At 70.0% G+C, this 43188-nt stretch carries 41 protein-coding genes and 1 pseudogene; 4 read left to right on the top strand and 38 right to left on the bottom strand.

All coding sequences use genetic code 11. The features are described 5' to 3' along the window. Window positions 1-81 precede the first annotated feature (81 nt). The 17 genes from H8R17_RS32410 to H8R17_RS32330 form a co-directional block, all read right to left on the bottom strand. The gene (locus tag H8R17_RS32410) at window positions 82-999 is read right to left on the bottom strand and encodes a type II secretion system F family protein (protein WP_187826786.1); all 918 of its coding nucleotides are present in this window, start codon (window positions 997-999) and stop codon (window positions 82-84) included. Beyond that, on the bottom strand, window positions 996-2336 hold the full coding sequence (locus H8R17_RS32405; protein WP_262505662.1) for a CpaF family protein: 1341 nt from the start codon (window positions 2334-2336) through the stop codon (window positions 996-998). The genes H8R17_RS32410 and H8R17_RS32405 overlap by 4 nt, the downstream gene beginning before the upstream one ends. A 127-nt stretch (window positions 2337-2463) precedes the next feature. After that, window positions 2464-3306 carry a hypothetical protein gene (locus H8R17_RS32400; protein WP_187826785.1) on the bottom strand — a complete coding sequence of 281 codons (843 nt, stop codon included), beginning with the start codon at window positions 3304-3306 and terminating at the stop codon, window positions 2464-2466. After that, complete coding sequence (locus tag H8R17_RS32395; RefSeq protein ID WP_316959589.1) at window positions 3306-4019, bottom strand: SAF domain-containing protein; 714 nt, start codon at window positions 4017-4019, stop codon at window positions 3306-3308. Before H8R17_RS32395 ends, H8R17_RS32400 begins: the two co-directional genes overlap by 1 nt. Window positions 4020-4055: 36 nt before the next feature. Beyond that, on the bottom strand, window positions 4056-4949 hold the full coding sequence (locus tag H8R17_RS47605; RefSeq protein WP_262505661.1) for an ATP/GTP-binding protein: 894 nt from the start codon (window positions 4947-4949) through the stop codon (window positions 4056-4058). Further along, window positions 4943-5542, bottom strand: coding sequence for a hypothetical protein (locus H8R17_RS32385; RefSeq protein WP_187826784.1), 600 nt, complete (start codon window positions 5540-5542; stop codon window positions 4943-4945). The genes H8R17_RS47605 and H8R17_RS32385 overlap by 7 nt, the downstream gene beginning before the upstream one ends. Window positions 5543-5842: 300 nt before the next feature. Next, the gene (locus H8R17_RS32380) at window positions 5843-6508 is read right to left on the bottom strand and encodes a hypothetical protein (RefSeq protein WP_187826783.1); all 666 of its coding nucleotides are present in this window, start codon (window positions 6506-6508) and stop codon (window positions 5843-5845) included. Further along, window positions 6505-7623 (bottom strand): bifunctional lytic transglycosylase/C40 family peptidase, encoded by a 1119-nt coding sequence (locus tag H8R17_RS32375; protein ID WP_316959588.1) that lies wholly within the window; start codon window positions 7621-7623, stop codon window positions 6505-6507. The genes H8R17_RS32380 and H8R17_RS32375 overlap by 4 nt, the downstream gene beginning before the upstream one ends. Then, window positions 7620-10022, bottom strand: coding sequence for a YIP1 family protein (locus H8R17_RS32370; protein ID WP_187826782.1), 2403 nt, complete (start codon window positions 10020-10022; stop codon window positions 7620-7622). Before H8R17_RS32370 ends, H8R17_RS32375 begins: the two co-directional genes overlap by 4 nt. Further along, the gene (locus tag H8R17_RS32365) at window positions 10019-10534 is read right to left on the bottom strand and encodes a hypothetical protein (RefSeq protein WP_187826781.1); all 516 of its coding nucleotides are present in this window, start codon (window positions 10532-10534) and stop codon (window positions 10019-10021) included. The genes H8R17_RS32370 and H8R17_RS32365 overlap by 4 nt, the downstream gene beginning before the upstream one ends. 332 nt (window positions 10535-10866) lie before the next feature. Continuing rightward, entirely contained in the window at window positions 10867-11184 is a 318-nt protein-coding gene (locus H8R17_RS32360; protein ID WP_187826780.1) for a hypothetical protein, read from the bottom strand. Beyond that, window positions 11181-13856, bottom strand: a complete 2676-nt coding sequence (locus H8R17_RS32355) for an ATP-binding protein (protein ID WP_187826779.1) — start codon at window positions 13854-13856, stop codon at window positions 11181-11183. The genes H8R17_RS32360 and H8R17_RS32355 overlap by 4 nt, the downstream gene beginning before the upstream one ends. Further along, window positions 13853-14464 (bottom strand): hypothetical protein, encoded by a 612-nt coding sequence (locus H8R17_RS32350; RefSeq protein ID WP_187826778.1) that lies wholly within the window; start codon window positions 14462-14464, stop codon window positions 13853-13855. Before H8R17_RS32350 ends, H8R17_RS32355 begins: the two co-directional genes overlap by 4 nt. Further along, entirely contained in the window at window positions 14461-14838 is a 378-nt protein-coding gene (locus H8R17_RS32345) for a hypothetical protein (RefSeq protein WP_187826777.1), read from the bottom strand. Before H8R17_RS32345 ends, H8R17_RS32350 begins: the two co-directional genes overlap by 4 nt. Beyond that, a complete protein-coding gene (locus H8R17_RS32340; protein ID WP_187826776.1) occupies window positions 14835-15962 on the bottom strand; it encodes a conjugal transfer protein in 1128 nt (375 codons plus the stop codon). The genes H8R17_RS32345 and H8R17_RS32340 overlap by 4 nt, the downstream gene beginning before the upstream one ends. Window positions 15963-16868: 906 nt before the next feature. Next, window positions 16869-18524 carry a DUF2637 domain-containing protein gene (locus tag H8R17_RS47600; RefSeq protein WP_262505660.1) on the bottom strand — a complete coding sequence of 552 codons (1656 nt, stop codon included), beginning with the start codon at window positions 18522-18524 and terminating at the stop codon, window positions 16869-16871. Between the two features lie 147 nt (window positions 18525-18671). After that, on the bottom strand, window positions 18672-20480 hold the full coding sequence (locus H8R17_RS32330) for a helicase HerA domain-containing protein (RefSeq protein WP_187826775.1): 1809 nt from the start codon (window positions 20478-20480) through the stop codon (window positions 18672-18674). A gap of 556 nt (window positions 20481-21036) precedes the next feature. On the opposite strand from H8R17_RS32330, the gene H8R17_RS32325 reads away from it, so the two are divergent. Both H8R17_RS32325 and H8R17_RS32320 read left to right on the top strand, forming a co-directional pair. Further along, the gene (locus H8R17_RS32325) at window positions 21037-21246 is read left to right on the top strand and encodes a DUF6207 family protein (protein WP_187826774.1); all 210 of its coding nucleotides are present in this window, start codon (window positions 21037-21039) and stop codon (window positions 21244-21246) included. A gap of 85 nt (window positions 21247-21331) precedes the next feature. Beyond that, window positions 21332-22240: a Ku protein gene (locus H8R17_RS32320; protein WP_187826773.1), complete on the top strand. Its 909-nt coding sequence runs from the start codon at window positions 21332-21334 to the stop codon at window positions 22238-22240. 41 nt (window positions 22241-22281) lie between these two features. On the opposite strand, the gene H8R17_RS32315 is transcribed toward H8R17_RS32320, so the two are convergent. The 12 genes from H8R17_RS32315 to H8R17_RS32260 form a co-directional block, all read right to left on the bottom strand. Next, window positions 22282-22578 (bottom strand): hypothetical protein, encoded by a 297-nt coding sequence (locus H8R17_RS32315; protein WP_187826772.1) that lies wholly within the window; start codon window positions 22576-22578, stop codon window positions 22282-22284. Between the two features lie 97 nt (window positions 22579-22675). Then, window positions 22676-23203, bottom strand: coding sequence for a hypothetical protein (locus H8R17_RS32310; protein ID WP_187826771.1), 528 nt, complete (start codon window positions 23201-23203; stop codon window positions 22676-22678). A gap of 558 nt (window positions 23204-23761) precedes the next feature. Then, entirely contained in the window at window positions 23762-23974 is a 213-nt protein-coding gene (locus H8R17_RS32305) for a hypothetical protein (RefSeq protein ID WP_187826770.1), read from the bottom strand. 758 nt (window positions 23975-24732) lie between these two features. Beyond that, the gene (locus H8R17_RS32300) at window positions 24733-24933 is read right to left on the bottom strand and encodes a hypothetical protein (RefSeq protein WP_187826769.1); all 201 of its coding nucleotides are present in this window, start codon (window positions 24931-24933) and stop codon (window positions 24733-24735) included. Between the two features lie 204 nt (window positions 24934-25137). Beyond that, window positions 25138-25869, bottom strand: coding sequence for a hypothetical protein (locus H8R17_RS32295; RefSeq protein ID WP_223125741.1), 732 nt, complete (start codon window positions 25867-25869; stop codon window positions 25138-25140). A 37-nt stretch (window positions 25870-25906) separates the two neighbouring features. Further along, window positions 25907-26491: a hypothetical protein gene (locus H8R17_RS32290; RefSeq protein ID WP_187826793.1), complete on the bottom strand. Its 585-nt coding sequence runs from the start codon at window positions 26489-26491 to the stop codon at window positions 25907-25909. A 105-nt stretch (window positions 26492-26596) separates the two neighbouring features. Next, a complete protein-coding gene (mobF, locus tag H8R17_RS32285) occupies window positions 26597-28462 on the bottom strand; it encodes a MobF family relaxase (protein ID WP_187826768.1) in 1866 nt (621 codons plus the stop codon). 652 nt (window positions 28463-29114) lie between these two features. Beyond that, the gene (locus tag H8R17_RS32280; protein ID WP_187826767.1) at window positions 29115-29825 is read right to left on the bottom strand and encodes an N-acyl homoserine lactonase family protein; all 711 of its coding nucleotides are present in this window, start codon (window positions 29823-29825) and stop codon (window positions 29115-29117) included. Window positions 29826-29965: 140 nt separating this feature from the next. Continuing rightward, window positions 29966-30847, bottom strand: a complete 882-nt coding sequence (locus H8R17_RS32275) for a hypothetical protein (RefSeq protein ID WP_187826766.1) — start codon at window positions 30845-30847, stop codon at window positions 29966-29968. Continuing rightward, window positions 30844-31890 carry a TniB family NTP-binding protein gene (locus tag H8R17_RS32270; RefSeq protein ID WP_187826765.1) on the bottom strand — a complete coding sequence of 349 codons (1047 nt, stop codon included), beginning with the start codon at window positions 31888-31890 and terminating at the stop codon, window positions 30844-30846. The genes H8R17_RS32275 and H8R17_RS32270 overlap by 4 nt, the downstream gene beginning before the upstream one ends. Then, the gene (locus tag H8R17_RS32265; RefSeq protein ID WP_187826764.1) at window positions 31881-33965 is read right to left on the bottom strand and encodes a Mu transposase C-terminal domain-containing protein; all 2085 of its coding nucleotides are present in this window, start codon (window positions 33963-33965) and stop codon (window positions 31881-31883) included. Before H8R17_RS32265 ends, H8R17_RS32270 begins: the two co-directional genes overlap by 10 nt. Further along, window positions 33931-34707, bottom strand: a complete 777-nt coding sequence (locus H8R17_RS32260) for a TnsA-like heteromeric transposase endonuclease subunit (protein WP_187826763.1) — start codon at window positions 34705-34707, stop codon at window positions 33931-33933. The genes H8R17_RS32265 and H8R17_RS32260 overlap by 35 nt, the downstream gene beginning before the upstream one ends. A gap of 226 nt (window positions 34708-34933) precedes the next feature. Here H8R17_RS32260 and H8R17_RS32255 point away from each other — a divergent pair, with 226 nt between their 5' ends. Further along, entirely contained in the window at window positions 34934-36082 is a 1149-nt protein-coding gene (locus H8R17_RS32255) for a ParA family protein (RefSeq protein ID WP_187826762.1), read from the top strand. After that, window positions 36079-37167 (top strand): ParB/RepB/Spo0J family partition protein, encoded by a 1089-nt coding sequence (locus H8R17_RS32250; protein ID WP_187826761.1) that lies wholly within the window; start codon window positions 36079-36081, stop codon window positions 37165-37167. The genes H8R17_RS32255 and H8R17_RS32250 overlap by 4 nt, the downstream gene beginning before the upstream one ends. Before the next feature lie 70 nt (window positions 37168-37237). Here the strand turns inward: H8R17_RS32250 and H8R17_RS32245 are convergent, their stop codons facing one another. The 9 genes and pseudogenes from H8R17_RS32245 to H8R17_RS32205 all read right to left on the bottom strand — a co-directional run bounded on the left by H8R17_RS32245 (window position 37238) and on the right by H8R17_RS32205 (window position 43106). After that, window positions 37238-37468, bottom strand: a complete 231-nt coding sequence (locus H8R17_RS32245) for a hypothetical protein (RefSeq protein ID WP_187826760.1) — start codon at window positions 37466-37468, stop codon at window positions 37238-37240. A 5-nt stretch (window positions 37469-37473) separates the two neighbouring features. Continuing rightward, a complete protein-coding gene (locus H8R17_RS32240; RefSeq protein WP_187826759.1) occupies window positions 37474-38481 on the bottom strand; it encodes a DUF5131 family protein in 1008 nt (335 codons plus the stop codon). Beyond that, a pseudogene (locus tag H8R17_RS32235) lies at window positions 38474-38870 on the bottom strand (hypothetical protein). Before H8R17_RS32235 ends, H8R17_RS32240 begins: the two are co-directional and overlap by 8 nt. A gap of 75 nt (window positions 38871-38945) precedes the next feature. Further along, window positions 38946-39662, bottom strand: coding sequence for a hypothetical protein (locus H8R17_RS32230; protein ID WP_187826758.1), 717 nt, complete (start codon window positions 39660-39662; stop codon window positions 38946-38948). Window positions 39663-39789: 127 nt separating this feature from the next. After that, complete coding sequence (dnaN, locus tag H8R17_RS32225) at window positions 39790-40914, bottom strand: DNA polymerase III subunit beta (RefSeq protein WP_187826757.1); 1125 nt, start codon at window positions 40912-40914, stop codon at window positions 39790-39792. 64 nt (window positions 40915-40978) lie between these two features. After that, window positions 40979-41611, bottom strand: coding sequence for a hypothetical protein (locus tag H8R17_RS47595; RefSeq protein WP_187826756.1), 633 nt, complete (start codon window positions 41609-41611; stop codon window positions 40979-40981). Beyond that, complete coding sequence (locus H8R17_RS32215) at window positions 41608-41907, bottom strand: hypothetical protein (protein ID WP_223125739.1); 300 nt, start codon at window positions 41905-41907, stop codon at window positions 41608-41610. The genes H8R17_RS47595 and H8R17_RS32215 overlap by 4 nt, the downstream gene beginning before the upstream one ends. 93 nt (window positions 41908-42000) lie before the next feature. Next, complete coding sequence (locus H8R17_RS32210; protein ID WP_187826754.1) at window positions 42001-42576, bottom strand: hypothetical protein; 576 nt, start codon at window positions 42574-42576, stop codon at window positions 42001-42003. Window positions 42577-42683: 107 nt separating this feature from the next. Further along, window positions 42684-43106 (bottom strand): hypothetical protein, encoded by a 423-nt coding sequence (locus H8R17_RS32205; protein WP_187826792.1) that lies wholly within the window; start codon window positions 43104-43106, stop codon window positions 42684-42686. Window positions 43107-43188: the final 82 nt, after the last annotated feature.

Genomic DNA, 43188 nt, shown 5'->3' with positions numbered 1-43188 from the left:
CCCCGCCATCCACCAGGCCAACAGCAAGATCAACGCGCCCGCCGACACGCCCCAGGCGGCATAGAGGTTGACTCAGGAAACTCATGCGATCAGCTCCTCGACCGGCTCGGTCAGTTTGACCCGGCTGCGCGGGTCGTTGATCAGGAAGCGGGGCACCGGCTGGTGGCTGCCCAGTCGGCGGGTCCACAGCAGGACGGCGGCGAACGCACCGGCCAGCAGGGCCAGGACCAGCTGGCCGATCAGGGTGCCGTAGGGCTTGGTGTAGTCAGGCACCAGGAAGCCGGACAGGACCAGGCCGAGGCTGATCATGGTCATCCAGCGCACCGCCGTACGGGACTTGGCCCGCTCGGCTTCGGTCTTGCGGCGCTGGGAGACTTCCGCACGCACGGAGGTCGCGGTGTCCTCCAAGACCTGCGCCAGGCCCGGGCCGGGGTCGGCGGCACACAGCATCAGCGCGGCGCACGCCTTGTCGGCGGTCACATCGTCGAGGCGGTCGGCGAAGTCCTGAAGGGCCTCCAAAGGCTGCCATCCGGCCTGCAGCTTGTCGGCGAGCTCGCTGACCTCGTCCTCGATCGCGGCCGGCGGGTTCTTGCGGCTGGTGATCAGTGCCTGTTCCAGGCCGAAGCCGAGGCGCAGGATCTCGGACAGGCGCTGCGTCCACGCCTCCAGCGCTTCCAGCTTGGCGATCCGCAGCTTCACCGAGGCGGTGGGGGCCAGCAGCCACGGCACGCCGATGACCGACAATCCCAGCAGCACCGCGGCCGTGAACACACCGGTCACCACCCACATCACGGCTACGGTGACCGCTGCGGCCGTGGCCACCAGGCGGCGCCGGGCGATGCGGCGTTCCGCATCGGGGCCGCCCGACCACTGCGCACGCCAGCGGGCCGTACGGCCCTGGCCGGGTGGGGCAGTGGTGCCGATGGTGGCGACGACTGCCGCGATCAGTCCGCCGGTGAGCAGGGCGCCGCACAGGCTCCACCACAGGGAGGTCGTCATGCGCTCGCCCCCTGCCAGGCGACCGGCTGGGGCTGGGCGCCGGCCTGGAAGCCGGCCTGCTCCAGGCGGCGCTGAGTGTGGGGGGACATCGGCGCGTACGGAACGGCACGCATATCCCACTCCGAGGCCGGGCGGTAGATCTCGTTGTAGGCGGGGCGGCCGCCCTCGCCGATGCCGGTGATCTCCCAGATGTGGCTGACCATACGGCGCTTGACCGGCCCGGACTCGTCGACCGACATGAACACCACGAAGTGCAGGCCGTTGGCGATCTGCCGGTAGGCGAGCTGCTCGCTGAAGTTGCCGCGGGCCAGCAGGTAGAGCTCGGCGATGCGGTCGAAGACCACATGCGGCTCGGAGGCGTGCATCGTGCACATGCTGCCGGGCCGGTCACTGGTCAGCGCCTGCATCATCGCGGTGACCTCCGGGCCGCGGACCTCGCCGACCACGGTCCGCGTCAGCGACATGCGCTTGGCCCGGTACATCAGGTCCAGCAGGGTGATCTCGCCGGCGGCACGGCCGTCGACACGCTCGCCGTTGGACTCGCGGGCCTCCATCGGCACCACCTGCGTGTGGTAGCCGTTGCGGTGGGCCCACAGCTCGAACTCGGTCTCCACCGTGGCGAATCGCTCATGCCGGGGGATCTCCTTGAGCAGCGCACGCAGCATCGACGTCTTCCCCGACGACTGCTCGCCCACGACCATGACGTTGCGGCGGGCCCGGACACAGGCCGCCAGGAGCTCGGCGATCGTCTGGTCCAGCGTGCCGAGACGGACCATGTCGGCGAGGTTGGCGTCCTTGATGCGGTGCCGGCGGATCGTCACATGGGTGCGCTCGCCGGTGATCTCCGGCCCGAGCGCCTGCAGACGGGACCCGTCGGGCAGCCGCACCGCCACATCGGGACTGGCGGTGGAGAACGTACGACCGGTCTGGCCGCTCGCGCGGACCAGATCACGCACCAGCTCCTGGAGCTCCTCCTCGGAGTCGGCCACCGGGGCGACCTCGACCGGATCGCCCTCGTCCGAGTACTTGAGGAACACCCGGTCGTGACCGTTGATCCAGATGTCCTCGACGCGGTCGTCGTCGAGGTAGCGCTGCAGACGTCCGGCCCGGAACAGCATGTCGAAGACCAGGGCGGCCATCTGCTGTTCCTGGACCTCGGAGACCGTGCCGCGGACGCGGGCGGCGTCGCCCCAGACCGCGACCCTCTCGTTGATCAGGGCGCGGCCGCGCTGCTCACGGGCCGGCCCGGACAGGGCCGCGTTCGTCTTCGCCTCGGCCAGCAGTTGGTCATTGACCTGCCGCTTGATCTCGTTGGCGGCCCGGGTGTCGATCTCCATGCGGGGCACGGCACGGGCGCCGACCATCGCCGGAGAGCCGGCCTGCCCCACGACGCGCCGCGAATCCGGTGCCCCTGCTCCGGTGGGACCGGGGGCGACCGTGTGGGCCGGGCCCGGGTATACGGGGTCAGCGCGCACTGCCGCTCACCCCCCGAAGCCGCTGGTGCAGCGGGGACGCCAGCCGGGCGCGGCGCGAGGCCACGCGCTGACGGATCGGAGTCGTGGCATCCCCGACGGCCTTCATCAGCTTGCTGTTCATGAACTGGCGTCCCTCCGGCTCTCCGTCGGACAGGACCGCGGCCTCGGCAGGCCGGTAGGGAAGTTGGGCGATCACGGGCACGCCGGTTTCCTCTTCGACCTCACGGGGCCCGTAGGGGCCCTGCCGGATCAGGAGGACGCCCAGTCCGCCGGATCCGCGTCCGTTCTCGCCATCCAGCAGTGCGCGCAGCTGGGCAATGCGGGACTTGCCGTTGTGCAGGCCGCGCACCGTGCCGCGCATCACCACGAGCACCACATCGGCGCGCAGCGCCAGCACGCTCGCCGGGCCGAACGCACCGCTGCGGCCGAGGTCCACCAGGACGTCGTGGCCGCCGGGCTCAATGCCGGCGAACAGATCGGCGAGCTGCGTCCATACCGGCGCGAGACTCGAGGCCTGGGACATCTCCGTCAGCCCGGCCAGCAGCAGCCGGTTGCGCTCGTTGCGCCGGTCGTCGTTCTCCAGGGCGATCAGCTGCGTCCAGAACGCGTTGACCAGTTCCTGCGTACGGGTGGAGACGGCGAGGTTACGCAGGCCGCGGTCCGCTTCCATCCGGCCCTGCAGCGCGCCGGACAGTACGGCGCCGCCGTCGGGATCGCACTCGGCCAGGATCATGCGCCGCCCGTCCTCCAGCGGCCAGGTCCGCAGCAGGGCCAGCGCCGTACTGGTCACGCCCGGCGCGCCGGGCAGACCGACCAGCGTGATGACCGCCATCAGGAATCGTCTCCCGGCGCGTCCACCACGAGCGCCACGTCACCGGTCGCGGCCTGGGCGGCGAGCCTGGGGCCGTCCTCGGCCGGCACGGCGACGTCGACCACCTGCTCGTTGGTGGTCTGCTGCTTCTCCCCCACTCGAACGACGCGGGCGGACACCGTCTTCGGCGTCGACTCGGTGCCGCTCGTGCCGGTGTCGGTCTGGGTTCCGTCGGACGGTGCGGACACGACCAAGACGCGGTCGCCGGGCGACAGCCGGGTGGCCGGCATTTGCGACGCCTTCAGCCCGATGCCCACCAGCTGCTCCCCCGGCTTGACCAGCGTGCGGGTGGTGACCTGCCCGCGGGACAGCAGCGCGCCGGGTACCAGGGCGACCGCGGCCCGCTTCCCGACCACCTGATCGCGCTGGGCGGCGCGGAACGGCTTGAGCGCCGGGTCCAGCGACACCGAGGCCTCTACCAGATCCGAGTCCTTGATCACGTCACCGGCGTTCACTTCGTGGGCGACCGCCAGGACGGGCGTCCGCTCCCCGGTCGCCTGGTAGGCGAGGAATCCGCCCCCGCCACCCGCGGCGATCAACGCGACCGCCAGGGCGTACATGCCGGGTCGTCGGCGGCGCGCTTGGAATCCCACCGCCGCGCCCGGCAGATGACTCTGCGTCGGCTGCGCGGGAACCTGGCCCATTGCGCTGGCCTGAGCCGCCGTCTTGGTCACGTTGCTTGCCTTCCTTCTGGAACTGATGCCCTGCGATCAGCTGCCCACGGCCTGCAGTTCACCGACTGCGACCTGGACCTGGTTCTGGCGGATCTCGGTCAGCTGCCCGCCCGCACCGCCGCCGGCTACCTGCCAGTCGATCGACCACGTCGACGTAGCGGTCAGCTGGAACTTGCCGCCCTCATCGGCCGATGTCTTGGAGTAGACGTGGCCGCACGTCGGCGACTCGGCCATGCCCTTGGACGATGTGTAGGTGGTGCCGGGGCCGTTGCACGTGACCGTGGAGCCGTCGCCCATCTTCCACACGATCTTGCTGACCTTCGCGGTAGCGGTAACCGTCACCCCGTCGGCCGAGGCCGAGGCGGTGTTCGGTCCGTACGTGGTCTGGCTCTCGTTGACCCACATCCACACCGGGACACCGATCGTGTACTTCCCGGCCGCACGCGGACTGGCAATGTCCGGGCCCAACAGCGTCATGGAATCGACGGCGCGCTGGGCCAGCACCGCGGGATCAACCGCGGGCGGAGGTGCTGCGGCCCAGAACGTCTCGACGGTGGTTTCGGCGGTAAGGCCGATGAACTCGCTGGAGTCGATACAAATACGGGTATAGACGGCTCCGTCGTCAGGACTGTGTCCCTCCCAAAGCGCACTGCCAGCAGGCGGCGGAGGGGTCAGCTTCGACACGGAGCAGACCGGGGAGTCCGGATCCTTCTTGGCGGCCTTACCGCCCTTGCTGGCGGTCGTCGAAGTCGACGATCCTTGAGAGCCGCTGGAACCGTCCGTACCAACGCCAACACAGAACATCACGGCTGTGCAGTTGCCTGCATCAACGTTGGTATCCCCCGGCCCGTCGGCAGCCTGTGCGCCGGTGGTCATACAGGCGAAGGCGGCGGCTGTGGCGGCGCCGAGTGCGACAGCCCGCGTCAGCATGAGGTGTTCTCCGGCGTGGTGCTCAACATGACCCACCGATTCCCCCACTTCTCGGCCTTCGCGATGCTGATGTACCGGGTGAGCCGCTCCTTCGGAAGCTTGATCTCCTTGTGGGTGTCGGCGTCGACCAACTTCCAGCCGGTGATGTCTACGCAGTCGCGCAGGGTGGCCGAGGGGATCTTGCCGGTCAGGTCCATTGTTTGGACCTTTGGAGAGAGCGTGACCTTGCCCTCGGCGACCTGGCCAGCGTTCTTCATCGCCTTCAGGTCCTGCTTGGTGGCAGCGAGAGCCGTGCCGACGGCGTACTTGTCCAGCTCAGTGCCGTCCAGGCTAGACTTCGCGTACGCCAGTTCCGTTTCGTCCCAATAGCGCTGATAGTCGGCCAGGAGCGCCCGAGATGCCGCTTCCTTGGGATCCGCACTGGGACTTGTCGACGCCGAGGAACTGTTCTGCAGGGTGGGACTCTTCGCCTCGTCGTCCTTATCGCCGCCGCAAGCAGTCAAGGAGAGCGCCGCGCAGCCGGCAATCACCAAGGCGATAAGTCGATTTCGGGTGCGCAGCGCGTTGCGCTTCGGTCGTGCCGCTTCTGCCATTACGCCTCCCCGTTCCATTTCTTCACCCTTGTGCGACCTGTGACGTGGTGCAGGGTGCTGCCGCCGCGACGCTCACGCAGGTCTCAGATGATTGCCGTCGTCACATACGTTACGCAAAGAACCGTCAACGCCACAGTCTGTTCTTGCTGTTCAGGACCACACTGCGGGCACAAACCGGTCACATTCCCGCACAGCGGGAGACTTGGTCGGGAATTCGAACGCCATCTCCCGCCACAGTGAACTCAAAGGCCAGCAACCAAGCAGGAGTTGGCGATGCAAATCCAGAACTCGGTGTCGGTCTCAATGCACTGGCTCCCAGGTTGTGTCCTCGCGCACGAGAATCACCTCAGCGGGTCGTCCGTCCTGTTTTTCGCCTGCGGGATCGGTGCCGGCCCAGACCAGGCGGACGCGGACACGATCGGAGCGGTCGCCGACGGTGCGGGCGATGCCGGCTTGGATCCGTACGTCGCGGTACGGGGAGCGCAGCGGCTCTTCGCCGAAGTATCCCCGCCAGTTCTCCCGGCCCGCCCCGGTGACGTCGGCGAGCCAGATGCGGGAAGCAAGGGCAACAAGCTTCACTTCCTGGGTGTGCGGCAGGTCGGCGGGCGAGGAGCGTTCCAGGACTTGCTGGAAGGCGTAGTCGCCGGCGGGGCCGTCCCCGGCCACCGGCATGACGCCGGCCGACGCCGCTGCGCTCGCGGTGGGGTGCGGCGAGGGAAGTGGCGTCGCCGCGGCCTCGTTCACCGTGCCGCTCAGCGTCCGGCTTGGTGTGGGATCCGCCGTGCGTACGGCGGTGGGCGCTGCCGTGGGCGCGGCGGCGGCCGGGGCTGCGCTGGCCTTCGGCGAATAGCTTGCCCCGGGGCTGGTGGGCTGGAGTAGGACGAGCCCGAGCAGAGCGCAAAGGGCGCCGCCGAGCAGCGGCCAGAGGGCTGTTCTTCTGTACGGAGTGCGGGTGTTGGTGTTCACAGCAGCCGGGCACCCCCCGCGAAACCTTGATCCCAGACGGCCTCGGTCCGTACCTCCGTTCCGGGCCTCGGGGCGTTGACCATCATCGAGTCGCCCAGATAAATCCCGACATGGTAGATGGTGCTGCTGGAGCTGGGGTCGACGGCGAAGAAGACCAGGTCGCCGGGCTCCAGAGCGCCGATACCGCGGCTGGCGGGGATTCGCTTGCCGATGCCGGCCTGCTGTGCGGCGGTGCGCGGGAGGCTGATGCCGGCCTGGGCGTAGGCGTAGGTGGTGAGGCCGGAGCAGTCGTATCCGGTGATGTTCGCTCCGGAGATGCCGCGCGGGGTACAGCAGATGCCTTTGGTGGGGCCGGTGGCGTTGCCGCCGCCCCAGGAGTAGGGCGTGCCGATCTCGGCGAGGGCGGCGTTGATGACGGTGCGGGCATCGCCGGTGGCGTTCTGGCCGAGGCGGATGGTGCCGTCGCCGAGCTGGGTGTAGCGGTCGATCCAGGACAGGACGTCGCTGACGTAGGCGGTCGAGTGGTTGTACTGCAGGATGGCCGCTTTCAGCTGGCTGCGGTCGGTGAGGTTGCGGCCGTTGCCGCACAGGTAGACGGCGGCGCCGAGCGCGGCGTCGTCCGCGTTGTGCGGGTCCTTGACGCCGTCGCCGTTGCCGTCGCGTCCGGTCGACTGCCAGGTGGAGGGGAGGAACTGGAAGGGGCCAACAGCGCGTTCGGAGCTGCTGGTGTCGTCCCAGCGGCCGTTGTCGGTGTCCTCGAAGGCGGTGGTGTTGCCGCCGGCGCCGGATCCGTCGAGAAGCGGGCCGAGGATGTGCGGGGTAATGTCGCCGTTGTCGGCGATCGTCCGGCCGGCCGCGTGGTTGGACTCGATTTTGGCGATGCCGGCCAGGATCGCCCAGGTCATGCCCGTGCATTTCGGGGCCTCGGCGGGCAGTCGGGCGGCCGCCGCCTGGTAGGCGGCCAGCATCCGCTGGGGGATGCCGGACACCTTGCCGACGGTCTCGAGGTTCGGGGTGTCCGTCTCGCGGGCGGCGGCGAACGCGACGAGCATGACCGGCGTGGCGAGCACGGCCAGCAAGAGTGTGGTGAGGCAGCCGAGTCTGCGCCGCTTCACTCGGCATCTCCCGCCCGGTTGTCACCCTCACCCCTGCGGCCGGGCCAGGCATGTCCCTCCGACGGGTCGGGCTCCCAGGGGAAGCGCTGGCGCCAGATGTCGTCGGGGACGTGGCCGTCGGCGGTGGGCGGGCCGCCGTAGTAGCGGGGCCGGCCGGTGTCGTCGAGGTGCGTCGACTCCCAGGTGCGCAGCCGGGTGGCGCGGTCGATGGGCTCGGAGACGGCTTCGTAGGTGCGGCGGACGGGGGTGGTGAGGTCGCGTACGCCGTCGCGGGTGTCGGCCGTCCAGGCGTCGGCGACGCGGCTGTAGTGGGTGCGCTGGCGGCCGAGTTCCTGGTGGAGCTCGCCGGTGAGCTGGCTGGTGCCGCGGCGCATGCGGGTCCAGGTGGCGGGCAGGCCGACGGTGGAGTGGTAGGCGACTTTCCCGGTGCGGACCAGGGTCCGGCCACCGCGGGTGCGGCGCAGGCCGGCTTCGAGGCGTGCGCCGATGGGCGTGTAGTCGTCCTGCTGGCCGCCGCTGATGATGCGTCCGGTGCGGCCGTCGATGACGGTGCGGCCGGTGGTGCCGGGAGGCAGCGGCCGGCCGTCCGGGCCCAGTCGGACGGGCTGGGAGGCGGGGCGCTTCGGGCCGATCAGGGCGGCGTGGGTGGCGCGCAGGCCCAGCCCGATCGGGGCGAGGGCGCGGCGTCCTTCGGCGCTGGCCTCGGCGAGGAAGGCGCCGGGGTGGCCGACCAGTCCGTTGCCGTCGCTGAGCGCGCGCAGTCCGGCGGCCAGGCCGGCGTTGCGGTTCATGAAGGACAGGTGGGCGGCGCCGTATCCGCCTCCGCTGTTGCCGTAGTTGAGGGAGGAGAGGGCGGACGCGGTGGCGGCGGCGTTGGGGTCCATGGTGTGGCTGCCGCCGATGCGGGCGTAGCGCATGCGGTCGGCGATGCGACGGCCCAGGCCGCTGCCCTTGCGGAGCATGATGCGGTGTCCGGCCAGGGCGGTGATGGCCAGGCCGTCGAGGGTGAGCAGCCGTTCCATCATCGGGCTTTGGTTGTTGGCGAGCAGGGCGCGGGCGGCGACCCCGAAGGCCGGGATGAACACGGCGGTGCCGAACAGGACCACGACCGCGGAGGCGAAGATGCCCACCCACTTCCACAGCACGGCGCGGTTGGGTCCGGGCAGCAGCGCCCAGGCGAAGACGACGATGCCGCAGACCGCGGCGATCACGCAGCCGAACTGGGCGGCGAACAGGGCCAGGACCATGGAGAGGATGACGAGGGTGATGATGAGCACGGCGATGAGCACGAGCACGGCGCCGAGGAAGCGCCCCCAGGTCACCTTCTTCATGTAGGAGGCGGCGAGTTTGCCGTCGTCGCCGAGCTTCTTGAAGGCCTTCTCGGCGTCGCTGACGCCGGTGTCCCGCTGGCAGTACTGCTTGGCCGGCCCGTAGATGAGGTCGCAGGGGTCCTCCTCGAGCTCGGGCGGGTCGACGAGCTGCTTGTGGACCTTGTAAAGCGGGCTGTCCTTGGGGATGTTCTGCCCGTACTCCAGGAGCATGTACGGCTGCACGACGAGGGTCTCGGTGAGCGTGCGCGTGATGGGCTGGGAGATGTCGGCTGCGGCCAGCGGGCGTTCGCCGCTCAGACAGGTGTCGCGGGCAGGTCCTGCGACCATGTCGCAGGCCGCTTCGCGCTTCTTCTTGGCCGCGGCGCTGTCCTCACCCGTAGCAGTGTCACCGACGGACTCGCGGCAGGCGCTCTGCGCGGGTCCGGTGATCAGGTCGCACGGGTCGTTGGCCTTGTCCTTGCCGTCGCCGCCGTTGACGGTGATGGACGCCGCTTCCAGGGCGGCGCGCTGGGTCTGCCGGATCGGCCCGTCGTAGCCGAGCAGGGCGTCGGGGCGGACCATGGTCGTCGCGGCGAGCGCGGCGATCAGCAGGGTGAGCATGATTTCGCCGACGCCGCGGGCGACGCGGCCGCGCATTGCCAGGACCAGGCCGAAGACGAACGCCCACGCCAGGAACACGCCGGTGATGCCGAGCGGGCCGATGATGTTGGTCTGGTAGGCGTCGCTGATCTGCTGCGCGGGCGCGGAGAGCTTGTCCAGGACGGGGAAACGGTAGGCCCAGTCGACCACCCAACAGGAAAAGCCGACCAGGGTGCGGGACAGGGCGAACGTTCCGGACAGGCAGAACTCCAGGACGGTGTCGATCGGTCCCGACTCGTCCGCGGTCAGCTCGTAGTGGTCGATCGGCACGCCCTCGGGGGTGTCCACGTTCAGCGGGTCGAGGAGATCCCCGTACGGGCTCCCGTTGTCCGCGGCGAACGAGGGCGCGGTGCTGATGGCGATCAGGAGCACGGTCAGGGCGGTGACCGTCCCGGCCGCCTGCCAGCGGCGGCGGGCGGCGGGCGTCACGGCCGGCTCCAGCGGAGGCGCAGCAGGACACCGATGCCGAGCAGAGCCGGGATCAGGAGCAGCACGCCGGTGCTCGTGCTGCCACCACCCGCTGACGGGGCCGTGGAGTCGGCGCCGCGCTGGCAGTAGTCGTGAGCGGGGCCGACGATCAGGTCGCAGGGGTCACTGGCCGATCCGGTGCCGGCAGTACGGGCGGCGGAGGTGGCCGTGGTGGTGAAGGCGTCCCCGGTCTGGGGCCACCAGGCGTCGGGGACGCCGTGAGCCATCAGGGTGATGGCCATGATGGCGGCCGCGGCCAGGAGCACAACGAGTGCCGGGCCGAGGCGGCGCGCGCGGTGGGGGGCGAAGGTGTCACGCATCGCGTCCTCCCGTGAGCGGGCGGGCCTGGTGGGCAGAGGAGGCGTGGCGGCCGGGGTGCGCCTCATGCCGTGGCCGTGGCGGTGGGGGTGGTGGAGTGCCGGCTCGTCGGCGGCGCCAGGGCCGGTGCGGCGGTGCAGGAGGGAGGCGGGCATGAACGGCTCCTCAGCGATCAAAAGAAAGGGGGGATTGGGGCTGTGCCGTCACTCTTCGCCCAGGCGCTCACCGCCCCGCTTGCCACCAGCGGCCCTGGGCTGTCACAAGGCCATAACTCCGGCCCCGACAGGGCGTGGTAAGTGGGCGCACGGCTGTTGGTGAGTGGCGTGGTGAGCGGCCCCGGGGATGGTTCGCCCCGGGCGTTCGCGGGGTCGGTCAGGACGCGGCGACCTGGCGGCGGGCGGCCGGTTTCACGGCTGCGTCTCGAAGGTGTGGAATTTCGTGCGCCCCTCTCATGGGGCGTGTGGGAGGCCTCGGGTGGGCGGCTGGCTCAGGTCCAGGTCCACGGTTCGCGTGAGCCCGCCGCGCGGTCGGCCGTCACGGCGAGGTCGTAGGCCATGACCGCCCAGACCTCGGGCATGAGCTCGTGGCCACAGGCCCGGTAGAGGACATCGGCGATGCGGCTCGCGGCGGTGTCCGCCACCGCGAACGGGGCACCCCGGGGGCGGTCGAACACCCATTTGATCGACCGCCAGTCGGCAGCGGACAGCACGTGCGCCAGGTGCCGGGCGAGGACGGCCGTTGAACCGTAGGCGCAGTGGAGCCGGCCGCCCTCACTGGTGCCGTGGGAGATGCTCCAGCTGCTCATGGCCGCCTCCCCGTCACGCGCCGGCTGCCGACGGCGGCGGCTGGCGTGTAGGGAAGGAGTTCCTCGTCGGCGGGTGGGGTGTCGGCGGGTGGGGTGTCTTCGGGGGTGGTGAAGATGTCCTCCAGGATCCGGTCGACGTTCGGTACGAGGACCTTGAAGCGGCCGATGTTCATGCGCGGATCGCGGCCGAGGATCTCGCCGGCGCGTTCGGTCTTGCCGAACGGGGACAGGTCGGTGGTGACCACGTGCAGGAGGTCCTCGTCGTCGGCGGGCAGGCCGAGCCATTCCAGGCCGCGAGCGGCGAGGACCGGGTCGGCGGTGCGGGACAGGAAGCGGTAGGCGAGCAGGCCGCGGCCGGTGCTGGTGCCGAGTTCGCGGACGTCGTGGCAGCCCAGGCCGACGCCGGCACCGTGCTTGCGGCCGTCGTAAACAATCTCGTCGACCAAGGCCTGGCCCTCGGAGGAGGAGGTGAGCCAGTACGCCTCGTCCAGCGGGATCAGCGTGAACCGGGCATCCGCGAAGGCGACTTCACGGGCGATCGCCGCGACCAGGTAGAGGACGGCGCGGCCGATGAGGGCCTCCAGCGGCTGGTTGCGCATCAGCTCGGGGTCGGTCACCGCTTCCCGCGGCGGCAGCGTGAGGCCGGTGGTGGTGATGACGACGAAGTCGCTGGACATGCCGGAGGCGAGATCAAGGACCGGCAGCTCGGGGTCGAACACCGCAGCGGCGAGCGGCTCGTCGGCGGCGACCTGGAGCCACTCGGTCAAGGAGACGGCGCGCTGGGCCCTGGGCCCCTCCCCCGCGGCCATCTCCTCCAGGGCGACAATCACCTGGGCCATGCACGGATACGAGGACTCGGCGGCCTCCTTGACCGCACGCTTGAGCAGCGCCCCGTACTCGGTCATCGGCCCCACCCCGAGTTGCACCGTCAGATAGCTGAGCGCATACCGCGCGCCGACGGCCGGCTGATCGGCGAAGACCCTCAAGGGGTCGATGGACAGCTCCGCCTTCGCGGCGTCGACGACCTGGCTGCGGCCGGCAGCCGCGCTGCGCGCGAAGGAGGCCCACTCGCGGCGCTTGGTGCGGTCGATGGCGATCACCCGGCCGCCGCGGTCGACGACACTGCTGGCGATCAGCTTGAGCAGGACACTCTTGCCGCCGCCCAGGTCGCCGGCGATCCCGAACGACGCGGACGCGTTCGCGCGGGGGGCGTTGGCGATGTCCAGCAGGGTGGGGGTGACGGTGCCGACGTCCTGGCTGAAGCCGATCATCGCGCCGGCGGGGTCGCCGAATCCCTGACCGGCGAACGCGCCGTGCATGGCCCAGTCCTCGCCGAGCTCATGCTGGGTGTACTGGCGGGTGCCCGGCGGGGCGGCGGTGGCGGGCAGGGTGAGCGTGAACAGCTCCTCATGGCCGCCGACCGGCCGCACCAGCCGGTAGTTCGCGCCGCGCAGCCGCGACTGCAGTGCGCCGGCCCGCTTTTCGCACTCGGCGGCGCTGTCCGCCCAGACGCTCATGACGGTCACCGACTGGACCTCGACCTCGACGCTGGTGCGCGCGGCGCGCGCGCTCAGGTCGCCGAGGTCCTCGGCGGCATCGTGCATGGCCTCGGGCAGCCCGGTCGCGCGCTGCGCGGAGTACTGCTCGGCCTGGTCGACCAGGTCCCTTTTCTTCTTGGTGACCTCCGCGAGGACCTTCTCCGTCGACACCAGCCGCAGGTCGACCACCCAGTCGACGCCGAACGGCATCCGGTCCAGGTGGGCGAGGAAGTCGCCGCCCGCGGCGGAGAACGTGCGCGGCATCTCCGCCAGCGCAAGGTGGGCCTGGTAGGAGCTGCCCGCCTCGGATTCCACCCGCAGCCAGCGGCGCCCCACCCCACCGGCCGCAGTCCTCTTCTTCCGGCTGCCGCGGGCGCGGGCCGGTGTCCCAGCCGACGTGCGGGCGGCATCGGGCTCCTCGTCGATGCCGCCTTCCAGCAGCCGCACCTGGCCCAGGTCCGCGTGCGCGGGCGCCCGCAGGACCCCAGAGACGAGGTGGCTGCCGCGCAGGCCGGAGCGCTCGGACTCGGCGAGCAGCGGCTCGTCCAGGCCGCGGGCGACGGCGTGCTGGTGCATCCACACGATCTCCGCCGGGCGGGCCGGGCGCAGCTCGAGGCCGCCGCCGAATTCCGTCAGCAGCTGGCGGGCACGCTGCTGGTACTCCCCCACCTCGTGGGCGGGCACCGGTGCCGGCGGCAGGCCCAGCATCGAGGAGATCTCGGACCACGCGGACGCGAAGGCCGCGGACAGCTCGGCCCGCGCCCCGCCCAGCTCCAGCGGGACGGCCAGCCACAGGGTGCGCCGGTGCATCTCCACCGGCGCATCGAGGTCCTCGCCCGCCAGCAGCCGCAGCTGCGCGTCGGCGACCTCGGCCCAGTGCGGATGCCGCTGGTAGTCGACACCGGCCACGGTGCGGGCGACGACCTCCCCCGGATCCAGCCGGGCGCACAGCCCGTACAGGCGGGCCGCGCCGGGCAGGGAACGCACCAGCGAGGTGACCCGGCCCAGCAGCTCCTCGCGGGTGCGCTCGCCCATGTAGCGCGAGCCCTGCGGGGCAGCGGCCCAGATCGCCCAGACCTGGCCGGACGTGGACCACACGACGTTGTCGACGATGTGACGGATCGCCAGCTTCACCGCCGCACCCCCTGCCGCTCACGCAGCAGCTGCTGCAGGGGCGTGGGCACCGGCCGGGCGGCCGGCGCGGTGCGGGCCGTGCCCGAACGGCGACGGCCGCGACGGCGTGCGGCCGCCTTCCCGGCCGAGGACGCGGCCGGTGCACGGCGCGTGGGGCGGGTGCGGGGCATGACGCTGCCCCGGCCGGACGGGGCAGCGCCCGCGGCGGGAGGCGCGGTGGTCTCCTCGATGAGGAAGCTGCCGTGCAACACGGTGGTACGGCCCTCGCGCACGGTGCGCCCGCCGATGCGGCCGGACGCGGGCTGCAGCACGTACTGCGTCCAGCCGTAGGCCACCCACAGCGGGGAGCGGCCGCCGATCCGTGAGGCGCGCGCCGCCCACACCGCGACCCCGAGGACAACCACGGGTACCGGGCCGAGTGACGGCGCCCACCACGAGAACGTCTTAATCAGCAGGAAGATGCCGCCCGCGGCGATGATCAGCTGGGCGGGGGTGTAGGGCCCCAGCGGCAACGTCCAGTCGCCGATCTTTCCCATCACCCAGGGATGACGGCGGGCGCGGGTGTAGGTGCGCCCGATGCGCACCGACGCAGCAGAGGCGGTGCTCACGCGCGTTCACCTCCTGTCGGCGACAGGTTCGTTGGCACAGTGCCGGTGCCGGTGCCGGTGCCGGTGCCGGTGCCGGTGCCGGTGCCGGGTTGCAGCGGCGCATGGGCCGGCACGGCCGCGCCGAGGTCCAGCAGCTCGCTCGTGAAGGCGTCGGAGAGCTCGGTACGTGAGCTGTAGATGCTGTTGCAGATCACCAGTCCGATCAGCGCACCGATGCCAGCCTTCAGCGAGAACTTCCTGATGACGGTGACGACGACGATCGCGAGCAGCCCGAGTTTCAGCCCCTTGTCCGCCCAGCCGGTTCCCAGGCTGAACAGGTGATTGCCGATGTCCTCGAACTCGCCGGCCAGCATCACCGAGTGCAGGGTGGTCATCGCGCCGTCCCCCAACTCTCCGCCGAGGCGGCCGTGTTCACCCGCGCGACGTGAACCGTGGCGGCCTTGCCGGCACCGGCGACGTCCGTCGTGGTCGGCTTCACCGTGCCGGTCTGGGTACCGCTCCCCTTCTTCGTGGCGGCGGCGCTCTCCAGGCCGGACTGCAGTGCGGTGACCTCCCAGCGGCCGTCGCGCGCCGTGAAGGTCAGCGCGTACGACAGCGGCCACGTCCCGCCGCCGGCATCGCTCGCGGTGATCTGCACCCGCACGCGGACGCTCGTCCCGTCCGCGCCGACCGTCCCGTCCACGCGCTGGACAGCGCGGATCTCGTCGACCTGCACAGCGGTGAAGGACGCCGAGGCGAGCGCGGGCAGCGTTATGCCCGGGGCCAGGTAGCGCTCGGCGCCCTCCTCCGCCCCCAAATAGGCGGTGAGGAACTCCTTCGCCGTGGTCGCCAGGGGCGAGGCGTCCGGCACCTGAGTGCCGTACGGGTCGTCGATGTCATCCGCCACCGTGGGGCCGGTCACCTCCATCGGGGCCGCGGCGACCGCGAAGGCCTGCGCGGCGCCGGGCGCGGTGCCCGTGTCCTTCAGGACCAAGGGCAGCGCGAAGTACCGCAGGCCGCTGCCGGCCGCGGCCGCGGCGCTCCTGTCCGTCGCGGTGGTGGACTCCTTGAACTGGACCGCGACGGTCACCGACCATCCGGTGCCCGACTGACGGACGCTGCGCACCGCGGCCAGCCGCTCGACGACCGGCGCACTCTCGCCCCAGGACGGCGCCGTGAGCGACGGCGCCAGCGCGTGCAGTTCCTGCGCGGCCGCGCTGTCCTCCTCACCGGCGCGCAGCCACAGGCCGAGGACCAGCTCTGCGTAGCCGGCCGGATCCGGCGAGGCCTTCGTCTGGTCGGCGCTCTGGACCTTGGCCGTGCTCTGGGCGGGCACGGCCGGGTCGTGGCGGGCGCAGCTGGCGATCAGCCCGAGCGGACCGGTGGCCAGCGCGACCAGGACCGCCGCGCGCACCAGGGCGGTGCGGCGCACGGGCAGCGGCCGTGCGCCCGGGCTCGGGGCGGCGGGTTCGCCGCTGGTGGGACGGCGCCGGTCACGGCGCAGACGGGAGGCGGTCATGGACGGCTCCTCGAAGTACAGAGAGAGGGAGTTGGTCTGTGCCGTCACTCTTCGTCCGAGCCCTTACCGCCTCGCTTGCCACCAGCGGCCCCGAGCCGTCACGAGCCCATAACTCCTGCCCCGGCCAGGCGTGGTAAGCGGGCGACGGCCTCGTGGTAAGCGGCGTGGTAAGTGGGCCCAGCCGTGGTAAGTGACCCCGTCCGCGTGCTCACCACCGCAGGTCAGCGCCGGCCTGTACGGTCTGGCGCGCGCGACGAGGTCGCTCATGTACGAGTTCGTGTAGGCGGTGCCGGCACGGGCGCCGGAGGGATCACGGCGTCGCCAGCAGGGTGCGCACGAAATTCCACGCTTCCGACACGGCACCCGGCAGGGCCGTCCCCGGGAACGGGGCGTACGTTGACCTGCTGTCCACACCGGCCACGGCGGCCGGTCTGGACGCCGTTGGAATCGGCTGCGATGGGAAAGTTCCAACACGGTCTCGCCTCACGTCCGGCGGCGTTCCAGCCCCGCCGGGACCGTCCATTCCACCGTCCCGCACCTGCTGCTCCGGACCACTACAACGGCACTCCACAGCAGCCCGAAGCACCCGCTGCACAACCCTCGGTACGGCCCGCCCGGCGTCTCGACAGAGCCCTTGCGCACGGCGCCTGCCTGTTGGAAAAGTTGGAAAATCCCAGCTCAGCGTCTTTTCCAACTGGTGGGGCAGCCGTCGGCCCGTATGCCTGACTGCTGGCGTCGAGGCGCTGACCGGAGCGGGCCAGCGTCTCGCGGTCCCCGAGGAGAAGGGGACAGGGACGGCAGCGGGCGAGCCCGGGGAGACCTGGGGAAGGCCGGGTGGAGAGCCGTTCCAACCGGCGCCGGCGGGGCATTCCAACTTCCGCGGCGGCCGGTTGGAACGGCTGGAGTTCACACCGACTCGGACTGCTTCGCGGCCCGTCGGAGATCGCCTATGTACTTGCGCACGGAACCGACCGTGTAACCGGGCATCAGCTCGGCGAGCTGAGGAGCAAGCTTGTTCGCCGACAGCTTCCGCGTCTCCTCGGTCAGACGCAGGTAGTGCCACTCCACCAAGTCGACCCCCTTGAGACCATCCGCGGACGCCGGGGCAGGTGCCTCGTCCAGCTCCCGGTCATCGAGCTCGTCGACTTCATCTTCCTCCACCGGCGGTTCGTACTCGGAGGCGACGGTGGAGTCCAGGTCTCCGGTCTGGGCGGGGACACGCATCTGGACGCTGACCCGGTTGCTGCCCCCCGTACGGTCGGCAGGTGTGCCGGCCGTCTCGGCAACGGGGCGCCGTTGGAACGCGGAGTTGGAATCGTCCAGTTCCAGGATCTGCGCAGTGCCCGGCGCAGCATTCCACCCCTGCGGGGATTCCAACACGGGCTCGTTCCCCGGGGTGTGCGGAGAAGCGCCCGGGATGACGGGGGCCTCGGTTCCGCTCTCGCGACCGGCTCCGCGAGCGACGTGGCTGTTGCTCGGAGCGGGGACGCCACCGCTCCCCTGCTGCTGTTGTCCGGGGAGTTCGGTCTGCTTGCGCAGCTCCGCAAGGACCGGCAGGAGGAGCGCCTCGTCGATCGGGGCACCAGTGACGGGGTCACCCACCTGATGCGCGGCGGCAAGGAACTTCGCGAACTGGCGGGCCTCGGCGGGGTGGCCGCCGTAGTAGTGGACGAAGGAGTCGTACGCGAGGCGGACGTCGAGGGCCGCGAGCTGCTCGGCCTGCACGGCCAGGTCCCCCACGGCCGGCTGCGCGGCGCCCGGTTCCAGCTTCTGACGCTGGCCCGTGCCTACACTCGGCTCCGGCGCCTCGGCTGCGGGAGCCGGTTCGGTCGGCCGGGCGCTCGTTACCGAGTCGGTCTCGGGGCCTACGGGAAGAAGCGGGAGCTGTTCGATCCCCGCAGCGGCGAGCCCGGCCGGAGCGGTCTTTTCCAGGGGGACGCCGTAGCGGGCCAGGCGCAGCGGCATCAGGGACTCCACCGGGGCCTTGCGGCGCCAGGCACGGCCGAAGCGGGAACGGAGGCGGGCCTGGTAGACCAGGCGTTCCTGTTCCAGCTTGATGACCTGTTCGTAAGAGCGCAGCTCCCACAGCTTCATACGGCGCCAGAGGAGGAACGTTGGCAGGGGGGAGAGCAGCCAGCGCGTGATGCGCACGCCTTCCATGTGCTTGTCGGCCGTGATGTCGGCGATCCGGCCGACGGCATGGCGGGCGGCCTCGACGGTGACGACGAACAGCACCGGGATGACAGCGTGCATCGCCCGGCCCAGCGGGTCGGTGGCCGCTGCGGCGTTGAACACCACGGTCGCGACGGTCAGCAGCCACGCCGTCTGCCGCAGCAGCGGGAAGGGCATGCGGATCCAGGTCAGCAGCAGATCAAGGGCGAGCAGGACGCAAATGCCCGCGTCGACGCCGATTGGGAAGACGTAGGAGAAGTTCCCGAAGCCCTTCTCGACGGCCAGCTCACGGACGGCGGCGTAGGACCCCGCGAAGCCGATGCCGGCGATGATCACAGCGCCGGCCGCGACCACGCCGCTGAGAATGCGGTGCGTCCGAGTCAGCTGCATTGGCGCGGCCACCCGTAATACCTCCCGTATCTGTGATGAGCAGGTGTCACAGTGTCATGTCCTGATAGCTCTCGGCTTGTTCCGGACGGGCTAGCCGAAAACATCGGTGGGCAATTCATCTTGTAGCGGGCGCCGGGACGGCCCGAATCACGCTTCTGCTGGAGTCCCGCTCCCCCGGGGCCGGTTGCGGGCCCATCGCAGGAGGTCACCGACGCGGTAGACGAACTCCGGGCCCCGACGGTCCGCAGCCGACGGGAAGTCCGGGTCGTTGGCGCGGGCCCACCGCAGCGTGGCAAGTGTGATGTCTGGCAGGTGCTGTTGGTGGGCCTGGCGCAGGCCCACCAACACCTCCGTGCCGTGCTCCGCGTCGTCGTGATCCCCAGCCGGGCTGGCAGGCCCGGAATCGGGGCCGACGTCGGGATCCGCTGCCTGCGGCATGGCCTTGGTGAAGTCCACCACGGCGCCTGCGGGCTCTGCTTCCCGGGCGGACTCTTGGATGGAGGACGTGCCGGACATCGCCCACGCGCGGGCCTCTGCATCGGTCAGATACAGCACTTGCGTCTCGTGTGCGACGCCCCCCATTACGACCTGGACACGGCCGGTATGCCGGGTGGGTTTCGGCGCGGGGTGCACCTCGGGTACCAGCATGCGCCAGGCGTTGAGGGTGTAGCGGGACAGGATGCGGGTGGCGAACTGCTCACGCATTTCCGGTCCGCCGAGAGCCCGGGCGGTGGCGGACTGGGCGACCAGGAGCACGTGAAGGCGGACCTGACGGCCCATGAAGAGGATCTCGGCGAGGGCATCGATCGCCGGGGAGGTCTTCGGGTCGCCGCTCTCGCGGATCCGGTCCCAGTAGCGGGCAAGCTGCTTCATGGTCGCATTCACCTCCTCCAGGAGGATGACCAGGCGCGGGCCGACCTTCTCCGGCTCTTCCGCGAGGACGTCGTCGCCGAGCGCTTCGGCAAGACGGATCCGTCGCCGGCCTTCCTGGCCCAGGGCGAGCAGCGCGTCGTGGATGTCGGCGATATCGCGGCAGTACGTCATCCCCGGCACACCGCGGGCCCACACGTGGGAGATGCGCTTGAAGTCCAGCACGAAGGCGTGCGCGCCGTTGCGGATGAACTGGCAGGTGATGGTCCGCAAGATCGTGGACTTGCCGCCGCCGGTGCCGGCCGAGACAAGAACGTGCGGGGAATCGTCGTCCAGGTCGACGGAAACCTTTCTGTTGCCCGCCCCGCACCCGATCAGCGGAGCTGACTCTGGCATCGAGGCAAGCATCTCCCGCACCCCAGGGTCGGACAAGCGCAGTACGTTCGGCGGGCGGTGCGCCTTCTTCACGACGAGGTACGGGTCCTTGCCAGCGTAATGCCAGGTGAACGACACGTTCTCCAGAGCGAGTTTCTTGGCGATCACGTCGGCCACAAGATCCTGGCTGAAACGCAGGTGCAACGGCAGATCAATACGGATCCGCGCGTCGTCGTCGGTGTAGTTGACCGGCACGTGGAGGTAGCGGCGCGGATCGGTCTGCTCTGGGATGCCGAGCGGCACGGCGAGAGCGTGGTGCAGCGGGGTTACCCACTCCCGCATCAACTCGCGCTGCTCGCGCGTGAGGAGCGTGTGGGCGATACCGGCGAGCGATGCTGCCCCGGCGGCGAGCACGCCGCCGTACTCAAGTGAGGCGAGGGTGCTCTGGGGCTCTTCCCAGTAGGCGTAGCCGGTGCCAGCCGTGACGCTGAGGCCGCTGATCCGAAAGACCAGTCGCTGCCAGCCCGCACGGTAGGAGCTGCGATGCACCGCGCCTTCGACCTTCGGCAGGACACGGCGCCCGGGCCGCAGGAACGTCGCGTCGGTGCGGCGGATGCCGTCGAGGTCACGGCCGGTCAGGAACCAGCCGATCCCGGCGGAGAGGGCGTCGGCTGCCTCTTCCATTCGCTTGTCGAATTCGCTCTGCCCCATCAGTACTCCCCCCTCAACAGGCGCGCCGGCTCCGGCACAGACGGGATGCAGCAGGCGGACTGCCAGATGAGGGGGAGCTGAAGTTCGGCTGAGGTTGCTGGTGCAGAACGGCGATGGCGGGGCGGGTGAGGCATCAACGGCTCCACAGGACGGATCGATTGGGGTCTGCCGTCACTGTTCACCCGGGTGCTTACCACCCCGCTTACCAACCGGTCCCCGATGCCGTCACAAGGTCATAACGGCCTCGGGGCAGTAGGTGCGGCCAGTGTGTCGGCGTCCAGGCGCGTCGCCACGTCTTCGGCGACGGTGAGCGCCATTGGTAGTCAGGGGCGCGGTGCCCTCGCGGGCCCGTTTCCCCATTCCCCTTTCAATCAGTGCGTGCGGTTTTCCCGCACACGGCTTACCGATGATCTTCTTGGCGTGGTTACGCCGTCTTCGGGTAGCGGATCGTGCCACGCAGACGGTGCAGGCCGCGCCCGTTGCCGGGACCCTACTCGGTCGGGTGAAGACGGCGGGATCGGAGAACCTTTGCGGGCGCCGGGGCGTAGTGCCAGGCATGAGGCAGATCAATGACGCGCATGTGGCCGTGCCGGGCCTGGCCGTGGTGGAGGTCGCGGCCGCCGATGACGAGACCGCCTTCGCAGTCCAGGAGCTGCTCGCCGGGCAGTGCGCCATCGCGCCGGCGGACCGTACGACCCGGGAGCCTGACGAGCCCGGCGTGCGGCTGCGGTTCTTCCTGGACCTACAGCAGGACGCCGACACGTAGGCCCGCGGCGGGCGCCAGGCCGCGACCGTGCCGGGCCGGGACGGGGCTCCTACACTGGTAGTGCTCGGGGCTGCGGAGGTGTGCCATGCCCGCGAGCATCTTCAACGGCGCTATCTCGTTCGGGCTCGTCAGCGTCCCGATCACGGTCCTGAGCGCGACCGAAGACCACAGTGTCCGCTTCCGCAGGATCCACACCGCCGACAACGGTCTGGTACGCAACCGCTACTGGTGTGACGCGGAGGACCGTGAGGTCACCTTCGGAGAAATAGGGCGCGGCTACGAACTGCCGGACGGCCGGGTCATCCCTGTCACGGACGAAGAGCTGCGGGCCCTGCCGCTGCCCACGGCCCGCGCCATCGAGCTGATCGCCTTCATCCCGGCCGCCGCCGTCGACCCGCTGCGCATCGGCCCCGGCTACCACCTCCAGCCGCAGGGCGCCGTCGCGATGAAGCCCTACCTGGTCTTGCGGCACGCCCTGGAGCGCGCCTCGCGGGTCGCGGTCGCGCGGTTCGCGTGGCACGGCCGTGAGCGGCTCGGTCTGCTGCGCGTCCGCGGGGACGTGATCGCTTTGCACGGTCTTCTGTGGCCGGACGAAATCCGTGACCCCGCCGCCGTGGTCCCGCCGCCGGTCCAGCTGGACGAAGACGAGATCGACGAAGCCGTGGCGCTGATCGAGGCCATGACCCGTGAAGACCTCACCGGCCCGGAGTTCACCGACGGATACACCGAGGCACTGCACGCGGTGATCGAGGCCAAGCAGGAAGACCGCCAGCCGCCCGAGGCCCCGGTGCCGACATCCCGGCCGGGGCAGCTGGTTGACCTGATGGCCGCGCTGCAGGAGTCCGTCAGCAAGGCCCGAGCGGCGCGCGGCGAGACGCTCGACACGGACGCGCACGAGGCGCCGGCCCCGCCCGCGAAGAAGGCACCCTCCCCGAAGACCTCCTCGAGGAGCGCCGGGCGCGCGGGCGGTCGGCGCGGTACGCCAGCACGCTGATGCTGTGGTCGGGGGGCTCGCCACCGTGGTCGGGGCGATGGTCAGGGCGTGTCGCCGGAGTAGTAGAAGCGGCAACTCACACCCGGGCCCGGCGTACGCGCCTCGCCGGGGTACGGGTCGTACAGCGACCGGCCGCCGGGGAACTGCCCGAGCTCGGTGGACAGGGCCACCCCGTCGTCGACTTCCACGGTCCGCCACCCGTGGATGTCCAGCAGCAGGCCGTCCAGCGGTCCGCCCACCAGTTCGGCGTAGGTCCGGTGCGCGAGCGGGCCAGGGTTGGGGTCGTCGTGGTCGTGGCCGTAGACGCGGCCGTTCAGCAGCTGCTCATCGCCGTTCATCCGACCAAGCCTTCCAGCCGCCACCGACATCGAGAGCGTGGAGACGGCGACGGGCCCGGCCTGAGTGGAGGCCGGGCCCGTGACGGTACGTGCGGGGCTACTGGGTCTGGATGGCTCCGCGGTCGATGAGGTCCTGGATGTAGGCGGGCCAGTCCCGCTCCAGGCTGGTGGTGATGGCGGCGTGGACGTCGGCGCGGACCTGTGGGGTGACGTGTTCGACGTCGCCGTTGCGGTAGTGCAGGCGCAGGCCTTCGCAGCTGGCGTCGCACAGGATGGCGTGGGCCTTCTGCATGAGCGTCATGTAGAGCTGCGGGACCGGGGCCCCCACGAGTTCGTCGATGACGGCCTCGTAGTCGATCCCGAGGTCGCCCCAGTCCTTGCCCTGCTTGTCGAGCCAGAGGGTGACGTCGGAGAAGAAGACGGCCTTGCCCGGCCCGTCGCCGGGGTCGCGGGCGAGAGCGCCCGCGAGGTCGAGGGCGGTGCCGGCCTCCTTGCTGACGAGGCTGCGGGGGATCGTCTGCGGGGCGATGGCGAGCGCGCACTCTCCCCAGCCGTCTCGGGTCTGCTCCGGCCAGGGCAGCCCCAGCACGAGCCAACCGTCCGGATGCAGAAGCGTGTTGCTCACTGTGTTCTTCCCCCTCGTTGACGTCCCTGGGTCTGTGCCCGATCTTTCCGTCCGGCGGTGACGGCGGGCAAGGCGGCCTCCGGCCAGCAAGTGCGGCCGGGTCAGGTGCGCCAGCGCCCGAGCCAGCCGCCGGCCTTCCGCGCGGACTGCTCGGCTTCCGCCTCCTGGTGGAGGTGCTCGTGCTCCTGGCGCTCGCGTTCGTCGGCTTCGGCCTGGCGCTGGGCTGCGACAGCCCGGCTCTGGCAGTGCTCGCACAGATGCGGGTGCGACTCGCGCGGCTGGTCCCAGTCCCGTAGGTCGACCGCCGTCCATCGGTCGTCGCCCGGGCGCGGTCGGCGTGGGCACGGTGTCCTCGCGTTTCTCCGGCATCAAGGCCGGGGCGGGCGGCTGTTCGTCCGTCCCGCGCGCACTCCAGCGCGTGCGGGACAGATGCTACCCTGCGGGATCACCCCTTGTCCGTGACCTGGTCACTCCGGCTCACGGTGTCCGTTTCGACCCTTGACCACCCCTTGACCGGACGGTTCGTCCGTGGCCGATGCCACACCGCCCGGCGGGAGTTCAGCGGCCCGACTGGGAAGCGCCCTCTACCAGCTGAACGACGACATCCAGGATTCCCTGGCCGAACGCCGTGGGGGCGATCAGCACGCCGAAGACCAGAACGATGACGACGGTCAGCTTCTCGTCGAACCGGCTCCGGGCCTGCGTACGCCGACGCAGCCGCACGACGATGATGACCGCCAGCAGAACCGCCACGTTGATCGTCAGTAACACCCGGCCAGCCCTCCCCCATCAGACACAACCGTCCGCCGACCTGTGTAGCTCGCCCCACTCCACGTGGTGGCCCGATTACTGATCGTTGGCGGCAAAACGCTTCTGCCCGGCTGGTTTTCCGGCCTTGACCAGCCCGCACAGCCGCGCACCGCCCATGCGCGACGCGGTGCGCACTGGGCGCGCGGCGCCATACGTCGTGCACGATGTAACGCACGTCCCCGTCTGCGGTGCGCACGGGGTGCGGTTCACTCCCGACCCGGTGCGCACGATGCCGTGCACTCCCGCCAGGCGGTGCGCATCGTGGTGCGGGGTGCGCACCGCACCGCGTACCGGGTCACCCAGCGTGAAGGACCCAAGAGTGGCTGCGGGAGGGAGAGTTCTCCCCTCGGTGCACAGCATCGCGCACACATAAGGGGACGATGCGGGCGGTAGCGAGCGTGGTCTAGGGAAAACGTCGGCACATTCGGAGCCCGACAAGGGTTGATTCTCCACTCGACAAGGGGTGCGCATCCGGTGCGGCCCATCTCGACAAGGGGTGCGCACCGACCGCGCCAACCCTGCGCACCGTCACCGTGGGTGTGTGCATCGCGGTGCGGTGCGCACAACCGGGCTTCACCGTGATGCGCACCGGTGCGGTGGCCTGGGAGTGAACGTCATCGTCGGTGCGCGCACCGGTGCGCAGGATGAAGTTCATCGTGGCGCGCCTCCGTGCGCACGCGATGCCGTTCACCGGCGCGGTGCGCACCATGTCGTTCGGTTCATCCCTGGCGGCGCTTGCGGTAGCGCGCGGGCTGCCACGGCGGGTTCGGCTTGCCTCCGGGGTACTGCCGCGTCCGACGCCGGCGCGGCGGCGGGTTCGGAGACTGGTACAGCGCCGCACGCAGCCGGGACGCGTCGGCGAGACGCTTCAGGCGCTCCCGTTGCTCAGGCGACAGATGCGTCGGGGTCGGTTCAACCATCGGGGCCTCCGTGCTTCGGTGGGTCGCTCCCCGCACCCTCGCCGCTCTCCGCCGCCTCGAGGCAGGACGCTCCGGCCGTGTCCCGACAGCTGGCCCGGCGACATCGCCGTCCGTCCCGCCGACCGGTCCCGGCCGGGTCGATCGCCTGCGCACACGCCGACGCCCACGGACATCTGGTCCGTGGGCGTCGGCGCGATGCGGTGGTCAGCTCTCCAGCATGGCCTGGAGGTCGCTCAGCGTCAGCTCGTTCGTGCCGCGATCCGCGGCCTTGCTCTGCGTCCAGGCGACGATCGCCGGGTGCGCATCCTCGTACGGGGTGCCGGCGGGTGTGGTCCCTCCGTCGTTGCGAGCGATTTGGGTGAGGTAGGCGGCCAGGGCGTGCGGACCGCCACCGCTGTAGCCGATGTTGTAACCCAGGCCGTGGCGTTGCGGCAGGATCGACAGATCGCCCTTGTCGGTCCGGGCCCAGAACAGGCCGCGGCCGGTGTGGAAGCTGCTGAAGATGTCGTCGGGGCGCAGTTCGAGCGGGGCGTACGTCTTGTAGCTCCACTGGTCCGTGCCGCCGGTGCCCACGTGCTTGAAGTGCTCGCCCACGACGGGCAGCCCGAACTCGGGGTCGTAGAAGGCCCGGCGGCAGGTACAGCCCGATCCGGAGATGGCCGCCGGGCTGTTCTTGTCCTCCGTGACGCACGGGTGGAACAGGGACGGGATCTTCGTCGGCTCCACGAGCGTGCAGTGCATCGCGTTCGGCTCGCAGCGCTCCAGCCTGCTCAGCCACTCCTGGAAGTGAGGCGTCACGGTCTGCTGCGCCTCGATGTCCAGCTCGGCGTTCAGCGACGACGAAGCGATGCCGAGGCGGGCCTCGGTGTAGAGGACGAAGTGCAGGTAGCCCGTGGTCGGGTCGGTCAGGTTCAGGTCGCCTGGTTCGAAGGTCAACGTGGCACTCCTCTGCGGGCTGTGCTGGGCGGCGGGGTCAGGAGACGCGGTGTTCGGGCCGCAGGGTGAGGCCGCGGTTCAGGAACTGCTCGGTGTCGTCCGGTCCGAGTGCGAGGGCGCGGGAGACGGCGGTGCCTTCGTCGTCGTGGACGAAGGCGAGCAGGATCTTGCGGCTGGCGGGGTCGGCCATGGTCCGGCGGGCGGCTTCGACGGTGTGGGCGACGCAGCCGGTGGTGCCGTCTTCGACGATGTCCCGGCGCGTCTTGTCGTCCCAGACGTTGAGCTGGAGGTTGGCGCCCTCGGTGGAGCAGTCCTCCTTGGAGTCCGCCCCGAGCACGCACCGCCCGAGCATCGCGGCGTGGGCGTGACGCTGGAGGTAGACGGCCGTGCCCAGGAGCCGGTCGACTTCCTTCGCCGTGTTCTCGCGTGCCTTCTCCGGACTGACGAGCGAGGTCTTCGGGTCGTGGGGCTGCACCCGGATCTTCAGCGCCGACAGGCTGCGGGCGAGGTCGTCGGCGACGCTGAGCAGGCCCACCAGGTTCACGTCGCCGCGCTGGCGGGGCGGGGGCAGTTCGTCGGGGTAGCTCTCCAGCGGTTCCAGGGGTTCGTGCAGGTCGGTCAAGGTTCCTCCCGTGCCGGGTGCCAACGCCCCGATTCTCAGTCCGGTCCGCCGGGCCTCGCGGGTGAACTCGCAGATCGGCCACCCGCTGGCCGATCTACATCCCCGTCAGCGGTGGGGGCCCGCTCCCCTGCCCTCATCCGGCTGCGCCGTGGGGTGCCGCTGCTCGTGCTCCTGGCGGCGCGGGTCGGCGGCCGGAGTCTGCTTCGCCTGCTCCACCTGCCTTGTCTGGTCCGCCTGCTCTTCGACCGTGCGGCCGCGGGCCTCGGACGCGCGGGTGATCGCGGCGATACGGGCGAGGTTCTGCGGCGAGGTCGCCCACGTCGCGGGGTCCGTCGTGCGGCCCTCCAGGTACTCCTGCGGCATCGCGGCCTGCTGGTGGGCCTGGATGGCAGCGGCCCGCTGCGCCGGAGTTGGAGCGGCGTCCCGGCCCGGGTGGTCAACGGCGTGCGGCGCGGCCGGCGCTGCATCCCGTACGGCGGGCGGTGCAGTGAGGGCGGCACGGATCGCGTTCTGCAGGGCGAGACTGGCGACCCGGGCCCGCTCGTACCGCGTCGACTCACGCGGCGGCTTCCCATCGGCGCCCGCGATCCACCAGCGGATGGGCCAGGCGAAGTCGGCGGTGTAGGAGATCTGATCCGGGGCCGGGGTCCGCCGGCCCTTCTGCGGCACGGTGAGCTGACGGCCGTAGCGCTCCAGGGCCCGGTCGGCGATGTGACTGTCGATGCCCGGCACATAGGCGCGGCCGCGCAGGGTCTCCAGCAGATGCCGGCGCGCTTCAGCCAGGACGTGGCGGCGGGCGAAGACCCCGCGCACGGTGAAGACGACCGCTGCGACGTCGACCGTGGCGAGCGCGGTGTCCACCAATGGCCCCACCCGGGCCCGGATCGCCGCACCGGCCGCCTGGCACCGCTGAAGCAGCCCGTCGACCATCCGCTGCCCGAACTTCAGCAGCGCGGACACGCGCCACCACGCCAGCAGCTGATCCAGCGGGCGCGGGGTCTTCTTGTCCGGGCGGGTCTCCTGCGCCGCCCACCACGCCAGACCGTGGCGGGCGCGCACGCCGGGCAGATGACCGTACTTCTTCACGTACTCATCGGTGATGCCCTCGAGGACGTCCTCGATCCGCCGGCGGCGGGTGGAGGACCAGTCGATGAGCTCCTGGTCGACCCCGGCTATCTCCATCACCGGACGCAGACCCGGCGTCACCTCCCGCGGCACGGTCGCCAACCCGAGCTTCTCGCACACCTCGGTCGTCATCTCCAGGGTGTACAGCGTGTCGGCCGCCACGATGTGCTTGTAGAGCCGGACCGTGTCCAGCGCGTACCAGGAGCCGTCCGGGCGCTGCGCCCGGTTCAGGATCAGGCAGTGCTCATGCAGGAGGGGAAATCCGTTCCTGTTGTCGAAGTGCCGGAACGCCGCGACGACCAGGGCCGGGGCCTTCGCACGCTCCCGGCCGGACGCCCACCGGACCTCCGCGACCTCATCCTCCAGCCAGCGCAGCGTCTTGGAGACTGCCCGCTTGTGCGCCCGCTCGATGACCCGGCGCGTCCTGGCATCCCCCAGCGCCCACAGCACGACCAGCGACGCCTGCGGCCGGAACACGAAGTCCAGGGCGATCAGCGGGGTCTGCTCGCGCTGCTCGATCTCCTCGATCGGCTGACCCAGGACCGTGGCCAGCCGCGCCGCCTCCGGGTCGACGCCGTCGTCCAGGAGCTTGCGTTCCATACGGTCGGCATCCGGGTGCCGGCCTTCCCCGAACACCAACTCCATCTGCCGCTCCGTCACCCTCTGCCCGGCAGTGAGCCCGAGAGCGGCCAGGCCGCGCCCCCTCCACACCCCGGGCGGGAGCCCGGCCATCTCCTGAGCGTCCTTCAACGCCTGGCCGACCGGACGACGCCCGTCCCCGAACGCGACTCCGCGCACGTAGTACCGCCACGCATTCCGCCTCTGCACCTTCGCAACACTGATCATCCCAGCAGCGAACACCGGCTCTGACCTGCGAAAAAGAGCGGTCCCGTGGGGCGGGAGGGTTCACCGGAACTTCACCGCCGATCCCGCACAGCGGGCGCCGGCGACAACGTCGCGCCCGCCCTGCGGACACCACCGAGGCCATGCAAATACTGCGCGGCATCCAGTCACACAAGCCTCACGCACCCCGAAAACCGCCAGCAGACGACTCCACCGCCAAGGCGCGCATACCTACGTACCGCTCCCCCAGGCGACGACGAAAGGCGCTTGGCACTACACCCGTCACCGGCTCCCCGGGCACCTCAGTGCGGGACTGCGAGAAGGGCTGAGCCGCGCCGTTATGCCGCCGTTACTTTTCACGCCGTGAAAATCGTGACCTGTCTCGATGGATCTGAGCCACTGCAACTCCCTGACCAGTCGTGGCTCAGATCGAGCGAGACGTAGTGGCTGATGTCGTCTCGCTCAACCTGGTGGCTTTGTAGGTGGAAACGGACACTGGTCGACGAGTCCCAACACCACTTGTCGATCACAGGGCCGCAAAATGTCGATGAGAACTGACACCACTTGGGCAGGGACAGCCGATGTTCGCACGCGTTGATGGTGAACGGCGCTGGTGCACGTTCGGGCGATGCGGCTTGGAGTGGTCTGGCCTGTCCTAGAAGGTGCTCTGCGACGGTTCCCAGACCGAGCAGTCGTGAGCGAAGAGAACGCGCCGGGGATCGAAGTCGGCGAGTCGCTCCAGCCAGTGCTGGTAGGCGGGAAGCGGCTGCTCCACGCCGTGAAGTGCCGCTTGGCGGGCCAGCTGGTCGGATGCGAAGTGGGAGGCGAAGTCGTGCGCCTGGCCGGCGAGGACTACCGTGCCGTCGGCTTGCCGGAGGACCAGCGACTGATGGCCTTGGGTATGCCCTGGTGTCGGAACGATCCAGACTCCCGGCCAGACCTCAGCCTCACCAGCGAGTTCCTCATAGGACGCGGCGGGGAAATTGATCAGTTCGTCGAAGGTGTAGTCGCCGTTGCGGGCAGTGGCCAGCTCGATGTTCTGGACCAGGATGGGCTTTCCGCCCAGGAGAGGGTTCCCGCCGCAGTGGTCGAAGTGGAGGTGGCAGTTCGCGACGAGGGCGATGTCGTCAAGACCGACTCCAGCTGCGGACAGGGCATTCTGCAGGTCTCGGCGTCGGGGACGGTAATGGGCCTCGGTCTCGGGGTCCGCCTGGCCGATGCCGGTGTCGAAGAGGATCAGGCCGTGATCGTGTTGCACCAGGTAGGCGAGCACAGGTTCGACCCGCGGCTGCGGGCCGCCGGTCTCCGACGCGGGCCGGATGAAGTACCCCAGATCGAGCCGACGTACCGACATGTTCTTCCCCATGCGGCCAGCCTGCCAGGTTCTGGTGTTCCGGTCGGCCAGTCTGCCGAGAGCAGAACCACCACCACCGGCACCGGGCGCTGGCGCTTCCGATCGACAACTGGTCAGCACTCACCGATAAGGCCAACCTGGGCCGTCGGGAGCTAAATGGCCTCGGATGCCGTGGTTGCCTCGATGGTGTGCGCGATCATGCGGAGTTGGTGGATGAACCACGGCTTGGCGGTGGTGCGGAGGGAGCTTTCGTTGGGGAGCCGTCGGATGAATTCTGCGTGGAAGGCCCGGAAGTCCTCGTCAGTGCCGGAGAGTGCCAGGCCGCGCCAGCGTGGAGCCGCGTAGAACACCATGGCTTTGACGATCTCGGGATAGATCGCCGCGTAGCGCTTGGGGTCCCACGGCCGGACGGTGCGGGCAGGACGGGGCTGGAGCCGGACGAGCCGCCGCGTGAGGTCGCTGATCCGGTAGCCGTGCTGCATGAGGGTGGTCAAGAAGCGAGAGGTCTGTTCGTAGCAGACGTTGACCACGTCGGGGCCGTAGCAGCGAAGGAGCCGGTAGTGACGCTTCTGGGCGGCGACGATCTCCGGTAGATCAGCGAGGTCGAACTGGTTGGCGGGGGCTTCGACGGCCCGGCCGATCCAGAGGCGATGCGGGATGCAGACCTGGTCGTGGTGTTTCGACATCCAGACCATGACGCCTTGGCCGGGGCTGCCGGTCCTGCGGGCGACACAGCGTCGGCATGCCCATCGGGGAGTCACGGCGAAGGGACCTTGCGGGATGTTCCACGCCTGTCGCTCCCAGCGGGGGATCGCGTACTGGATCGAGGTCCGGGGCTGTCCGCTGAGGACACTGAGCCGGCCGACCGGATCCAGGCGGGATTCCAGCCAGTGGGAAGGCCGCTGAAGGCGCTGGACGGGCATCGCGTTGGCCGTGGCGAGGCGGTCCAGGAACGAGGCTTCGGTCTCCTGCGGGAAGGGCTTGAGCGGACGCGGCAGCGGACGGAAGACGACGGCCTCGAACGGCCTGTTCACCCCGCTTCCCTGCCTGCGTCGGGCGGGGAGTCCGACTCGCTGTTGTGGTCGATGTGGATATTTCGCAGGGAGGCTTTGGTGATGCGCTCGCTGCCGTCGAGGATGGCGGAGATCGCCGCGGCCCGGATCAGGTGGGAGAGGCTCCCGATCATGCCGCCGGTTCGCTGGTGCAGGTATTTCGACAGACCGGCCAGGGCGTCGGGTGTGTGACGGTGCAGGCGAAGGGTGCTCTCCAGCGAGGCAATCAGAGCCTTCCACTCGGTGTTGCGGGGGAACGCGCCGGTGCGGACCAGGATGCAGCGGCCTCCGAGCTGCTTGCCGCGGATCCCGGTGAACAGCCCGGACTTCTCGACATTGATCCCGGCATAGACGAAGGTCGCCGGCAGGTGCTCGGTGAAGTACTTCAGGTGATCGGAGAGGTCCTCGCCTGCGGTGGTCGCGTGGTTGAGCAGGTGGATCTCGTCGACCAGGACCAGGTCCGTGCGGGCCTCGATCATCACCTGGCAGACGGCGCTGGTGACATCGATGGTGTTGTGCCGCGGGTTGATCACGGGCAGGCCCAGGAACCGGGCGAACTCCAGGGCGAGTTTGCGCGGGGAGCCTTTGGGCGGGGCGGTGATGTAGACGACGGGAATGCGGTCGCTGCCCGGATACCGCTGCTGGACACGCAGTTCGTGCGTGCGGCCGAGCTGCTTCAGCGCCGTGGTCTTCCCGGTCGTCCACTGGCCGGAGACGATCATCCCGCGACGGGCGCCGTGTTCACGCTGGTTGAGCAGGGTCAGCAGCCGCCCCTGATGCGCGATCTCCTTGACCGTGGACGTGCGCACGACCTGCAGCTCGGAGTGATAGGCGATCCGGGCCTCGTCATAGATCTTCCGCGGCTGCGGGGTCAGGGCCTGCCACTGCTGATCGGGCAGCAGGTCGAAGACAGCCGGGTCGGCTTCCACGAACCGCCGCCAGCCCTCCAGGCGGGTAGAGGGATCGGTTCGGTCGTCAGGCAGAGCGGTCTCTTCCCCGCTCGGCTCCGCGGCGTTCACCACCACTTCTCGGCCTCCTTACGAGCATCGAAGATCTCCAGCGGGACGATGTCGGCAAGTTCGTCGGCCTCCTCGTCCTCCGCTGGTTCCGGCTCCGGCGTGGGCGCCGGCCGTGGCCAGGCGGGTTCGCTGGTGGCCCGGGTGCGGGCGGCGACCTTTCGGTCGCGTCGCCGGGCCGGCCGGTCCCTGGCCGCCGTCCGGCGGCCAGGCTTGTGATCGGGTCCGTCCGATGCCCGGTCCAGGAGCTCTGCCGCCACCTGTGCGACGGCTTCCTCGTCCGGCTTGCGTTGCTCGCGTTCGGTCAGGATCTGGTGGGCCCGGTCGAAGACCAGCTCGCCCATCGGGACGGGAGACGTGCGCAGGTGGCGCCAGGTCGCGGTGATCCAGCCCGTGCCGTGGTGGTTGCGTACCCAGACACAGGAGATGTCGTAGGGGTCGTAGTGGACTTCCCAGAGCTTGCCGTCCGGGCCTGCTCCCGAGGGCTGACGCCGGAAAGGGGTGAGCCCGGGGGCGTCGTAAGTGCGGTTGTTGATCCGCACCCCGCTGTGGCCGATGACCCGCCATTCACGTGGCATGAGCTGGATGTACTCCTGCGGACTGAGCGCGACGGGGACGTATCCGGCTGCCGACACCAGCGCGGCGTACTTCTCGTTCGGGCTCAGCGGCCGGTCCGGCATCAAGGGATCGCGCAGCCCGTCGTGCGGCCTGGCCTGCCAGACGACGATCCACTCCTGGAGAAGTTCCTGGAGTTCGTGGATGGACCATGCCGCCTGCGCGGACGGGTCCTTGCCCCGCATCTCGGCACTGCGTCCCGTGTAGCCGGCCACGTACTGGGCGAACATCGTCGACACCGAGCCCAGCGTCCGCTCGATGTGCGGCCTGTCGGTCGGCGTGTCCGGGTGGGCAGGTTGGAACGAGATCCCTAAGTGGCGGCAGGCATTGCGGAAGTTGTCCGAGACGAACGCCTTGCCGTGGTCGCTGACCACCGTCTCCGGAACGATCACCGGGACCGCGGCAGCCTTGTCCAGCCGCTCGTCCAGCGACAGCAAGGAAGCGTAGGGAAGCACGGAGCGCGACATGCGCAGAGCGTCCGACCAGCCGGGCCGCACCGGTTCCGGCGTCATGGCGCGGGCCAGCAGCAGCGCGGCATCGACTGCCTTCGTAGACGGCCGCAGCACCACTGCGGCCAGCGTTCGGGTGGCCAGGTCGATCAGCCCGGTCAGTTCGCAGCGGTCCACCGTCCCGTCATCGTGGATGACCATGACGTCCAGCGGCGTGGAGTCGATCTCCATCACCTCGCCGGGCCGGGCCGCCGTCAGCTGCCCGAACATCCGCTTCGGCTGCTTGCCCAGCGAGCGGCGGGTGCGGGCCGAACCGAAGAGATGCTGCCCGGTCGAGACGGCCTCCAGCAGACGATAGAACGCCGCCCTGGACGGCATCCGGACCACTCCAGCACCGTGCTCGGCGGCCAGGAGCCGTTCAACGCGGCGCCGCAGCACCTGCGCGGAGACGGTCGGCTCGTCCGTCCGGCTGCCCGCGACCTTCGCGATCGCTTCGACTACCCGGGGATCGGCCCGGCTCGTGCCGGTGGCGGGCTTGCGCAGTCTGCCGTCGACCAGGCCCGCCACTCCTTCGTTCTCGAAGCGGGACCGCATCCGGCGCAGCGTGCTCAGCCCCACCGCCTCACCGCAGTCCCGGAGTTCGGCAACCTTGGCCAGCTCCCGCTGCCGCAGAGAGTGCACCGTCGGGTCGTACTCGGCCCGCACCGGGCCGCCTGCATCGCCGTCCGGGCGGCCGGTGAGCAGCTCGGTCAGATGCCGCCTCCACCACTCAGCCCGCTCTGCCGCCTCCTCCGGCAGCCCCTCCAGCACCCCTGCCTCTGGCAGCGGCGGACGGCTCAGCGCGGTGCTGAGCACGGTGAAACCCTCCGACGCCAGCAGGTGTCCCAGCAGCACGACGCTGGCGGCTTGGGCGTCATCGACCAGCCGCACCGACGTGCCGTGCAGTGCGGCAACCGTGTGCTCCCGCCCGTCGTAGCGGACCCTGTCACCCAGCGACAGCAGCCTCGGACGCGCCGGCATCCCCACCCACCTCCTCCGCGACCACAGACACAGGGCGAACCTGAGTGGCCGCCGACAGCAGACCGGCCTCCAGATCCACCGCCAGCTCCCCGCACCAGAGCAGATGGAAGAGCACTGGCAGCACAGCGATTGGATCACCCACCGCACGGGCCCCCGCCAACAGACTCCGGGGCCGGGCGAATGCCGCCCGCAGCTCTGCCGCCACCGGATCACGCCGCACCCGCGGATGCCGGTAGCCCGACAACCAGCGCAGATTCGCCGCCAGCACCGGATCGAGCACGCCCACCCGTTCGAAACCCCAGCCCACCCGTGCGCAGGCCGCCGCCGTGACCTCGAACTTCACTGCGTCCTCGGGCTCGATCCGGTCGTCGGGACGCACGTCCAGCACCACACCGGTGCCGTCCCGGCGGCGCACGAAGTAGTCCGGGGTATGGCTGATCCGCCGAGCCCGGCCACCGGACCGCCACGAGAGGCGGAACGGCTGCGACGCCATCGCCACGACCCCCGGATCACAGTCCAACCTCAGCAGCTGACCGAGCTCCACCCACGACTCATAACCCACCAACTCGGCACACGTGGCAGCCCAGTACCAGCCGGGAAAATTGCGCTGACCGGGGTACGACGGGAACGTCCGAACCTGCCCGGCCGCCTCGAAACGCGCCGGCCACATCACCTCAAGCGGCCCCTCATGCAGGTCACCGCGAGCGTCGACGTACTCCAGCCGGAAGTCCTCAGCCTCCACCAGTCACCCCCACCCGGCGCTGACCATGTACGACGACCGTAGACAGTCGGGTGCGGCAGCGGCTCAGAAAGAGCGAGACACAACAGCAGATGGCCAAGGTTGACCGAGACACACAGCCTGATGGCTCGGATAGACCGAGATTGGCCCACCATCAGCGAGACAGGTCAGGTCACGTGCGGGTCGACTTCAGTCTCGCCGCACAGCGCGCCTAGTAAAGTTCGGCCGCATGAGCATCCCGAGCCCCAGAGGAGAGCGAGAGAAGCTAATTACTGCTCTCACTCCGAAGCTGCGCAGGCACCTGAAGATCCGCGCCTTTGAGCACGGAATGGACATCCAGGACGCGACCGAGCACGCCATCAAGGCCTGGTACGAAGCCGATGGCATCCCCGAAGTCGACACCGAGGGAGCCAAGACCTGGGGGACGTTCCTCCCTGTCGGCGGCCCTGACGAGTTCAAGGCCGTCTGCTCGCAGCGCGGCATCACCTACGTGCAGGGGCTCGCGCAGGCGTTGACTCTGTGGCTCGACAACCACCCCTCCCCCACGACCCCGCTGGTGTCGCAACCGGTCGTGCGGGTCATAGTGGCCAACCAAAAGGGCGGCGTCGGCAAGACATTCATCTCCTCCGGCATTGCCCAGGCTCTCGCGGAGGCCGGCCGTCGCGTCCTGATCATTGACTACGACCCTCAAGGGCACCTCACTGCCGAGCTCGGCTTCGAAGACCTCATGTACGAGGACGACGTTGAGACGCTGATGATGCACATGGACGGCACTGCCAAGGGCGACATCCATGACCTGCTAGTCGCCCTGGATCAGAAGCGCTTCGGTGAGCGGCTGCATCTGCTCCCCGCGTCCGACGACGCGTTCCTCCGGGACGTCGCCCTGTCCAAGGTGAGCTTCAGCGAGGCCGCCCTGGAACGCGCCCTGGAGCCGCTGGAAGAGGACTACGACGTGATCATCATCGACGGCCCGCCCAGCCTCGGCCTGAACATGGACACCGCCCTGTACTACGTGCGCCGCCGCGAAGGTGAACTCGCAGACCGGTCAGGCGTCATCACCCCGGTCTGGGCCAACAAGGCGTCCCACCGCGCTTTCCGCCTGCTGAAGTCCCAGAAGGACGACCTGTGCACGAAGGGGCGGATCCAGGTCGACTACCTGGGCCTGATCATCAACGCGTACGACAGCCGCCGCGGCAAGCTCGTGAAGGAAAACAAGGATGAGTGGGAGAAGAGCAGTTCCCCGCCCGTTCTGGCGGTGATCGGCGACCTGAAGGAAGGCCGCGAGGCCGCTGACGGCGAGATCCCGCTGCTTGAGTACGCACCGGACAGCGAACACGCGCAGGCGATGCGCGACCTGGCGAAGGAACTGGCGGTATGAGGAACACCAGCAAGAAGGACGGCCAGCAGCGGGTCACGCGTGGCTTCAGCATTGATGAGAACGGGCCAGGCGGAGAGCAGGAATCCCCCCGTCGCGTCCGGACCCGCTCACAGATCATGAACGGGGAAGGAAAGAGGCCCCCGGCCTCGGTGAAGCTGGCCCTGCTGGCACACAATCCGTTCAACCCGCGCGAAGAGCTCACCAACCTCGAAGAAACCGCGGATTCGTTGCGGGCCAAAGGTCAGATCCAGCCGGTCACCGTGGCTCGGCGAGCTGCCTTCCTGACGGCGCACCCCGGGCAGGAAGCGGCGCTCGCTGAAGCCGAGTACGTCGTCATCGACGGCAACCGGCGTCTGGCTGCCGCCCATCTGGCCGGCCTCGAAGAGCTGCGGATCGACGTCAACGACGACCTCGCAGCAAGCGCGGCGGACCTCCTGGAGTCCGCGCTGATCGCCAACATCCACCGCGAGGATGTGGCTCCCATGGACCAGGCGAAGGCGATCCAGGATCTCGTGAAGGTACACGGGTCGCAGGGCGAGGTGGCCAGGCGACTGGGGAAGACGCCCCCCTGGGTGTCGCAGCGTCTGGCGCTCCTGGAACTCACGCCCGATCTTCAAGAGCAGGTGGAGACGGGTGAGTTGAAGGTGGAACCGGCTCGCCGAATCGGCCGGCTCCCCAAGGCTCAGCAGGCGGGCGAGGCGAAGAAGGCCATCGAGGCCGCCAAGGCCCCTCGCCAGCGGCGCAAGCCCGCGGTGGAGCAGACGAGCGAGGCCTCAACCGTTAACGCCGTTAATACCCCCGAGGACGGTGCGTCGGAAGGCTCCCCCACGCCGTCGACCGTTAACGCCGTTAATACCCAGGAGGCTCGGGACCCGGAGAAGGCGACGCAGTCCGATGCCGAACAGCCGGGGCAACTGCCGTACGGCGATGCCCTCTCGGTGGTCACCCAACTGCACCTGAAGATGGAGCCAGCAGTCTTCGCTGACGGTGCTCGTGTGTGGCTGAGGATCCTGCGCGACCAACACCCGAACGCGTACAGAGTGCTGCTGCAAGAACTCACCCAGCAGGAGCAGCAGCCGGTCTGAGACTGGCCTGAAACGCAAAAGGCCCCGCCTTCCCGGAGTGCCCGGGAAGGCGGGGCCTGCTGTTGTCGTGTCAGCCGTCCTCGTTGTCGTTCAGAGCGCTCCGGGTGAGGCCCCGGAACGGCCGGACGACGATCGATCCGTCAGTGCGTCGGATTGCCACGTTGCGTGGCCCGGCGACCGGTCGCCGGCCAGGCCACTGGAAGTGCAACCAGCCGCCGGTGATGTCGGGGGCGCGGCGGGCACAGAACGGGATGACCACGGTGACCGGCTGGCCTCGTTCGAGGTACACGCGGCCAGTCATGACGCTCACCGGACCGGGGTCGGGACGGCGTCGTGGTGCTGGCCATCCAGGAGCCTGCCGGCGTTCTTCTTACCGACGCGGCGCATGCGGACCGCGTCCGGCGGGGCGAGAGCTTCCCTGCGGTTCCAGCTACGGCCCTGGGTGTCGATGAGGGCGACGGCGCCGCGGTCGTATCCGTGGTCTTCGGGTGCGTGCGCTCCCCATTGTTTGAGGAAAAACGGCACGCCTGCCCATTCGCACTGGTCGCGTAAGGATCGCGCCCACTGGGGGTGCATCGGACGGGCCCCGGGACCGGATTCGCCGCCGACGATGACCCAGTCGATGCCGTGGAAGCGTCGTTCGCAGCAGCCGCCGACGTGGACGTAGGAGGCGGTCAAGCCGTGGCCGCGCTCGCTGCCCATAGTGATGACGGCCTGCTTGAGGTCAACCGGTCCCAGCAACGGCTCGCAGGACAGGAAGCGCACGGCGGCCGGGGTCTCCAGGAGGGCGGGGATGCGGAGGTCCGCCCACTTCTGGTCTTCGACCGAGACGCCCAACCACACGTTGGGAAGTGGCTTCCCGCCCAGCATCGCGCCGACGGCCACCCAGTCCTCCTGGCAGCCGGTGAAGTGCTCCCTGCCCTGATCGGCGACCAGGTGCCAGAAGGACGGGCGCGACAGCAGCGCCTTCATACGCCCGTGCCTCTTGGTGAGGACCTGGTACGTGTGCTGCGGGGTGAGCGCCATGACGGCGAACACCTGGGCGATGTAGGCGTCGGGGATGTCCGTGTGGAACAGGTCGGACATGCTGTCGAGGAAGACGCGGCGCGGCGTGCGCCAGGTCATCGGCAGCCGCAGGCGCTCCGGCCGGAGGGTGATGTCGAAGCCGTTCTCGAAGTGGTGACCGTCCGTGCCGCGCCACCGTTCGGCGAAGGTTTCGGCGTAGCAGTTGTCGCAGCCGGGGCTGACCTTGGTGCAGCCGGTGACCGGGTTCCAGGTGCTGTCGGTCCACTCGATGGTGGTGCTGTCAGCCACGGGCGTCCTCGCCTGCTCCTACGGGGTGGGTGTAGCGGATGGGCTTGCCGAGGCTACTGGCGTAGTCGATCTCGCTGCGGGTGCTTTCGCCGATGTAGCCGCCGGGGTTGACGATGAGGATTTCGTCGGCCAGGTCGATCTTTCGGCGGTGCAGTTCGTCCAGTTGCTGCTTGAGCCGGTCGGCCCGGTCCGGGTCCTCCCACAGCGGGTGCGGCTGCTTCATGTTGCAGCCGGGGGCGAGGACGATGCGGCCGGCGGCGGTCTCGTAGAAGTTGGCTTCGTTCATTTGCGTCCCAGTGCCGGGTCGACCCGCACAGCGCGACGATCGGCGGGCGGGAGGCGGTGGTGGTGGTGGTGGTGGTGGTGGTGGTGACGGTCTGGCGGGGCACAGCGGTCCTTCCGTAGGTGCGTGGCGGGGCGACGGGGCGGCCGGACTCTGAGGCCTGCGGCCGCCCCGGGCTTCGTTAGGTGGTGGGCGTGCTCGCGTCGGCGGCCGCCGACTGGGCAGCCTTCGTCTCGAGTTCGGCGTGGCGCTGCTGGAGCTGGTCGATGGCCGCGTGATCGGTCAGGGCCGTGTTGATCAGGTCGCGCTGGTACTCCATGCCTGCGAAGACGCCGCGGTGGTAGCGGCACTGGTCCTGTGCTTCGGTGCAGGCCGGGCAGTCTTCCCAGTCCAGCGGGTCGTACGGTGCGGTCTCCGGCCCGGGGAGCTCCGAGGCCGTCCGGTGGGCGGCGGGGGAGTGAGGACTGGTGGTGAACAGGTCCTCGCGCCAGGTGGGCGGCATCTCGCGGAGGTAGGCGGCCAGGGCGGCCGCGATCTGCGGGTAGTTGTCGTAGAGCGACGCCCAGATCCGCTTGGCTTCGGTTGCCGGGTCGGACTTCGGGGACAGTTCGTAGGCGTCGCGGGTGTAGGTCCGGATCTTCTCGCGGCGCTCCTCCCAGGTGCTGGTGTCGATTCCGGCTTCCACGGCCGCGCCCAGGATCTGGGTGTCGTGGAGGGGTTCCGGGCTCATCAGCGACGCGGCGAGGGCTTCGGCTGCGGTGGGGTCGCGGCGGGCGAGTGCGGCCACGGCCTGGTCGGTGAGGAAGGCTGTGCGCTGGATCCAGAAGTCGGCGTTGCTGTACGCGGTGGCCAGCATCCGGGTGCGCAGGGAGGTGAGTTGGGTGGTGCCGTTCGTCATGAAGAGGGTGCTCCTTCGAGGGTGATGGCGTCGGCTGGAGCCGGTGGTGCTGCGGAGCGGCCGTAGTCGTGTCGACGGCCGCCCCGCAGGCCCGGGGTGGTGCCGGGTAGGCGCCCGGTCGGTGGTTTCAGTTGGTGAGGCGGATCGGCATCAGGAGGTAGCGCAGCGCCTGGTCGTCGCTGCCGTGGCCGCGCAGGACGGCGGGCTTGCTGCTGGTGGTGAAGTGGAAGTCGACGGATTCGGTGGTGAGGGCGTTCAGGCCGTCGAGGAGGAAGGCGGGGTTGAAGGCGACGCTGAGTTCGTCGCCGTCGAGGTTGGTGTCGACGTTGTCGACGGCTTGGGCGTCGTCGCTGGTGCCGGCCTCCAGGACGAGGGTGTTGTCGGCGGCGAAGGTGAGCCTGAGCGGGGACTCCTTGGTGGCGACCAGGGCGACGCGCTGGACGGCGTCCTTGAGCGCGGCGATCTCCACGGTCGCGGTGTGGTTGAACTCGGTGGGGAAGAGGCTCTTGTACTTGGGCAGGTCGCCTTCCAGGCCGCGCAGGGTGGTGGTGCTGTGGTCGGTGCGCAGCGTGAACAGGCCGTTGACGCCGGCGGAGTCGGGGAGGGCAAGGTCGATGGTGGTGTCGTCGGCAGCGGCCTTCACCGCGTCCAGGAGCGGCTTTCCGGGCGCGAGCGTGGTGCAGTCGGCGGTGAGGTCGCAGTTCTTCCAGGCGATGGTCCTCACGGCGAACCGATAGCGGTCGGTGGCGGCCAGGGTGAGGGTGCCGTCCTCCTGGTCGTGGCGGAGCTGGATGCCGGTGAGGACGGGCAGGGTGTCGTCCTTGCCGAGCGCGCAGGCGACCTGGGCGATGGCTTCGGCGAAGGCCTGGCCGGGCAGCGTGCCGGAGGTCGGGCCGGCCTCAGGCAGCGCCGGGTACTCCTCCAAGGGCAGGGTGGGCAGGGTGAAGCGGGCGGATCCGGCGCGCAGCACCAGGCGGGGGCCGGTGAGTTCGAGGTGCACGTCTCCGCGGACGCGGGCGACGATGTCGGCCAGCAGCCGTCCGGAGACGACGGCGCGCCCGCTGTCGGCGACGGTGGCGGTGACGGTGGTGTCGGCGGAAATGTCGTAGTCGAAGCTGCTGACGCGCAGGGTGCCGTCGCCTGCGTCCAGGAGGAGCCCGGCGAGCACGGGGACGGGCGGCCGGGCGGGGAGGCTGCGGGCGGCGTAGCCGACGGCCGAGGCGAGGTCGGCGTGTTCCACGGTGAACTTCACGGACTGTTCCTGTCTGTGGTCTCGGTGATCGAAAGCAGATGTGGCAGGGGCTGGCGGCCGGGCGCTATCCGGCGAGCCGCCCTTTGAGTGCCGGGTTGGCGGCGGCGATCTCGTCTCGGAGCTGGCGGCTGGGCTTCCACAAGCGCTGCGATCCGGTGGCGCGGACCGGGTCCTGGAGGGGCTGCACGTTGCTGAGCTCCCAGTGGAAGCAGTCGGGCTCCGACCAGCGGGTGCACTCGCCGTCGTCCGCGTGGATGCCCGTGAGGTCGGCAACGGCCACGACGTGTCCCTGCACGGGCTGGTAGTCGTCGGGCAGGGCCTCGCGTACGGCGGGCAGGGCCAGGGCCCGCTTGTCGATGGTGAGGCCGCCGTGGATGAGGAGGGTGCCGCGCCAGTTGGTGGTCCACACGCGGTTCTCGATGCGCTTGGCGATCGCCTCGTTCACGAGGGCGATCAGGTCCGACCAGGGCGGCTGGATGGTCAGCGCGCGGATTGTGGTGGGCTCGGGGTCCGTGGGGACGGCCTGGTGGCGGGAGCTGATGCCCTGGCCCAGCAGCTCGAGGTTGAGGCGCTGTTGCTCGGCTGTGAGCGGCGCCGGCCGTTGGGGGGCGGTGAAGAGTGCGCCGGTGGGTTCGGCTTCGTGGCGGGCCCGGGCGTACAGCGCAGCGTCGTAAGCGGCCGCGAGTGTGGCGGTCACCGGGACTCCTCCAGCGGGTCGGGGTCCTGCTTGAAGGTGGGGGTGCGGCCGACGGCGATCAGCAGGACCTGGAGGGCGGTTCCGGGGTGGTTGTGCTCCTGGGTGGCGGGCAGGCCGCAGGAGAAGCAGTCTGCTTCCGCGCCGGCCCAGGCGACGTTGCAGGGTCCGCACAGGAAGCTGGGGCCGCGACGGGGCAGGGGACGGCGACGTCCCAAGCCGATGGCGCGCATTCTGGCGGCCGCGGCTTGGCGTGCTTTACGCATGGGGGAGTGGGCGGGGCGGTGTCGGGACGGCATGATGAGGGTGCTCCTCTCGCCTGCGGGCGGGATGGTGTGGCCCGGGACGGCCGGCTGGTTTCTCAGGCCGTAGGCGGCCGTCCCGGGGTGGATTCAGAAGGGCGGCTCGATGCTGGAGTGCGCGGGGTCGGCGTAGCTGCTGGCGCGGATCCGCAAGCGGTAGTCGCAGTCGACGGGTGCGCCGGGGGCGGTGTCGAGTTCGTCCAGCAGGACGATCAGGTGGTCTTCGTCGGCCAGTTCCACGGCGAGGTAGGTGCCGCAGGAGCAGGGGGCGATGAGGGTGAGGACGTGGGCCAGGTCGCCGTCCTCGCCGACGCCCTCCTCGCGGCGGGTGTAGTGGAGCCACCAGCCGCGCTGCCCGTCGGCGGAGCCGAGGTAGGTGACGGCGGAGGCCATCAGCTGCCGGTCCGGCACGGGCGGGTTCCCGGTCCAGGACATGGCCTGCACCACGGTGTCGAGGGTGTCGGGGAAGGTGCCGGTGAGCACGGCGTCGGCGTGGAGCACGGCCTGGAAGGCGTGTTCCTCGTCGCGCTCACGCTCTCGCTGGGACAGGTCGAAGGCCTGCACCCGCTGATGCAGGGCGACGATCGGCGCGGGACTGGTGCCTTCGTCGTGGTGCGGGTGGTCGTCCCGGTCCTGGCGGGCGGGGGCGAGTTGAAGAACGGTCACGGGGGTGGTTCTCCTCTCGGGGTTTTTCGAAGGGCCGGGGGTCTGTCCGGTCCTCCGCACCGCCCCAGCCCGGCACGCGGGTTGGGGCGGCACGGGCGGCCGTCAGCTCAGGCGGCGTTGTCCATGCGGAGTTCGGCGAGCGCGATGCCGTACGTCGCGCAGGAGCCGGAGCAGTAGTCGCGGGCGGGGTCGGTCGATCCTGTGACGTGGATGCGGACCCAGCCGCGTTGCTGGGGGAAGCGGTCGGCGGCCTCCTGGCCGCAGCCGTCGGTGGGGCAGGCGGCCCGTATGGCGGTGTTCGCCTCCGGGCGGGAGGTGCCGGCGGCGTACTTCTCGCCGTTCCATTTGTGCTGTCCGGCGGCCCGGGGTGCGAGACCGGCCTGCCGCGCCTCGGACTTGGCGGCTTCGTGCTCTCGCTTGGCCTGCAGGCAGCCGCACGCTTCGGTCGTGGGGACCTTCCGTCGGGTGTGCTGGCGGAAGCCGCGCATGGTGCCGTGCTCGATGCCTTCGTCCTTGCCGATGAGGCTCATTAGAGGACCATCCCTTCTGCAGCCCTCACGAGTAGGGTTGTGACCTCTCGGTCCCGGTGGGTGCATGGCCAGTGATGCGAGC

The organism is Streptomyces sp. TRM68367 (assembly GCF_014495685.1).
Lineage (GTDB): Bacteria > Actinomycetota > Actinomycetes > Streptomycetales > Streptomycetaceae > Streptomyces.
Note: the sequence above shows the minus strand (reverse complement) of the source record. Positions and strands in the feature narration are given on the sequence as shown.

Excerpts from the sequence above, each read along its gene's own strand:
- H8R17_RS32410 (WP_187826786.1), bottom strand. The coding sequence starts at position 999 with ATGACGACCTCCCTGTGGTGGAGCCTGTGCGGCGCCCTGCTCACCGGC.
- H8R17_RS32405 (WP_262505662.1), bottom strand. The coding sequence starts at position 2,336 with ATGGAGATCGACACCCGGGCCGCCAACGAGATCAAGCGGCAGGTCAAT.
- H8R17_RS32400 (WP_187826785.1), bottom strand. The coding sequence starts at position 3,306 with ATGGCGGTCATCACGCTGGTCGGTCTGCCCGGCGCGCCGGGCGTGACC.
- H8R17_RS47605 (WP_262505661.1), bottom strand. The coding sequence starts at position 4,949 with ATGCTGACGCGGGCTGTCGCACTCGGCGCCGCCACAGCCGCCGCCTTC.
- H8R17_RS32385 (WP_187826784.1), bottom strand. The coding sequence starts at position 5,542 with ATGGCAGAAGCGGCACGACCGAAGCGCAACGCGCTGCGCACCCGAAAT.
- H8R17_RS32365 (WP_187826781.1), bottom strand. The coding sequence starts at position 10,534 with ATGCCCGCCTCCCTCCTGCACCGCCGCACCGGCCCTGGCGCCGCCGAC.
- H8R17_RS32360 (WP_187826780.1), bottom strand. The coding sequence starts at position 11,184 with ATGAGCAGCTGGAGCATCTCCCACGGCACCAGTGAGGGCGGCCGGCTC.
- H8R17_RS32345 (WP_187826777.1), bottom strand. The coding sequence starts at position 14,838 with ATGACCACCCTGCACTCGGTGATGCTGGCCGGCGAGTTCGAGGACATC.
- H8R17_RS32340 (WP_187826776.1), bottom strand. The coding sequence starts at position 15,962 with ATGACCGCCTCCCGTCTGCGCCGTGACCGGCGCCGTCCCACCAGCGGC.
- H8R17_RS47600 (WP_262505660.1), bottom strand. The coding sequence starts at position 18,524 with ATGCAGCTGACTCGGACGCACCGCATTCTCAGCGGCGTGGTCGCGGCC.
- H8R17_RS32330 (WP_187826775.1), bottom strand. The coding sequence starts at position 20,480 with ATGGGGCAGAGCGAATTCGACAAGCGAATGGAAGAGGCAGCCGACGCC.
- H8R17_RS32325 (WP_187826774.1), top strand. The coding sequence starts at position 21,037 with ATGAGGCAGATCAATGACGCGCATGTGGCCGTGCCGGGCCTGGCCGTG.
- H8R17_RS32320 (WP_187826773.1), top strand. The coding sequence starts at position 21,332 with ATGCCCGCGAGCATCTTCAACGGCGCTATCTCGTTCGGGCTCGTCAGC.
- H8R17_RS32315 (WP_187826772.1), bottom strand. The coding sequence starts at position 22,578 with ATGAACGGCGATGAGCAGCTGCTGAACGGCCGCGTCTACGGCCACGAC.
- H8R17_RS32300 (WP_187826769.1), bottom strand. The coding sequence starts at position 24,933 with ATGGTTGAACCGACCCCGACGCATCTGTCGCCTGAGCAACGGGAGCGC.
- mobF (WP_187826768.1), bottom strand. The coding sequence starts at position 28,462 with ATGATCAGTGTTGCGAAGGTGCAGAGGCGGAATGCGTGGCGGTACTAC.
- H8R17_RS32280 (WP_187826767.1), bottom strand. The coding sequence starts at position 29,825 with ATGGGGAAGAACATGTCGGTACGTCGGCTCGATCTGGGGTACTTCATC.
- H8R17_RS32265 (WP_187826764.1), bottom strand. The coding sequence starts at position 33,965 with ATGCCGGCGCGTCCGAGGCTGCTGTCGCTGGGTGACAGGGTCCGCTAC.
- H8R17_RS32255 (WP_187826762.1), top strand. The coding sequence starts at position 34,934 with ATGAGCATCCCGAGCCCCAGAGGAGAGCGAGAGAAGCTAATTACTGCT.
- H8R17_RS32250 (WP_187826761.1), top strand. The coding sequence starts at position 36,079 with ATGAGGAACACCAGCAAGAAGGACGGCCAGCAGCGGGTCACGCGTGGC.
- H8R17_RS32245 (WP_187826760.1), bottom strand. The coding sequence starts at position 37,468 with ATGACTGGCCGCGTGTACCTCGAACGAGGCCAGCCGGTCACCGTGGTC.
- H8R17_RS32230 (WP_187826758.1), bottom strand. The coding sequence starts at position 39,662 with ATGACGAACGGCACCACCCAACTCACCTCCCTGCGCACCCGGATGCTG.
- H8R17_RS32215 (WP_223125739.1), bottom strand. The coding sequence starts at position 41,907 with ATGCCGTCCCGACACCGCCCCGCCCACTCCCCCATGCGTAAAGCACGC.
- H8R17_RS32205 (WP_187826792.1), bottom strand. The coding sequence starts at position 43,106 with ATGAGCCTCATCGGCAAGGACGAAGGCATCGAGCACGGCACCATGCGC.